The sequence below is a fragment of the Pseudomonas sp. MF6394 genome (genome assembly GCF_002018845.1).
In the GTDB taxonomy this organism is placed as follows: Bacteria; Pseudomonadota; Gammaproteobacteria; order Pseudomonadales; family Pseudomonadaceae; genus Aquipseudomonas; species Aquipseudomonas lactis.
The window spans coordinates 1-57195 of record NZ_MVOJ01000024.1; the positions used below are offsets into that span (position 1 = coordinate 1).

At 61.0% G+C, this 57195-nt stretch carries 51 protein-coding genes (1 of these 51 only partly in view); 20 read left to right on the forward strand and 31 right to left on the reverse strand.

What is annotated here, in order from left to right; translation table 11 throughout:
* The coding region (locus tag MF6394_RS21950) for a LysR family transcriptional regulator (RefSeq protein WP_078467529.1) at positions 1–889 on the reverse strand (889 nt) is incomplete at its 3' end.
* Between the two features lie 94 nt (positions 890–983).
* On the opposite strand from MF6394_RS21950, the gene MF6394_RS21955 reads away from it, so the two are divergent.
* The 4 genes from MF6394_RS21955 to MF6394_RS21970 all read left to right on the forward strand — a co-directional run bounded on the left by MF6394_RS21955 (position 984) and on the right by MF6394_RS21970 (position 5974).
* Positions 984–2168, forward strand: a complete 1185-nt coding sequence (locus MF6394_RS21955) for an MFS transporter (protein ID WP_078467530.1) — start codon at positions 984–986, stop codon at positions 2166–2168.
* A gap of 59 nt (positions 2169–2227) precedes the next feature.
* Positions 2228–2710, forward strand: coding sequence for a VOC family protein (locus MF6394_RS21960; protein ID WP_078467531.1), 483 nt, complete (start codon positions 2228–2230; stop codon positions 2708–2710).
* Positions 2711–3434: 724 nt separating this feature from the next.
* A complete protein-coding gene (locus tag MF6394_RS21965) occupies positions 3435–4811 on the forward strand; it encodes a pyridoxal-phosphate dependent enzyme (RefSeq protein ID WP_078467532.1) in 1377 nt (458 codons plus the stop codon).
* The gene (locus MF6394_RS21970) at positions 4808–5974 is read left to right on the forward strand and encodes a cystathionine gamma-synthase (RefSeq protein ID WP_078467533.1); all 1167 of its coding nucleotides are present in this window, start codon (positions 4808–4810) and stop codon (positions 5972–5974) included. The genes MF6394_RS21965 and MF6394_RS21970 overlap by 4 nt, the downstream gene beginning before the upstream one ends.
* A gap of 116 nt (positions 5975–6090) precedes the next feature.
* Here the strand turns inward: MF6394_RS21970 and MF6394_RS21980 are convergent, their stop codons facing one another.
* The gene (locus MF6394_RS21980) at positions 6091–8289 is read right to left on the reverse strand and encodes an OsmC domain/YcaO domain-containing protein (RefSeq protein ID WP_078467535.1); all 2199 of its coding nucleotides are present in this window, start codon (positions 8287–8289) and stop codon (positions 6091–6093) included.
* A gap of 145 nt (positions 8290–8434) precedes the next feature.
* Here MF6394_RS21980 and MF6394_RS21985 point away from each other — a divergent pair, with 145 nt between their 5' ends.
* Positions 8435–8995, forward strand: a complete 561-nt coding sequence (locus MF6394_RS21985) for a cysteine hydrolase family protein (RefSeq protein WP_078467536.1) — start codon at positions 8435–8437, stop codon at positions 8993–8995.
* Positions 8996–9053: 58 nt separating this feature from the next.
* Here MF6394_RS21985 and MF6394_RS21990 read toward each other — a convergent pair whose 3' ends face one another.
* Positions 9054–9503, reverse strand: coding sequence for an NUDIX hydrolase (locus MF6394_RS21990; RefSeq protein WP_078467537.1), 450 nt, complete (start codon positions 9501–9503; stop codon positions 9054–9056).
* Positions 9496–10293, reverse strand: coding sequence for a nucleotidyltransferase domain-containing protein (locus tag MF6394_RS21995; protein ID WP_078467538.1), 798 nt, complete (start codon positions 10291–10293; stop codon positions 9496–9498). The genes MF6394_RS21990 and MF6394_RS21995 overlap by 8 nt, the downstream gene beginning before the upstream one ends.
* A gap of 767 nt (positions 10294–11060) precedes the next feature.
* Here MF6394_RS21995 and MF6394_RS22005 point away from each other — a divergent pair.
* Both MF6394_RS22005 and MF6394_RS22010 read left to right on the forward strand, forming a co-directional pair.
* A complete protein-coding gene (locus MF6394_RS22005) occupies positions 11061–11486 on the forward strand; it encodes a DUF2231 domain-containing protein (protein ID WP_057711788.1) in 426 nt (141 codons plus the stop codon).
* Positions 11483–12775 (forward strand): PQQ-dependent sugar dehydrogenase, encoded by a 1293-nt coding sequence (locus tag MF6394_RS22010; RefSeq protein WP_078467540.1) that lies wholly within the window; start codon positions 11483–11485, stop codon positions 12773–12775. The genes MF6394_RS22005 and MF6394_RS22010 overlap by 4 nt, the downstream gene beginning before the upstream one ends.
* Before the next feature lie 525 nt (positions 12776–13300).
* Here the strand turns inward: MF6394_RS22010 and MF6394_RS22015 are convergent.
* From MF6394_RS22015 to MF6394_RS22030, 4 genes are all read right to left on the reverse strand, one after another.
* Positions 13301–14755, reverse strand: coding sequence for an efflux transporter outer membrane subunit (locus MF6394_RS22015; protein ID WP_078467541.1), 1455 nt, complete (start codon positions 14753–14755; stop codon positions 13301–13303).
* Positions 14752–17928 carry an efflux RND transporter permease subunit gene (locus MF6394_RS22020; protein ID WP_078467542.1) on the reverse strand — a complete coding sequence of 1059 codons (3177 nt, stop codon included), beginning with the start codon at positions 17926–17928 and terminating at the stop codon, positions 14752–14754. Before MF6394_RS22020 ends, MF6394_RS22015 begins: the two co-directional genes overlap by 4 nt.
* Positions 17925–19091 (reverse strand): efflux RND transporter periplasmic adaptor subunit, encoded by a 1167-nt coding sequence (locus tag MF6394_RS22025; protein WP_078467543.1) that lies wholly within the window; start codon positions 19089–19091, stop codon positions 17925–17927. Before MF6394_RS22025 ends, MF6394_RS22020 begins: the two co-directional genes overlap by 4 nt.
* Positions 19092–19334: 243 nt before the next feature.
* Complete coding sequence (locus MF6394_RS22030; RefSeq protein ID WP_014718756.1) at positions 19335–19772, reverse strand: DUF3995 domain-containing protein; 438 nt, start codon at positions 19770–19772, stop codon at positions 19335–19337.
* A 93-nt stretch (positions 19773–19865) separates the two neighbouring features.
* On the opposite strand from MF6394_RS22030, the gene MF6394_RS22035 reads away from it, so the two are divergent.
* Positions 19866–20255, forward strand: a complete 390-nt coding sequence (locus tag MF6394_RS22035; RefSeq protein ID WP_032897017.1) for a DUF2946 domain-containing protein — start codon at positions 19866–19868, stop codon at positions 20253–20255.
* A 91-nt stretch (positions 20256–20346) separates the two neighbouring features.
* Positions 20347–22473 (forward strand): TonB-dependent receptor, encoded by a 2127-nt coding sequence (locus MF6394_RS22040; RefSeq protein ID WP_078467544.1) that lies wholly within the window; start codon positions 20347–20349, stop codon positions 22471–22473.
* Positions 22474–22614: 141 nt separating this feature from the next.
* On the opposite strand, the gene MF6394_RS22045 is transcribed toward MF6394_RS22040, so the two are convergent.
* Together MF6394_RS22045 and MF6394_RS22050 are read right to left on the reverse strand one after the other, a co-directional pair.
* A complete protein-coding gene (locus tag MF6394_RS22045) occupies positions 22615–23622 on the reverse strand; it encodes an ABC transporter substrate-binding protein (RefSeq protein ID WP_044274079.1) in 1008 nt (335 codons plus the stop codon).
* Positions 23623–23753: 131 nt separating this feature from the next.
* Entirely contained in the window at positions 23754–24203 is a 450-nt protein-coding gene (locus MF6394_RS22050) for a hypothetical protein (protein WP_044274081.1), read from the reverse strand.
* Positions 24204–24601: 398 nt separating this feature from the next.
* Here MF6394_RS22050 and MF6394_RS34240 point away from each other — a divergent pair, with 398 nt between their 5' ends.
* The 3 genes from MF6394_RS34240 to MF6394_RS22065 all read left to right on the forward strand — a co-directional run bounded on the left by MF6394_RS34240 (position 24602) and on the right by MF6394_RS22065 (position 25529).
* The gene (locus MF6394_RS34240; RefSeq protein ID WP_078467545.1) at positions 24602–24877 is read left to right on the forward strand and encodes a hypothetical protein; all 276 of its coding nucleotides are present in this window, start codon (positions 24602–24604) and stop codon (positions 24875–24877) included.
* 110 nt (positions 24878–24987) lie between these two features.
* Positions 24988–25218 carry a hypothetical protein gene (locus tag MF6394_RS22060; protein ID WP_003191661.1) on the forward strand — a complete coding sequence of 77 codons (231 nt, stop codon included), beginning with the start codon at positions 24988–24990 and terminating at the stop codon, positions 25216–25218.
* A gap of 68 nt (positions 25219–25286) precedes the next feature.
* Entirely contained in the window at positions 25287–25529 is a 243-nt protein-coding gene (locus tag MF6394_RS22065) for a DUF2789 domain-containing protein (protein WP_044274083.1), read from the forward strand.
* On the opposite strand, the gene MF6394_RS22070 is transcribed toward MF6394_RS22065, so the two are convergent.
* The 13 genes from MF6394_RS22070 to MF6394_RS22125 form a co-directional block, all read right to left on the reverse strand.
* Positions 25530–25733: a hypothetical protein gene (locus MF6394_RS22070; RefSeq protein ID WP_032897012.1), complete on the reverse strand. Its 204-nt coding sequence runs from the start codon at positions 25731–25733 to the stop codon at positions 25530–25532.
* A gap of 158 nt (positions 25734–25891) precedes the next feature.
* Entirely contained in the window at positions 25892–26296 is a 405-nt protein-coding gene (locus MF6394_RS22075; protein ID WP_003191666.1) for a TraR/DksA family transcriptional regulator, read from the reverse strand.
* 408 nt (positions 26297–26704) lie between these two features.
* Positions 26705–27727 (reverse strand): ABC transporter permease, encoded by a 1023-nt coding sequence (locus tag MF6394_RS22080; protein WP_003191668.1) that lies wholly within the window; start codon positions 27725–27727, stop codon positions 26705–26707.
* Positions 27728–27753: 26 nt separating this feature from the next.
* Entirely contained in the window at positions 27754–29307 is a 1554-nt protein-coding gene (locus MF6394_RS22085) for a sugar ABC transporter ATP-binding protein (protein WP_032897009.1), read from the reverse strand.
* 64 nt (positions 29308–29371) lie between these two features.
* On the reverse strand, positions 29372–30307 hold the full coding sequence (locus MF6394_RS22090) for a sugar ABC transporter substrate-binding protein (protein WP_003191671.1): 936 nt from the start codon (positions 30305–30307) through the stop codon (positions 29372–29374).
* A 49-nt stretch (positions 30308–30356) separates the two neighbouring features.
* Positions 30357–30533 carry a hypothetical protein gene (locus tag MF6394_RS34330; RefSeq protein WP_003191673.1) on the reverse strand — a complete coding sequence of 59 codons (177 nt, stop codon included), beginning with the start codon at positions 30531–30533 and terminating at the stop codon, positions 30357–30359.
* A gap of 126 nt (positions 30534–30659) precedes the next feature.
* Complete coding sequence (locus tag MF6394_RS22095; protein ID WP_078467546.1) at positions 30660–31688, reverse strand: Gfo/Idh/MocA family protein; 1029 nt, start codon at positions 31686–31688, stop codon at positions 30660–30662.
* 153 nt (positions 31689–31841) lie between these two features.
* Positions 31842–32852, reverse strand: coding sequence for a Gfo/Idh/MocA family protein (locus MF6394_RS22100; RefSeq protein ID WP_069558264.1), 1011 nt, complete (start codon positions 32850–32852; stop codon positions 31842–31844).
* Positions 32853–32871: 19 nt separating this feature from the next.
* The gene (iolD, locus tag MF6394_RS22105; protein ID WP_069558265.1) at positions 32872–34803 is read right to left on the reverse strand and encodes a 3D-(3,5/4)-trihydroxycyclohexane-1,2-dione acylhydrolase (decyclizing); all 1932 of its coding nucleotides are present in this window, start codon (positions 34801–34803) and stop codon (positions 32872–32874) included.
* 148 nt (positions 34804–34951) lie between these two features.
* A complete protein-coding gene (locus MF6394_RS22110) occupies positions 34952–35773 on the reverse strand; it encodes a TIM barrel protein (RefSeq protein ID WP_047711016.1) in 822 nt (273 codons plus the stop codon).
* Between the two features lie 26 nt (positions 35774–35799).
* On the reverse strand, positions 35800–36588 hold the full coding sequence (gene iolB, locus MF6394_RS22115) for a 5-deoxy-glucuronate isomerase (protein ID WP_078467547.1): 789 nt from the start codon (positions 36586–36588) through the stop codon (positions 35800–35802).
* A gap of 3 nt (positions 36589–36591) precedes the next feature.
* On the reverse strand, positions 36592–37479 hold the full coding sequence (iolE, locus tag MF6394_RS22120; protein ID WP_078467548.1) for a myo-inosose-2 dehydratase: 888 nt from the start codon (positions 37477–37479) through the stop codon (positions 36592–36594).
* 149 nt (positions 37480–37628) lie between these two features.
* A complete protein-coding gene (locus MF6394_RS22125) occupies positions 37629–39566 on the reverse strand; it encodes a bifunctional 5-dehydro-2-deoxygluconokinase/5-dehydro-2-deoxyphosphogluconate aldolase (RefSeq protein WP_078467549.1) in 1938 nt (645 codons plus the stop codon).
* A 284-nt stretch (positions 39567–39850) separates the two neighbouring features.
* Between MF6394_RS22125 and MF6394_RS22130 the strand changes: the two genes are divergently transcribed.
* A complete protein-coding gene (locus MF6394_RS22130) occupies positions 39851–40759 on the forward strand; it encodes a MurR/RpiR family transcriptional regulator (RefSeq protein WP_078467550.1) in 909 nt (302 codons plus the stop codon).
* A gap of 137 nt (positions 40760–40896) precedes the next feature.
* Here MF6394_RS22130 and MF6394_RS22135 read toward each other — a convergent pair whose 3' ends face one another.
* Entirely contained in the window at positions 40897–41802 is a 906-nt protein-coding gene (locus MF6394_RS22135; RefSeq protein WP_078467551.1) for a hypothetical protein, read from the reverse strand.
* An 808-nt stretch (positions 41803–42610) separates the two neighbouring features.
* Between MF6394_RS22135 and MF6394_RS22145 the strand changes: the two genes are divergently transcribed.
* Together MF6394_RS22145 and MF6394_RS22150 are read left to right on the forward strand one after the other, a co-directional pair.
* Positions 42611–43294: a response regulator transcription factor gene (locus MF6394_RS22145; RefSeq protein ID WP_003191687.1), complete on the forward strand. Its 684-nt coding sequence runs from the start codon at positions 42611–42613 to the stop codon at positions 43292–43294.
* Positions 43272–44663: a sensor histidine kinase gene (locus tag MF6394_RS22150; protein WP_032896996.1), complete on the forward strand. Its 1392-nt coding sequence runs from the start codon at positions 43272–43274 to the stop codon at positions 44661–44663. The genes MF6394_RS22145 and MF6394_RS22150 overlap by 23 nt, the downstream gene beginning before the upstream one ends.
* A 134-nt stretch (positions 44664–44797) precedes the next feature.
* On the opposite strand, the gene MF6394_RS22155 is transcribed toward MF6394_RS22150, so the two are convergent.
* On the reverse strand, positions 44798–46399 hold the full coding sequence (locus MF6394_RS22155; RefSeq protein ID WP_047711020.1) for a L,D-transpeptidase family protein: 1602 nt from the start codon (positions 46397–46399) through the stop codon (positions 44798–44800).
* A 39-nt stretch (positions 46400–46438) separates the two neighbouring features.
* On the opposite strand from MF6394_RS22155, the gene MF6394_RS22160 reads away from it, so the two are divergent.
* Together MF6394_RS22160 and MF6394_RS22165 are read left to right on the forward strand one after the other, a co-directional pair.
* Complete coding sequence (locus MF6394_RS22160; protein WP_032896994.1) at positions 46439–47167, forward strand: murein L,D-transpeptidase catalytic domain family protein; 729 nt, start codon at positions 46439–46441, stop codon at positions 47165–47167.
* A 30-nt stretch (positions 47168–47197) separates the two neighbouring features.
* On the forward strand, positions 47198–47944 hold the full coding sequence (locus tag MF6394_RS22165) for a creatininase family protein (protein ID WP_044274105.1): 747 nt from the start codon (positions 47198–47200) through the stop codon (positions 47942–47944).
* 145 nt (positions 47945–48089) lie between these two features.
* Here MF6394_RS22165 and MF6394_RS22170 read toward each other — a convergent pair whose 3' ends face one another.
* On the reverse strand, positions 48090–48431 hold the full coding sequence (locus MF6394_RS22170) for a hypothetical protein (RefSeq protein WP_032896991.1): 342 nt from the start codon (positions 48429–48431) through the stop codon (positions 48090–48092).
* A gap of 45 nt (positions 48432–48476) precedes the next feature.
* Positions 48477–49121 carry an ATPase gene (locus MF6394_RS22175; RefSeq protein WP_069558370.1) on the reverse strand — a complete coding sequence of 215 codons (645 nt, stop codon included), beginning with the start codon at positions 49119–49121 and terminating at the stop codon, positions 48477–48479.
* A 138-nt stretch (positions 49122–49259) separates the two neighbouring features.
* Between MF6394_RS22175 and MF6394_RS22180 the strand changes: the two genes are divergently transcribed.
* A complete protein-coding gene (locus tag MF6394_RS22180) occupies positions 49260–49526 on the forward strand; it encodes a hypothetical protein (protein ID WP_044274108.1) in 267 nt (88 codons plus the stop codon).
* Here the strand turns inward: MF6394_RS22180 and yfcF are convergent.
* Positions 49506–50138, reverse strand: a complete 633-nt coding sequence (gene yfcF, locus MF6394_RS22185; RefSeq protein ID WP_044274110.1) for a glutathione transferase — start codon at positions 50136–50138, stop codon at positions 49506–49508. The two genes, MF6394_RS22180 and yfcF, sit on opposite strands and share 21 nt — an antisense overlap.
* 146 nt (positions 50139–50284) lie before the next feature.
* Between yfcF and MF6394_RS22190 the strand changes: the two genes are divergently transcribed.
* Complete coding sequence (locus MF6394_RS22190) at positions 50285–51724, forward strand: hypothetical protein (protein ID WP_078467552.1); 1440 nt, start codon at positions 50285–50287, stop codon at positions 51722–51724.
* An 11-nt stretch (positions 51725–51735) separates the two neighbouring features.
* Here the strand turns inward: MF6394_RS22190 and MF6394_RS22195 are convergent, their stop codons facing one another.
* Together MF6394_RS22195 and MF6394_RS22200 are read right to left on the reverse strand one after the other, a co-directional pair.
* Positions 51736–52851 (reverse strand): MFS transporter, encoded by a 1116-nt coding sequence (locus MF6394_RS22195; protein WP_032900697.1) that lies wholly within the window; start codon positions 52849–52851, stop codon positions 51736–51738.
* Positions 52852–53099: 248 nt separating this feature from the next.
* Positions 53100–53642 (reverse strand): DUF924 family protein, encoded by a 543-nt coding sequence (locus MF6394_RS22200; RefSeq protein ID WP_078467553.1) that lies wholly within the window; start codon positions 53640–53642, stop codon positions 53100–53102.
* A 62-nt stretch (positions 53643–53704) separates the two neighbouring features.
* On the opposite strand from MF6394_RS22200, the gene MF6394_RS22205 reads away from it, so the two are divergent.
* Positions 53705–54859 carry a DUF1624 domain-containing protein gene (locus tag MF6394_RS22205; protein WP_078467554.1) on the forward strand — a complete coding sequence of 385 codons (1155 nt, stop codon included), beginning with the start codon at positions 53705–53707 and terminating at the stop codon, positions 54857–54859.
* 129 nt (positions 54860–54988) lie between these two features.
* Here MF6394_RS22205 and metE read toward each other — a convergent pair whose 3' ends face one another.
* Positions 54989–57195, reverse strand: partial view of a 5-methyltetrahydropteroyltriglutamate--homocysteine S-methyltransferase gene (gene metE / locus MF6394_RS22210; RefSeq protein ID WP_078467555.1) — the 3' portion only. The gene runs 82 nt beyond the window's last position; the window shows 2207 of its 2289 coding nt (coding positions 83–2289); its start codon lies off the right edge, out of view; the stop codon is at positions 54989–54991.

The following is a 57195-nucleotide window of genomic DNA, read 5'->3' on the forward strand; positions in this document are numbered from 1 at the left end:
CCCCACACCTCTCCACCAAAAAATCCACAAACGCCCTAACCCGCGCCGGCATCGCCCCTCCCCCTACAAACACCGCATGAATCGGCTCCACATCCCCAGGATTAAACTCCTCCAGCAGCACCACCAACTCCCCCTGCCTCACCTCCTCCACCACACTAAACGCCCCAATCCTCGCCACCCCCGCCCCCAGCTTCGCTAACTGCGCCAATGCCTCACCACTATTGCCCTCAATCGTCCCCGCCACCTTCAACGAAAACTCCCGCCCCTCCACCCGAAACGGCCAATCCGGCGCTGCCCTGCGGAAGTTGAAGCGCAGGCAGTTGTGCTGCAATAAATCCTGCGGCGTCACGGGAGTGCCATGCCGTGCCAGGTACTCCGGCGAGGCGACGATAACCTGCCTGGTAGAGCCGATAAGGCGAGCAGTCAGGGGGCTGTCGGCGAGGGGGCCGAAGCGGATGGCGACGTCGGCCTGGCCGCCGAGGATGTCTACGACTTCGTCGCCGAGCATCAGGTCGACGACGATAGCGGGATAGCGGGCACTGAAGGCGGCGATCAGGGGGACGATGGTCATGCGGCCGTGGGCCAGTGCGGCGCTGACACGCAGGCGTCCGCGGGGCGCGCCCTGGTCGGTGATGGCGTCTTCGACTTCGGCCATGTCGGCGAGGATGCGCCGGGCGCCGCGCAGGTAGGCTTCGCCTTCAGCGGTGAAGGTGATGGCGCGGGTGGTGCGCAGTAGCAGGCGGGTGCCGATGCGCTGTTCGGTGCGGGTGATGATGCGGCTGATGGCCGATGGGGTCAGCCCCAAGGCCCTTGCCGCACCCGACAGGCTGCCGTGCTCGGCGACCATGGTGAACACTTCCATCTCTCCCGACCGCCCGCCGATGTCCATTTGTGCCTCCTGCGCAAAGCTGTAGTTCCCAACCAAGGGCTACTGCTGCAAAAGGCAGGATTGTAGCATTTGAGTCACAGATAAGGAGTCACCCATGCGTATCAATCCACCCCTTGTAGCATTGTCCGTCGGTGCCTTTGGCATCGGGGTCACAGAGTTTGCCCCTATGGGCATGTTGCCCGGTATCGCCGCTGATCTTGATGTCTCCATTCCCGCTGCGGGGCTGTTGGTGAGCGCCTACGCCATGGGCGTGTTGATTGGCGCGCCGATCATGACCCTGGCGACGGCCAGGGTGCCCCGCCGCTATTTGCTGATTGGGCTGATGGCGATTTTTACCCTGGGTAATTTGCTGTCGGCGTTGGCCAGCAACTACCAGACGCTGATGATCGCCAGGCTGGTGACGTCGCTCAATCACGGGGCGTTCTTTGGGATTGGCTCGATCGTGGCCGCAAGCCTGGTGGCGCCCGAGAAGCGCGCGGGGGCTGTGGCGGCGATGTTTATGGGGCTGACCCTGGCAACCATTGGCGGCGTGCCCCTGGCGACCTGGTTTGGCGAGAACTTTGGTTGGCGTACCGCGTTCTGGGGCATCAGTGGGCTCGGCGCGGTGGTCATGGCGGCGCTGTGGTGGGCATTGCCCAATACTCCCGCGCCCAAGGGTGGCGGGCTGATGGCGGAAATCCGTGTGCTGGGCCGCGGGCCGGTGCTGGCCGCGTTGGCGCTGACCGTGGTGGGCTCGAGTGCGATGTTTACGGTATTCACCTACATCGCGCCGATTCTGCGCGACGTCACCCACGCTTCGACCAACTTCGTCACCGGGATGCTGGTGCTGTTCGGAGTCGGGCTCACCCTGGGCAATGTGTGGGGTGGCAAATCTGCGGACCGCTCGGTGGACCGCACCTTGATCATCTCGCTGGTGGTGTTGATTGCCGTGCTGTTGGCCTTCTCGGTGCTCATGCAATGGCCGCTGCCCGCTGCGCTGTCGATCCTGCTGTGGGGCGCTGCCAGCTTTGCCCTGGTGCCGCCGTTGCAGATGCGGGTGATGGAGGCAGCAAAGGATGCGCCTAACCTGGCTTCGGCGATGAACATCGGTGCGTTCAATTTTGGTAATGCGATTGGTGCGGCGTTGGGAGGGGCAGTGATCAACGCGGGGCTGGGCTATCCGGCCATTTCACTGGCAGGCGCGATCATGGCTGGGCTGGGTTTGTTGATGGTGCTGGGGTTGGGCTGGCGTGCGCGGCGGGCCGACTCACGCTCTGGCAGAGAGGCGGTGCAAGCCTGAGCAGCATCGCAGGTTGTTAGTCTAGACTTCATGCACCTTCCAACCCGAGGAGCCTTGCGATGAACAACAAGAATACGATCTGCCTCTGGTACAACGGCGATGCCCTGGAGGCAGCGACCTTCTACGCCAACACCTTCCCCGACAGCGCAGTAAACGCCGTACACCGTGCGCCTGGCGACTACCCATCCGGCAAGCAGGGTGATGAGTTGACCGTGGAATTCACCGTACTGGGTATCCCCTGCGTGGGCCTCAATGGCGGCCCCATGTTCAAGCACAGTGAGGCGTTTTCCTTTCAGGTCTCCACGGATGACCAGGAGGAAACCGACCGCTTGTGGCATGCCATCATCGACAACGGTGGGCAGGCAAGCGCTTGCGGTTGGTGCAAGGACAAGTGGGGGCTGTCGTGGCAGATCTCACCGAGGGTGTTGGTCGATGCGGTGACCAGTAAAGATCCTGCCGTCGCCAAGCGAGCGTTTGAGGCGATGTTGACCATGACCAAAATCGACATCGCGACCATCGAAGCCGCCATTGCCGGGAACTGAACTGTGGGAGCGGGCTTGCTCGCGAAGGCGATGTATCCGCTAGCACATGTGAGAACTGACCCACCGCTTTCGCGAGCAAGCCCGCTCCCACATGAAGGCATAGGTATCTACATAACTCTGCAGCTCTCAACGGTAACCACGATGCGAAGCGAGTCGCTCTTGATCTGCTTTTGATCTTAGGCGCCCCGTCAAACCACGCTGGCCGGAATTCGACAGTGATTTGGGGGGTAAACCGGCAGGGATGCCGGTTTAGCCGCCCCGCGCCATGGATGGCGCGTGGCGGCGGCCCGTCAAATCACTGGCGGATTACGGGCACACCGAGCCCAAGCGAGGTGCCGAGTGGTGGGGCAAGAGCGTTTTGCTTACTTTTGCGCTTTTCAAAAGTGAGCCGCCGTCAGGGCGGAACCCTAAGTGGCCGTTACCTACATAACGGATATATACTCAGTCTGATCTCAGATCCCGGTCGGCTGTCAGGCCGCCTTCGCAGGCAAGCCAGCTCCCACATTTGGATCGCGGGGCGTCAGCTAGATAAGCGTTGGCTGTCAGGCCGCCTTCGCGAGCAAGCCCGCTCCCACCGTTTGATTGCGCGCCCTCCCCCCATGCGGCAAAAAAAGTCATCCAACGGACGCCCGGTTGCGACACCGGCGATACCGGCCTATGTTCCAAGCCATGCTGTTTTTTTGCTGTCCCTCGCCCTACGCCCATCCCGTAACCAGGAGACGACATGCCCACGCCTTCACGCCCTGCCGTACTTGAGCTAATCGGCAACACCCCGCTGGTCAAAGTCAGCCGCTTCGATACCGGCCCCTGCACGCTGTTTCTCAAACTGGAATCGCAAAACCCCGGCGGTTCCATCAAGGACCGCGTTGGCCTGGCGATGATCGACGCCGCTGAACGCGACGGTCGCTTGCGCCCGGGCGGTACCATCATTGAAGCCACCGCCGGCAATACCGGTCTGGGCCTGGCGCTGGTGGGCCGGGCCAAGGGTTACCGGGTGGTGTTGGTGGTGCCCGACAAGATGTCCACGGAAAAGGTGCTGCACCTCAAGGCCATGGGCGCCGAGGTGCATATCACCCGTTCCGATGTGGGCAAGGGCCATCCGGAGTATTACCAGGACGTGGCAGCGCGCCTGGCCAAGGATATTCCGGGCTCGTTCTTCGCCGACCAGTTCAACAACCCGGCCAACCCGTTGGCCCACGAGACCAGTACCGCGCCGGAGATCTGGGCGCAGACCCAGCACGATGTGGACGCGATTGTGGTGGGCGTTGGCTCGGCCGGTACCCTCACCGGTTTGACGCGTTTCTTCAAGCGCGTGCAACCCGAACTGGCCATGGTGCTGGCCGACCCGGTCGGTTCGGTGATGGCCGAATACAGCCGCAGCCGTACGCTGGAAACCCCCGGTTCCTGGGCGGTGGAAGGCATCGGCGAGGACTTCATTCCCTCGATCGCCGACCTGTCCAGCGTGCGCCACGCCTACTCCATCAGCGATGCAGACAGCTTCGACCACGCCCGCCAACTGCTCAAGGCCGAAGGCATCCTCGGCGGCTCATCCACCGGCACCCTGCTCGCCGCTGCCCTGCGCTACTGCCGCGAGCAAACCGAGCCCAAGCGCGTGGTGACCTTTGTCTGCGACACCGGTACGCGTTATCTGTCCAAGGTTTACAACGACCAGTGGATGAACGACGCCGGCCTGTTGCAGTACAAGCACTACGGCGACCTGCGTGACCTGATCGCCCGCCGCTTCGAAGACGGCCGGGTGATCAGCGTGAGCCCCGACGACACCCTGCTCACCGCCTTCCAGCGCATGCGCCTGGCGGACGTGTCGCAACTGCCGGTGCTGGTCGATGGCCAGACCCTGGTGGGCGTGATCGACGAGTCCGACATCCTGCTGGGCCTGCACCACGACGCCGCCGACTTTTCCATGACCGTCGCCAGCGCCATGACCAACACCCTGCACACCCTGGCCCCCAGCGCCAGCCTGGCCGAACTGCAGGCCGAGCTGGATCGCGGCCTGGTCGCCATCATTGCCGACGCCGCAGGCTTTCATGGCCTGATCACCCGCGTCGACCTGCTTAACCACCTACGGAGATCCCTTGCATGAGCCAGCCCGATAAAAGCGCGTTTGCCACCCGTGTGATCCACGCCGGGCAGTCACCCGACCCGACCACGGGCGCGCTGATGCCGCCGATCTACGCCAACTCCACCTACCTGCAAGACAGCCCCGGCGTGCACAAGGGCTTTGACTATGGCCGCTCCCATAACCCCACGCGTTTTGCCCTGGAACGCTGCGTGGCCGACCTTGAAGGCGGCAGCCAGGCGTTTGCGTTTGCCTCAGGGCTGGCGGCGATCTCCACTGTGTTGGAACTGCTGGATGCTGGCGCGCATATTGTCTCGGGCAATGACCTGTACGGCGGCACCTTCCGGCTGTTCGACAAGGTGCGCCAGCGCAGTGCCGGGCACCGCTTCAGCTATGTCGACCTCAGCGACGTGCCAGCCTTTGAAGCGTCATTGCAGGACGACACGCGCATGGTCTGGGTCGAAACCCCAAGCAACCCGCTGCTGAGCCTGACCGACCTGCGCGCAGTCGCCCGCATCTGCCGTGCCCGCGGGATTACCTGCGTGGCCGACAACACCTTTGCCAGCCCCTGGATCCAGCGCCCGCTGGAGCTGGGCTTCGACATCGTGGTGCACTCCAGCACCAAATACCTCAATGGGCATTCCGATGTAATCGGTGGTATCGCCATCGTCGGCGACAACCCTGACTTGGCTGAACGACTGGGCTTCCTGCAAAACTCCATCGGCGCCATCGCCGGGCCGTTCGATGCCTTCCTGACCCTGCGCGGGGTAAAAACCCTGGCGCTGCGCATGGAGCGCCATTGCAGCAATGCCCTGGACCTGGCCACCTGGCTGGAACAACAGCCGCAAGTGTCGCGGGTTCACTACCCGGGCTTGGAATCCCACCCACAGCACGACCTGGCGAAACAGCAGATGCGCGGGTTTGGCGGGATGATTTCAGTGGACTTGAACAGCGACCTGGCCGGCGCGACACGCTTTCTGGAAAACGTGAAGATCTTCGCCCTGGCCGAGAGCCTGGGGGGCGTGGAAAGCCTGATCGAACACCCGGCAATCATGACCCATGCCAGCATCCCGGCGGCGACGCGCGCGCAATTGGGCATTGGCGATGGGCTGGTGCGGTTGTCGGTGGGGGTTGAAGATGTGGAGGATTTGCGCGCCGACCTGGCGCAGGCCTTGGCCCACATCTAACGCCGACATACCTGTAGGAGCGAGCTTGCTCGCGAAGAACGCAAAGACAACACGGGCATCCAGACATCCCGCGTTATCGTTGACGTTTTTCGCGAGCAAGCTCGCTCCTACAACGTTCAGCCTTGGGTGATATTGGCCCGCGCCGCATGCAGCTTCTTGTAGCTGTCAATCAGGCGCAAATGCCGGTCCAAGCCTTCCAGCTTCATGCTGGTGGGCGTCAGCCCGTAAAACCGCACGCTGCCGTTGACCGAACCGATCACCGCGTCCATGCGCTCATTACCGAACATGCGCCGGAAGTTGGCCTCGTAGTCAGCCAGTTCCAAGTCGTCATCCAACTCCATCTCCAGCACCGCGTTCATCGCCTGGTAAAACAGGCCGCGCTCAACCGTGTTGTCGTTGTACTGCAGGAACATCTCCACGCACTCCTTGGCCTCTTCATACTGCTGCAAGGCCAGGAAGATCAGCAGCTTGAGCTCCAGGATGGTCAGTTGGCCCCACGCCGTGTTGTCATCGAACTCGATGCCGATCAGCGTGGTGATATCGGTGTAGTCGTCCAGCTCGCTTTCTATCAGGCGCTCGACCAACGCCTGCAACTCTTCCTCGTTGAGGCGGTGCAGGTTAAGGATGTCTTCGCGGAAAAACAGCGCCTTGTTGGTGTTGTCCCAGATCAGGTCGTCCACCGGGTAGATTTCCGAGTAATCCGGCACCAGGATCCGGCAGGCGGTAGCGCCCAGGTGCTCATACACCGCCATGTACGACTCTTTGCCCATGCCTTCGAGGATGCCGAACAGCGTGGCGGCCTCCTGGGCGTTGGAGTCTTCGCCCTGGCCAGAGAAGTCCCACTCGACGAATTCATAATCGGACTGGGCACTGAAGAAGCGCCACGACACCACGCCGCTGGAATCGATAAAGTGCTCGACGAAGTTGTTCGGCTCGGTGACCGCCTGGCCTTCGAAGGTCGGCTGCGGCAGGTCGTTCAAGCCTTCGAAGCTGCGGCCTTGCAGCAGCTCGGTGAGGCTGCGTTCCAGCGCGACTTCCAGGCTAGGGTGCGCGCCGAACGAAGCGAACACGCCACCGGTGCGCGGGTTCATCAAGGTCACGCACATCACCGGGAACTCACCGCCCAGGGACGCATCCTTGACCAGCACCGGAAAGCCCTGGGCCTCCAGGCCTTCGATGCCCGCCAGGATGCCCGGGTACTTGGCCAGCACGTCGGCCGGTACGTCCGGCAGCGCAAATTCGCCTTCGATGATTTCGCGCTTCACCGCCCGCTCGAAAATCTCCGACAGGCACTGCACCTGGGCTTCGGCCAAGGTATTGCCGGCGCTCATGCCGTTGCTCAGGTAGAGGTTTTCGATCAGGTTGGACGGGAAATACACCACCTCGCCATCGGACTGGCGCACGAACGGCAGCGAGACAATCCCACGGGCCTCGTTGCCGGAGTTGGTGTCGAACAGGTGCGAACCGCGCAGCTCGCCGTCGCGGTTGTAGACTTTCAGGCAGTAGGCATCGAGGATTTCACTCGGCAGCTCATCGTTGGGGCCCGGCTGGAACCAACGCTCGTCCGGGTAATGCACGAACGGCGCGTTGGCCAGGTCCTCGCCCCAGAACTGGTCGTTGTAGAAAAAGTTGCAGTTCAGGCGCTCGATGAACTCGCCCAGCGCCGACGCCAGCGCGCCTTCTTTTGTCGCACCCTTGCCGTTGGTAAAGCACATCGGCGAATGGGCGTCGCGGATATGCAGCGACCACACGTTGGGCACGATATTGCGCCACGAAGCGATCTCGATCTTCATGCCCAGGCCGGCGAGAATCGCCGACATGTTGGCGATGGTCTGCTCCAGCGGCAGGTCCTTGCCGACAATGTAGGTGCCCGCCTCGGACGTGGAATTGGGCATCAACAGCGCCTGGGCATCGGCGTCGAGGTTCTCGACTTCCTCAATCACGAATTCCGGCCCGGCCTGCACCACTTTTTTCACGGTACAGCGGTCGATGGAACGCAGGATGCCTTGGCGGTCCTTGTCGGAGATGTCCGCGGGCAACTCGACCTGGATCTTGAAAATCTGGTTGTAGCGGTTTTCCGGGTCGACGATGTTGTTCTGCGACAGGCGAATATTCTCGGTGGGAATATTGCGCGTCTGGCAGTACAACTTCACAAAGTACGCCGCACACAACGCCGACGAAGCCAGGAAGTAGTCGAATGGCCCCGGTGCCGACCCATCGCCCTTGTAGCGAATGGGCTGGTCGGCAATGACCGTGAAGTCATCGAACTTGGCTTCAAGCCGAAGGTTGTCGAGAAAGTTGACCTTAATTTCCATGCGGGCACACCAGAATAACGAGCTAAACAAATTGGCCGCCATTATGAAGCGTTTCGCCGGGAAGTCTCAGGGTTTTGCGTATGGGCTGCCGATCGGTGCTAACTTCCAACTAGTTAGATAATGTTCACCTCTGCCAGGACAGGTCATGGAACCGATAGCGACGAACGCCGCACTGTTGATCATCGATATGCAAAAAGGCATGGCCGATCCCACCCTTGGGCGCCGCAACAACTCAGACGCTGAGCTGCACATACAGCACTTGCTCAATGCCTGGCGCCAGGCGCAACGCCCGATCATTCATGTGCGGCATATCTCCCGCTCTGACGCTTCGGTGTTCCGGCCAGGCCAACCTGGCTGCGAGTTCCAGGAGGCGTTGCAACCCCTGGCCCACGAACATGTGGTGGAAAAAAATGTACCGGATGCATTCAGCGCCACGGGCCTGGAGCGCTGGCTGCACCTGCGCTCGATCCGGCAGTTGGTGATCGTTGGCGTCATCACCAACAACTCAGTGGAATCCACCGCACGCTCGGGAGGCAACCTGGGGTTCGACGTGATCGTGGCGGCGGATGCGTGTTTTACCTTCGATCAAACCGATCTATCGGGGCGGCTGTGGGCCGCTGAAGATGTGCATGCGTTGTCGCTGAGTAACTTGGCGATGGACTATGCCAGGGTGTTCCAGACGAGTGAAATCCTGGCCAGTCATTAACAAAGCAGACATGCATCAGGGCAAACGCACGGTGGCGGCCGCTTGCAGGCCTGAGCGGTTAAAACACCCCGACATCCTCAAGCATTTGCGATAACGCCTGCGGCCATACCGTATCGCTCGTTGCGCGCAGCGCCTCTGCCGACCACCAGCGATGGTCCGCCATCACCTGGGCCTCCTGCTGCGTCCACTCGGCCCTGGATAACGCGTCGCTGGATGCATGCACAACGAAGTACCGCTCAACCGCCAGCACCGTTTCGCCGCAGGGTAGCATCAAGGTCACGTTGCGCTCTGCTACACATTCCCCGACGCTGCTCACCGTGATCCCAGTCTCTTCGCGCAACTCACGAATCGCGGCGCTGTGAAAGGTCTCCCCGGCCTCAACGCCACCGCCCGGCGTGGCCCAGTAATCCTGGCCAGCCAAGGCACCTTCTTTGTGCACGAAGCGAAACAGCAACACTTGCTGTGCAGGGTTTATGACCAGTAATCGTGCGGCTTTGCGTTCACGCATCAGCTTGATTCCTTTCTATGACTGCCGAATTCATCCAGCTCAAAAAAGCCCGCAGGCGTGTCGTGAATGCCTCGCCCTCTGCGCTCGGGTTGCGTGCCTCAAACAGGAAGTAGGCGATTTGCACGCGCATGGTCGGGTAATGCTGAACAAACAGCCCGACGTAGTCTTCCAGGGTTTGCGGCCAGGTTTGCGCATCTTGCGCTCGCAGGGTGTGGGTGGCGCGGATCAAAGCCCGCGATGCTTCCCGCTGCAAGCGATGGCGTACGTGCTCAGTGCTGGCCTGTTGGATACCTACCAGATACCCCGTGAGCGCCTGTTCAAAATCGCCGTTGACCGCCAGGGCGATGGCGCGAGACGGGCGAAACGGTTCGAAGTGCAGCGACAGGTCTTCGCCCCAGAGACAGCGGCAATGATGTTTGAGCCAGAAGCCCCAACGGTTTCGGTTCTCGGGCGCCAACACCTGGGCGCGGTGGCCGATATCAAAGTCGATCTTGGTGACTTGGGGATGCCGTAGCTCCAACGCGAGTCGGGCCAACTCCAATTGTTCAAGCACGGGCGCATCCGGTGGCTCGACCAGTATCAGGGAAAGGTCAAGATCAGAAAGGCCGATCTCACCTTCGCCCCGTGCGATGCTGCCATACAGGTAAATCCCGTGCAGCCCCAGTTCTGGCCGGGACAAGGTAGCGCAGATGTCCGTCAGCAGGGGCTGGAACTCGGGTTGTATAGGCCCATCGGCAACGGTGAGGATATAGCCGTCGACATCAATGCCTGCAGGTTTTTGGGTGTTCACGATGCGATCTTGCCGCAGAGCAGATGCAGAGTGGGCATAACGCGATTCCTCATATCGGGCCAGGAAGGATGAGTCATATAGCCGCTGTGGTAAACGTATCTACATAACTTTGTGGGCTGTAGGCACGAACGGTAACCACGATGCGAAGCGAGCCGCTCTTGATCTGCTCTTGATCTGCTCTTGATCTGCTTTTGATCTCAGGCGCCCCATCAAACCACGCTGGCCGTAATTCGCCAGGGATTTGGGGGGTAAACCGGCAAGGATGCCGGTTTAGCCGCCCCGCGCCATGGATGGCGCGTGGCGGCGGCCCCCCAAATCACTGGCGGATTACTGGCACACCGAGCCAAGGCGAGGTGCCGAGTGGTGGGGCAAGAGCGTTTTGCTTACTTTTGCGCTTTTCAAAAGTGAGCCGCCGTCAGGGCGGAACCCTAGGTGGCCGTTACCTAAATAACGGATATGTACCCGGTCCAACTGTGTTGACTGCCAGGCCGCCTTCGCAGGCAAGCCAGCTCCCACAGTTGGATGGTGGGGTGTCAGGTAGATAGATGTCGGCTGGCTGGCCGTCACGGGAGCAAGCTCCCTCGCCACAGGTTCAGCGTCGCACCAAAATTGTGTAGATACGTATGCATATGCAGGGGAACGCCGGATCGAAACACACCTCGACACGCCCTCCCAGTGAACTTTCTTACAAGCGCCATGCTCCTTTCCTATGCGAAGTCAGAGCGCCCTGAGTCCAGGGTGCAGAACGATAAGGAGCCGCCACCGACATGACTACCCTCCCCACTTACCCCGTCGTCAGGCCCGGGCCGTTGCACGGGACTTTGCTCGCCGGCACCGTCCCGTTGTTTCTCGGAGCCTTGCTCAGTGATATCGCCTACGGCCAGACCTACCAGATTCAATGGGCCAATTTCGCCTCCTGGCTGATCGCAGGAGCCTTGGTGTTCTGTGGTTTTGCCCTGCTGTTTGCACTGGTCAACCTGGTGCGTGCCGAACACAAGGGCGGGCGCCCGGTGGCGTACTTCCTGCTGTTGCTGGGCACTTGGGTGCTAGGGCTGGTGAACGCCTTTCAGCATGCCAAGGATGCCTACGCCATGATGCCTGCTGGCTTGGTGCTGTCGGCGATTGTCACCGTGCTGGCGATTGTCGCCACCTGGATCGGCTTGACCAACCTGCGCTCAGGAGCTGCCCGATGAAACCACTCAACACACTGACCCTGCTCAGCGCCGCCCTGTTGCTGAGTGCCTGTGGCGGCGAAGGAGACAAGACCCAGGCGCGCGGCCCGGACCCCAAACTGCCCGAGCAACAAAGCAGCCTGTTGCCGAGCATGAAGATTGCCGAGCCCACGCCGTGGGGCGAGCAAAAGCCCAAGGTGCCCGAAGGCTACAGCGTGACCGCCATCGCCACTGACCTGGCGATCCCGCGCCAGACACTGGTGCTGCCCAACGGCGATATCCTGGTGGCCGAAGGCCGTGGCGGCAGCGCGGCCAAGCTCAAGCCCAAGGACGTGATCGCCAGTGTGATCAAGGCCCAGGGCAACACCAAGGTCAAGGGCGGCAACCGCCTTACGCTGCTGCGTGACGCCGACGGTGACGGCACCTATGAACTCAAGACGGTATTTGCCGACAACCTCAACGCTCCCTACGGACTGGCATTCGCCGACGGCAAACTGTACGTGGCCAACCAGGACGCACTGGTGCGCTTTGACTACGCCGACGGCCAGACCAAGGCGAGCGCGCCACCGGTCAAAGTTACCGACCTGCCGGCGCAGATCAACCATCACTGGACCAAGTCGTTGGCTGTGAGTGAGGACGGGCGTCAGCTGTATGTGGGCATCGGTTCCAACAGCAACATCACCGAACGCGGCATGGAAGTGGAAATCGACCGCGCAATGGTCTGGCAGATCGACGCGGCCACCGGCGCGCACAAACCCTACGCCACGGGCCTGCGCAACCCAACGGCGCTGACCATCCAACCGGGCTCCGGGCAACTGTGGACGGTGGTCAACGAGCGCGATGAACTGGGCCCCGACCTGGTGCCGGACTACCTGACGTCGGTGCGTGAAGGTGCCTTCTACGGCTGGCCCTACAGCTACTGGGGCCAGAACGTCGACCCCCGCGCACAACCGCAAAACCCGGCCAAGGTGGCCGCGGCGATCAAGCCCGATTACAGCCTGGGTTCCCACGTGGCCGCGTTGGGCGTGGATTTCTCCATCCCCGCCCTGGGTGAAAAATTCGCTGACGGCGTGTTTGTCGGCGAGCACGGCAGTTGGAACCGTGACAACCCAGTGGGCTACAAAGTGATCTTCGTACCGTTCAGCAACGGCAAACCGGCGGGCGAGCCCATCGACTTTGCCACCGGCTTTCGCGGCGACGACGGCAAAACCCGTGGCCGCCCGGTTGGAGTGACCGTGGACCCCAAAGGCGCGCTGATCATTGCTGACGACTTGGCCAATACTGTTTGGCGAGTCACACGTAACCAGTAAATCGAGGAACTACGCAACGGAGTAGTGAGACTGATGTATAGGCTGTCTGATCCAACATGCTGTTCGGCTGTCAGGCTGCCATCGGGCGCACACAAGGTCTGTGCCAGGCGCTGATTTTGTGGGCAATACATAACCAATGTGGGAGCTGGCTTGCCTGCGAAAGCGGTGGTTCAGTTAAAGAATTATTGACTGACACACCGCCTTCGCGAGCAAGCCCGCTCCCACAGGGGATCTGTGCCAAGCGCTGATTCTGTGGGAAATGCATGACCCATGTGGGAGCTGGCTTGCCTGCGAAAGCGGTGATTCAGTTAAAGATTCAGTCACTGACACACCGCCTTCGCGAGCAAGCCCGCTCCCACACGGGATCTGTGCCAAGCGCTGATTCTGTGGGAAATGCATGACCCATGTGGGAGCTGGCTTGCCTGCGATAGCGGTGATTCAGTTAAAGAATTATTGACTGACACACCGCCTTCGCGGGCAAGCCCAGTCCCACAAGCCCGCCGTCGTATATTTGATACCTAACCGTTACCGCAACACAGCAGCAGCCCCGCTACACGCCTGCCCCGCCCGCTCGCAGATCTCCCAACCACCCCCCAGCGCCTTATAGATCCCAACCACCGCCAAACGCTGTTCCGTGCGCGCTGCGGTCAATGCGCGGCGGCTGGTGAAGTCGGCACGTTCGGCCTCAAGCACATCCAGGTACACGCCCTCGCCTTGCGCAAACCGCTCGCGCGCAAAGTTGGCGGCCTCACGATTGGCGGCCGCCTCCAGCAGCCGCAAGCCCAGGGTGTTGCCGGCCGTGCGGTTGGCCTGGAACGCATCATCGGTTTCCTGCAGGGCTCGCAACACGGTCTGGTCATAAGCGATCAAGGCCGCCTGGGTGCGCGCCTCGCTGGCGGCAATCCGTGCACGTACGCGCCCAGTGTCCAGCAGCGACCAACGAATCACCGGGGCGATAAAGTTCGACTGCATGCCCGCATCGCCCAGGGCGCTGAGGCTTCCGGCCAGTAGACCGATGGAACCTTGCACCTGAATGTCCGGATACAAGCCAGCGGTTTCCACGCCAATCTGCGCGGTCGCAGCCGCCAGCGTGCGTTCGGCCGCGGCGATGTCGGCGCGGCGCGCCAGCAAGCCAGCTGGGTCTCCCACCTGCAGCGTGCGCAGGTTCAAGGTTTCACGCCCAGGCCGGGCCTGCGGTGGCTTGAACCCTTGAGGCGCTTGCCCCAGCAGCACCGCCAACGCGTTGGTTGCCTTGGCGCGACGTCGTTCCAGGTCAGGCGCTACCGCCTCCACATTGCGCAACAAGGCCTCGGCGCGCAGCCGGTCGAATTCGGTGGCGGCGCCGACGCTGACCATCTGCCCCACCAGGCCCAGGCTGTCGCGTTGGCTCTGGCTGATATCCGCAACCACGGCCTGCTCAGCTTCGATGCCTTGCAGGTCAAACCAGGTGGCCGCGACAGTCGCTGCGACGCTCGCTTGCACGTTGCGCAATAACGCCTGACGCGACCCCGCCTGGGCCTGGGCCGCCTCCACCGAGCGACGCACGCGGCCAAACAAGTCGATTTCCCAGGCCGCATCCACCGCCGCGCGGGTGGTTTCAATGGAGCGCTGCTCGCCGAACGGGGTCTGGACCTCGCTGCGCTTGCGGTGCTCGTAGCCCAGGGCGGCGCCGCCGCTGGGCAGGAAGCCTTGGCGGCTTTCACGCAGCAGCGCCTTGGCTTCGTCCAGGCGTGCGGCGGCGATGCCGATGTCGTGGTTGGCCGCCAGTGCCTGTTGGATCAACTGGCTCAGTGCCGGCTCATCAAACACCTGCCACCACTGCACCTCCACCTCGCCCGGACCCAGCCCGGCGATGGGCGCGCCAAAGCTCGTCGCCCGTTGCGCAGCGGGCAGCACCGGCGCGGAATAGTCCGGCCCCACCGAACCGCAACCGGCCAGCAGGGTCAACGACAACACAAACGCTGGATACGCCTGTTTCATGATGCGCTCTCCTTTAGCTGCACCTTCGGGCTCGCCCCCTGGCGCTGCACGCGCAGCGCCAGGCTGCGCATCACCACATAAAACACCGGCGTGAGGAACAGGCCGAACAGCGTCACGCCCAACATCCCGGCAAACACCGCAACCCCCATGGCATGGCGCATCTCGGCACCGGCGCCACTGGCAAACACCAGCGGGACTACGCCGGCGATAAACGCCAGGGACGTCATCAAAATAGGCCGCAGGCGCAATTGACACGCGTGGATCACCGCCTCCAAGGGGCTCGCGCCTTCGGCTTCGAGGCTGCGGGCAAACTCGACGATCAGGATGGCGTTCTTCGCCGCCAGGCCCACCAGCACCACCAACCCGATTTGCACGAACACGTTGTTGTCGCCGTCCACCAGCCACACGCCAAGGATTGCGCTGAGCAGGCACATGGGCACGATCAGCAACACCGCCAACGGCAGCAGCCAACTGTTGTACTGCGCGGCGAGGATCAAATAAGCCAGCAACACACACAGCGGGAAAATAAACAGGGCCGATGACCCGGCGAGCTTTTGCTGGTAGGTCAGGTCTGTCCATTCATAGGTCACGCCCTCGGGCAGTACCTCCTGGGCCAGGCGCTCCATGAGCGCAACCGCCTGCCCCGAGCTGACCCCTGGCATCGCGCCGCCAGAGATATCCGCCGACGGATAGCCGTTGTAGTGAATCACCCGGTCAGGCCCCGAGCTCGGCGTGACCGTGACAAACGCCGACAACGGCAGCATGTCTCCAGCGGCGTTGCGCACCTGCAGACGGCCAATGGCTTCGGCCTGCATGCGGTGGTCTGCATCGGCCTGGGCCGTGACTTTGTAGGTGCGGCCAAACCGGTTGAAGTCGTTGACATACAGCGACCCCAGATAGACCTGCAGCGACTCGAATACATCCGCCAGGCGCACACCCTGGCTCTTGACCTGGGTGCGGTCGATGTCGACATTCAGTTGCGGCGCATTGACGTCCAGGCTGGTCATCAACCCGGCCACCTGGCCTGACTCGGTGGCTTTGGTCATCAGTACCTGGGTCTGCTGCACCAGTGCCTCAAGCCCGACGCCGCCACGGTCTTCGACCTGCAACTTGAATCCCCCGGTCACCCCGAGCCCCGGTACCGGCGGCGGTGGGAATACCCCGAGGAAGCCGTCGGGGATGCTCGCAAACTTGGCTTGCAGGCGCCCGGCGATAGCGACCGCTGCCATGTCTGGCGAGGTGCGCTCTTTGAACGGATCAAGCATCACGAACATCACCGCCGCATTCGGGACGTTGACGAAACCGTTGACCGACAGCCCCGGGAACGCCACCACACTCTCGACCCCCGGCTCGTCCAAGGCGATTTTCGACATTTGCCGCACCACCGCATCGGTACGCTCCAACGAGGCCGCGTTCGGCAGTTGGGCGATGCCGACCAGGTAGTACTTGTCTTGCATCGGCACGAAGCCGGCCGGTACCGCGTTGAAGCCGAACCAGGTCAACGCGAGCAAACCGCCGTAGGCCAACAGCGCCACGCCGCGACGGCCGACGACCTTGCGCACGGTATTGCCATAGGCTGGCGGCGCACGCTGGAACGGCCGGCCCAGCACCTCAAGCAGCCGCGTGGCGCGACCGCGCAGGCTGCGTGGGTCAGGCGCCACGGCGGTGTGCCGGGGCCGCAGCAACAGGCCGGCCAGCGCCGGGCTGAGGGTCAAGGAGTTGACCGCCGAGAGGATGGTGGAAATCGCGATGGTCAGCGCAAACTGCCGATAGAACTCACCTTGCAGGCCACTGAGAAACGCAGTGGGAATGAACACGGCCGCCAGTACCGAGGTGATCGCAATGATAGGGCCGGTGACCTCGCCCATGGCCCGTCGCGCAGCCTGCATCGGCTCCTCGCCGTTCTCGATATGCCGCTCGACGTTCTCCACCACCACGATGGCATCGTCGACCACGATGCCAATCGACAGCACTAGGCCGAACAGCGACAAGGTGTTGAGGGAGAAGCCCATCAGGTGCATGACCGCAAAGGTGCCGATGATCGACACCGGCACGGCCATCAAGGGGATCAGCGACGCGCGCCAGTTGCGCAGGAACACCACCACCACGATCACCACCAGCAGGATCGCTTCCATCAGCGTGATGGCCACCGACTCCAGGGAAGCGCGTACAAACACGGTGGGGTCATAGGCAATCCGCGACACCAGCCCTTCGGGGAAGTTGGTTTGCAGGCGCTGCATGGTGTCGCGCACCGACTGCGCCACATCGAGGGCGTTGGCCCCCGGGCTCTGGATGATCTGCAAGGCCACCGCCGGCTCGCCGTCCAACAGGCTGCGCAGCGCGTAGGCATCGGCGCCCATCTCGATACGGGCCACATCGCGCAAACGCGTGACCTGGCCGTTATCGCCGGTGCGAATGATGATGTCGCCAAACTGCTCTTCGTCCGTCAAGCGCCCCAGGGTATTGACCGTGACTTGGAAGGCCGCAGTGGAATCCGGCGACTGGCCGACCGAGCCCGCCGCCACTTGCACGTTCTGCTCGCGCACGGCAGCAATCACATCGCCGGCGGTCAAGCCACGGGCAGCGATCAGGTCCGGGTCGAGCCACAGCCGCATGCTGTATTCACCGGCGCCCCACACCAGCACATCGTTGATCCCCGGCAGCCGCGACAACTCATCGCGCACCTGCAGGTAGGCATAGTTGGAGATGTAGAGCGGGTCATAACGTTGGTCCGGGGACAGCAGGTGGACCACCATGAGGATGTCCGGGGAGGTTTTCTGCGTGACCACGCCCAGGCGCTGCACCTCTTCGGGCAAGCGCGGCAAAGCTCGCGACACACGGTTTTGCACCTGGATCTGGGCCATGTCCGCGTTGGTGCCCTGGGCGAAGGTCGCGGTCAGGATCATGCGGCCATCGGTGGCCGACTGCGAGGTCATGTAAAGCATGCCCTCAACCCCGGTGATCACCTGTTCCAGCGGCGCTGCCACTGTCTCGGCAATCACCTGCGGGTTGGCCCCCGGATACGACGCCGTCACTTGCACCGTGGGCGGCGTGACGGCCGGGTATTCGCTCAACGGCAAATGGAAGAAGGCCACGATGCCGCCGATCATCATCAACACCGACAGGACGATGGCGAAGATCGGTCGGTCAATGAAAAAGCGTGGGAAGCTCATTGCACGCCCCCCACCGCCAGCGGCGTCTCAAGCGGCTTGCCCTCGATGCTGGCAGCCAGTGGCGTTACCTGCATGCCGGGGCGCACCAGGCCTTTGACGACAATGCGCTCGCCCGGTTGCAGGCCCTGTTCGATGACCCGCAGGCCGTCAACCACCGGGCCCAGTTCGACCGGGCGGTACTCGGTCTTTTCACCCTCACCCACTACCAGCACATAACGGCGGCCCTGGTCGGTGCCGATGGAATGGTCGGCAATCAACACCCGGGGTTGCGCCGCGCCAGTGTCCAGCTTGACTTTGGCAAACAGCCCCGGCGTCAAGCGCCCATCCGGGTTCGCCACCACCGCACGCACGCGCACCGTGCCGGTCTTGCGGTCGGCCGAGTTGGCCAGAAAGTCCACGCGCCCGGCCCGTGCATAGGTCGTATCGTTGAGCATTGCCACCATGACCTTGGCGGCGTTTTCGCCCTTGGACCCGGCGTGCTGCCGCGTCGCTGCCAACGAATGCAGGTAGGTGCGTTCGTCCACGTCGAAGTACACATGCAAGGGGTCGATGGAGACAATTGTGGTCAGGGGTGTTTCCCCACGGGTGACATAGTTGCCTTCCGTCACCAATGCGCGGTCGATGCGCCCGCTGATAGGCGCGGTGACGCGGGTGTAACTCAGGTCCAGCTGGGCCGTATCCAGCGCAGCCCTGGCCGCCTCGACCTGGGCCCTGCCGGCATTCAACGAGGCAATGGCGGTGTCGAGGCGATCACGTGCCACCACCTTCTTGGCGTACAACTGCTCGGCGCGGCCATGCTCGGCCTGGGCCAGTGATGCATTGGCCTCGGCCTCACGCAAACGCGCCTTGGCGGCGTTCACTGCCGCCTGAAACATGCGCGGATCGATCACAAACAACGGGCTGCCCTTGGCCACGAACTGGCCTTCGGGCACGCTGACACTTTGCAGATAGCCACTGACTCGCGGGCGCAATTGAACCTGGTCGATGGCGGTCAACGAACCGGTGTACTCCACAAACGGCGTTACCGCACGCGCCACCACTTGGGCCACCGGCACGCCGGGTGGTTGGGCGGCTGCGGCTGGCGGCGCTTTGTCCGAGCATCCGCCCAGCGTTAACGCTACGGCCAACGCCCCGGCAATCAGGCTGACTGGTTTGGTGTACATCGTTCACCCTCCTTGGAATTTTCAAGACAAATCGACACGTGGGGTTTTTATCCGGCTTGCCATACTGGGAAGGTCAAGCGCTATAAAACCGGGGGTGTGTTTTGTCTGGGAAATATCTGGAGGGTTAAACAGGTAGGAGCGAGCTTGCTCGCGAAAAACTCGCAAACGCCACGCTTATTTCAGGAAGAACGCGTCATCGTTGACGTTTTTCGCGAGCGAGCTCGCTCCTACAGAGGACTTCCATCAGGTCCAGGCGACTACCAGCAAGCCTGCGCCCAACACCAGGCACAACGGCGAATAGAAATAGGTATCCAGGCGAGCAAACCTCGACCCGCCGACCTTTTTGAAAAAACCCACCAGCTCCGAATCCCCGATCGCCCGAGCAAACATCAGCACGGCAATCGCACTGATGCCCCACTGCAACGCCCCATGGGACACCGGCGAGAAATACAGCCCGGCGCGAAGGCACACGAGCAAGGCAATCGCCACCAGCCCCATCGCGACCAGGAAGGTGCCCAGCGCCGACGGTTTGAACGCCGGCCTGGGCCCGCTGGCAAACTCTCCGGGCAGTTGCGGGATAGCGGCCAGGCTGCCGAGCTTGCCACCCGCAGCCCAATACAAATGCACCATGCTGATGAAGGTAAATACCCCGACGATCCACCGCGCAATCACAAAGCTCATGGTCGGCGCTCCACAAAAATGTGCGAATGAGGATAGTCGCCCTGAGATTTTTTGCAGGCATTTCGTCGGTCGCTGATGATAAAGTGCCGCCCCATGAAACTCGCCCGTGCCGACCGCTCGCTCATTGCCTGGATGCTCTACTGCTGCGTCCTGTTCAATGTGTTCGCCTGCAGCATTGGTCATGGGCAGATGGTGGGGATGCAGCTCAACGGCATCAGCGGCCAATTCTGTACGGTCGACCCACGTACCCAGGCACCGCTGCCCAGCAATTCTACGGATGAGAGCCTGCCCACGCTGTCGAAGGCATTTGGTTGCCCGCTGTGTTCTACCGGCGGCATGGGCCCGGCGCTCAACTCCCACCTGAATGTGGCGGTACTGCCACAACCCCATGCGCCGCCTGCTGCGGTGGTGCTTGCCGCTGACATTCCTGCCCGCTTCACCTGGCCTGCGGCTAATCCGCGCGCGCCACCCGCCTTCGCCTGATCCCTGCGCTTTCTGATCTGCATTGCCCCGTTGCCGTAAGGAGTACGGGTAGCTGTGCGTTGTTTTCGAGCCAAGTTTTCAGGATTCAACCATGAAACATTTACCCCTGTTGGCGGGCCTGTTCGGCTGCCTGCCTGTTTGCGCCTCGGCCCTTGAACTGGCGCCGACCACCATTGATGGCGGACAAAGTGCCGAGCCAGGCCTGGCCCTGGACCAATCCAGCGGCATGGCCTCGCGCCTGGGCCTGAGCGTGCGAGAAACCCCGGCGTCGGTGGCCATCGCCAACCGCAACGATATCGAGCGCCACGGCGCCAAGACCTTCCGCGATGCGGCCAATACCCTGCCTGGCGTCAACGCCAGCGCACCGCCTGGGTTTGGCGGGTTTGTCTCGTACCGAGGGTTTACCAGCAGCCAGATCACCCAGATGTTCAACGGCATCAACGTCGCCACCGGCCTGGCGCGGCCGGTGGATGCGTGGATCTACGACCGCGTCGAACTGGTGGGCGGCCCCTCCTCCTTGATCAACGGCGCAGGCTCCGTGGGTGGCTCGCTGAACTACGTGACCAAGCTGGCAACCCGCGAGGAACAAGCCGTCGAAGGCCAACTGAGCTATGGCAGCTACGACACCGCCGGTATGGCGTTCGGCCTCAACCATGCGCTGACCGAACCCGGCGCCGAGGTGCAGCACTACGCCCGCCTGGATGTGAGCCGCAACACCAACCACAGCTACATCGACCGCGACCAGCGCGATGCCTGGAGCGTGGCGTTTTCCCTGCTCAGCGACCTCACCCCGAACCTGTCCCACACCCTGGCCTTGGAATATCAGGACGAACATGAAGACAGCCCGTACTGGGGCACGCCGGTGCTCAACCCCAAGGCCGGTGAACTGAAGATCGACAAGCACAACCGCTTCAATAACTACAACGTCGCCGACGGCCGTTATGAGCAACGCACCATCTGGGCACGTTCGATCATCGACTACCGGATCAACGACAGCACCACCCTGAAAAACACCCTCTACCACCTCGACAGCCAGCGCGACTACCGCAACCTGGAAACCTACCAGTACAACGCCGACAACAGCGCGGTGAACCGCTCAACGGCCTATCAGGTGCGGCATCAGGGCGAGCAGAACGGCAACCAGTTCGAACTGCGCCATGACACGAGCGTGTTCGGCCTTGCCACCACCTGGTCTGGCGGTTTTGAGTACAAGGTCAACAGCACCACCAACAGCCCCTTGAACGTGCCGGGCAAAAGTAGCGTGGACCCGAACCACTACGACCCAGGGCACTTCTATGATATTCCCGGTACCCAGCCAGGTTTCGTCAAGGACAAAACCAACCAGGTAACCACCAAGGCACTGTTCGTGGAAAACCGTCTGGGACTGACGGATAAGCTCTCGCTGCTGACCGGTCTACGTTATGACGCTATCGACCTGGACGTGACCAACCATCGCACCCTCACCGCCACCACCCCGCGGCACTTCAAGCGCAGTTGGGAACCGGTAACGGGCCGGGTGGGCCTGACCTATCAGTTCATCCCGTCCGCCAACGTCTATGTGCAATACAGCACCGCCGCCGAACAGCCCAATACCACTACCCAAGTGTTCGACGTGTCCACCGGCAAGCAATGGGAAATCGGCAGCAAGTTCGATTACCTGGAAGGTCGGGGCTCGGCCACGGTCGCGGCCTACAAGATCGAACGCAAGGACTTTGCCGTCACCGACCCGCTGGACCCGACCAACAGCATCCCGGTGGGCGCGCAGTCGTCCAAGGGCATCGAACTGGCCAGCTCGTTGCGCATCACGCCGAGGCTATTGGCCGAAGGCAACTTCGCCTGGGTAGACGCGCAGTATGATGAGTTCAACGAAAAAACCGCCAGCGGCGCCGTGGTGTCGCGCAAGGGCAATACGCCAACCAACGTGCCCAAGCGCGTGGGCAACCTGTGGCTGACCTACGATTTTGCCGAGGCCTGGCAAGGTGGCGTGGAAGCGCGCTATGTCGCTCAGGTGTACGCGGACAATGCCAACACCCAGACCGTGCCAGCGTATACGCTGTTCGGCACGTTCCTGCGCTATAAGCTGGATGCGAACACCTCGGTCACCGGGCGCGTGCGTAACCTGACTAACGAGGTGTATGCCGAGTTTGCCCATGTGTCGCCGGCGTATTATCTGGGGTCACCGAGGACCTTTGAGCTGGCTGTACAAACTCGATTCTAAACCCGCAATACAATCAAAAATGTGGGAGCGGGCTTGCTCGCGAAAGCGGTGTGTCAGGCAATTGATCTGTCACTGACACACTGCATTCGCGAGCAAGCCCGCTCCCACATTTTAATCTCCAATCAGCAGCACCTCTGGCGCTTACTTGAGGCTTGCCTCGACCTTCTGCGCCACATCGTCCGTCAACCAGGCCTTCCACACCTGTGGATGTTCCTTGAGAAACGCCTGGGCCACTTCCCTAGGGGGCGTGTGACGCTCACTCATCGTCGCCAAGGCTTTGTTAAGCGGCTCGATGGGAAACTCGACCTTCTCGAAGAACTCGGCAATGTGTGGATGTTCCTGCTGGAACGGCGTCGATACGCCAATGCTCAACTTGGACGCCAACGAGCGTGTCGGCTTCGGGTTCGGATTGTCGGCATCGGTCAGGGTCTTCCACGCGTCTGCATCAAACGGCGGCTCTTGCAGCTGGATCAATTTGTAGCGCCCCATCAACGGGGTCGGCGACCAGTAGTAGAACAGTACGGGCTTGCCCCGGCGAATCGACGAGGCAATCTCCGCATCCAGCGCTGCGCCCGACCCGCTGCGGAAGTTCACGTAGCTATCGTCCAGGCCATAAGCCTTGAGCTTCTGTTTGTTGACCACTTCGGACGTCCAGCCGATGGGACTGTTGAGAAAGCGCCCCTTGCCCGGGGATTCAGGGTCTTTGAACACGTCCTTGTAACGCGCCAGATCCTGTACGCTTTTGAGGTCCGGCGCCAGGGGTTTGAGCCCTTTTGACGGGTCACCCTTGACCACGTATTCCGGCACCCACCACCCTTCGGTGGCGCCTTTGACGATATCGCCCAGGCCCGCCACCTTGCCTTCGGCTTCAGCCTTGACCCACACCGGGCTGCGGCCTGCCCACTCCTCGCCGATCACCTGGATATCATTCTTGGCCAGGGCGGTTTCCAGGGTGATGGTGGTGCCCGGCAAGGTGTCGGTGGGCAGGTCATAACCCTTCTCGACGATAAAACGCAGGACTTCTGTGATCAGGCTGCCGCTTTCCCAGTTCAGGTCGGCAAAATGCACCGGTGCCTGGGCAGCCGATACCGGCAATGACAGACTCAGGGTTGTCAGGCCCGCCGCCAACAGTGACTTCAATCCTTTCATGCTTTTGCACCTCGCGTTTTCGCAGTCATGGCGAACGGCTTTGCTGCGAATGCGCGAAGCCTCTGAATAGTTAAGTCAACTCAACTGTAGTAGAGGTTCCAAAAGACAAAGAGGCACAACGTGTTCAGTACCTACTCGCTGGCCTTGAAGGTCACCAGCTCGCCCTTACGCCATTTGGCGGCTTTGCCCGTCACGGCCTTCAGGGTTTTGGTCAACCCTTCTTGCAATTGCTCATGGGCGGCGAATACCAGCATCACGCTGTGGCCTTCCTTGAACACGATACCCTGGCCTTCGTTCGATGACACAAAGGCATAGTCGCCGAGGCCGTACACGGTCAACTTGATATCGCGAAACCTCAATTCGAACTTGCCACCCTCGCGGCTGGGCAACACCGAGGCGCGAAAATGGTCGCCCACTTTGAGTTCCAGACGTGGCTTGTCATCCACGACCAGCGCCGTTTCGGTATCGATCTCGGCGATATAAATACCTTCCGGCGTCTGTTCAGTGATGTAGACAAACCGAGATTGAAACTGCTTGACCAACTTAGCGCGCAAATCACCCAGCACGAATAACGCGTGCATATCCAGATTACTGACTGCCAAGGAAACGCCCCCACATCAAAAAAGCGCTGGTCGCCGAAGCGAGCAGCACAAAAAAATCGCCGTTACGACACGATCACCGAGTCATTAAAAAACTGAAGAGAACGCGTAAGGCTAGTACAGACATCTGCGGCGGACCTCATGCAAGGTCATCCGGTGGTACAGCAAATCACAGGTTCAACGACCCGAGAATACAGGTCGAGCAACTTCAGAGAATAACCCGATTAAAAACGCAGTTTTCCGACACTCAACACAAAAAAAATACGCAAGGCATGGAACCAGTCGCGAACTGCCGACGACAATACTAAAACAGCAACAGGGGTCAAAACCACCGCAAATGCTAACCACAGGCCAATAAGATCGAACGACAGGAGCTGAGCATGCAACGACGTCAACACGACGCTACGTCTTTCCACACTCGTTCATCATGTCCAGACGAACGCCAATACTACTGCTTGTTTAACCTTGACGGGTACTCCAATTCAGTGCTGTACCAAGTTGTACCGGCAGGAAAGAATTTTTTTCATATTCTTGAAGTGCCCAGCGGCAGAATCAAGGGTTTTCGCAGCGATCACAACAAGGCCTGCGAACTGGCCAAGACTCTGGAAGCAAAGCTGCACGCTCGTTGCGGTCGGGTCGTTTCGTCACCTGGCTGACTTTACTGCGCCACCGTCCCTCAACAACTGCCATACTGGCCCGTCCATTGAAGTTTGCCCCCTGCGGGTCAGGTTTCATCAACGCAGTTACCTTGAAGGGAAAGCTATACGTGACGGAATTTGATATTGGCGAATTTATTATCCACGGTGATGCGAGGGAAGTAGACGGCGAGTTTCAAGCGGTCATCATCATGCGAGCCAAACCGCCGCTGAACAAGGTCACTGCGCATCAGGTGGAAAAAGACCGCTGGTTCAAAACCGCCGACGCAGCTGCCGTGGCAGGCAAAGAAGCGGCCCAGGCGCTGAAAGCCGCCGTGGATTGCGGCGCGCTCAATTCCTGACAATCGGATAGAACTCTGGCGTCCCCTACCCCTCACATGCATGACGACAATCCCGCATGGAGAACGTTATGGACACCACCACCCCAACCCTTGAAACCCTGTTCGAACAACTGGGCCTGGATTCCAGCCAGGAAGCTATCGAGCGTTTCACCGCTGAACATCGCCTGCCCGATGAGGTAAAACTCATCGACGCGCCATTCTGGAGCGAACAGCAGGCGAACTTCCTCAGGGAGCAATTGCACGTCGACGCAGAATGGGCGCCCGCCGTGGATGACCTCAATGCACTGCTGCATGAGCCTCCCCGCGTGTGATCAATGCAGGCTGTCTGACGCTTCACTGCGCAACAGCGCTTGCCAGGCAGCCTGGCATTCCTGCGCCTCATCCCGGCTGGCGAATGCCGTACCGCGCTGCTCGCCGTTGAGCAACACCACCCAGCAAGCTCGCTGGCCCATGGCACGCAGCGTTTCGGGTACACCACTGCCGATCATCACGGCCACATCGACTTTGTTTTGCATGGAGCTTCTCCGCAGCATTAGTTAGCTGGCTAACAATGTTGGCCATGCTACGGTTTTATTCCAGTTGGAAAAAGCTATCTTCGGAATAGCTTCATTGCATAAACAGCAACAATCTAGAGACCGGGGCGGCCAGCTCGAGAGCCGCCCCATTCACCGCATCAGGCTTGACGCTGGTGCTTGTCGATCTGCTCGTGGCGCTCTTGCGCTTCGATGCAGTACTTGGTGGTAGGGCTGATCAGCAGGCGCTTGAGGCCGATAGGCTCGCCGCTGTCGTCACACCAGCCAAAGGAATCTTCCTTGATGCGTTCCAGGGCGCGCTCAAGTTGCGGCAGCATGCGCTGGTCGCGGTCAATGGCGTTCACCAACCAGGTGCGCTCTTCTTCCACGGAAGCCGCGTCAGCCGGGTCGGCCGGGGTGTCCAGGCTTTCAATGGCGATACGGTTCTGCTCAATGCGCTCGTGGTGTTCCACTTTCATGTCTTGCAGCAACTTCTCGAAAAAAGCGTGCTGTTCGGCATTCATGTAGTCATCCGCCGGCATGGCCAGCAACTTTTCCTTTGTCATTGATTTCTCTATAAAAAATACGTGCATTAAGGCGAATAAGGGAGCGTTCCGCAAGGCCTGTGCAGGTCTCGGAAGGGCGCCGTCCATTTCAAGCGCCACCCGGCACTCAATTTACGAGGGGCGGCAGTCTAAGGCCGACTTGAGGGCGCAGCAACTGAAAAGACAGGCATTTTTTCCCGATCAACCCCCAAAAGCACCAGGACGGGCTTGGCGAATGGTCATCGGAGTGCGTTTATAGCAAGAAATTCAGTGTAGTGGAGCTATATAGAAGACAAACGGTTGAAAGGGCCTGGCCCCTGTAGGAGCGAGCTTGCTCGCGAAGCATTCAAGGACACCGCGTTCAATCAGATAGCCCGCGTTATCTTTGCAGCTTTCGCGAGCAAGCTCGCTCCTACAGGGGGCAGGTACTCAGCGCTTGAGCTTGCGCTTGTTGCGGTATTGGTCGATCACCACCGCCACCACAATGATCAGGCCCTTGATGATGTCCTGGATATACGCGTCCACCCCGACAAAGGTAAACCCGCTGGCCATCACCCCGAGGATCAGCGCGCCGATCACCGTGCCGGTGATGCGCCCTACTCCGCCGGCCAGGCTGGTACCGCCGATCACTGCGGCCGCAATCGCGTCCAACTCGTAGGACATGCCCATGCCGGCCTGCCCCGTCGCTGCACGTGCCGAGGCCACCACGCCGGCCAGGCCCGCCAGAAGACCGGCGATGCTATAGACGATGATCAGGTGACGCTTGACGTTAATCCCCGAAGTACGCGCCGCCTGCATATTGCCGCCGATGGCATAGGTGTACTTGCCATACTTGGTGTAACGCAGGGCAATGTGGAAGATTACCGCCACCACCAGGAAGATAATCACCGGCATCGCGCCATGGCCGATCGCTGTGTAGGAGTCCGAGAGCATGCTCACCGGCTGGCCTTCGGTGTAATAGCGTGCCAGGCCACGGGCCGAGACCATCATGCCCAGGGTTGCGATAAACGGCGGGATGCCGGTGACCGCGATAATGCTGCCGTTGATTGCCCCCGCTAAAAGCCCTACGCCCAAACCCATCGCCACCGGGATCCACACCGGCAAGTCGGTGAGGGACGGAAACACCGCCCGGGAAAAGTCGGAGGTTTGCGCCAGGCTGGCGGCGATCATCGCTGACAAGGCCAGCACCGAGCCGGACGACAAATCGATGCCCGTGGTGATGATTACCTGGGTCACACCGATGGCCAGAAGGCCGATGATCGACACCTGAAGGATCATCAGCACCAGGCGCTGGGAGTTCATCAGAAAGCTCTGGTCGCGCACGATCCAGCCGAACAATTCAAACACCAGGCCGATACCGATCAGCACCAGAAAGATACTCAGCTCGGTGGGCATGCGTCGACGGTTCTTGACCGGCGCGGTTGCCGGCTTGTTGTCTGTTATTGCGTTCATAACCCATCACCTTCTTATTCTGTAGATCAGTGGACTGCGGTCATCCCGGAAGCCAACTGCATGACTTTTTCCTGGGTCGCCTCGGCGCGGTCCAGGGTGCCCATCAGCTCACCTTCGTGCATCACCATCACCCGATCGCTCATGCCGAGCACTTCGGGCAGTTCGGAGGAAATCATGATCACCGCCATGCCTTCGCTGGCGAGGAAGGCGATCAAGCGATAGATCTCGGCCTTGGCGCCCACGTCGATGCCGCGTGTCGGTTCATCCAGGATCAGCAAGCGTGGGTTGGTCATCAACCAACGCGCCAGCAAGGCCTTTTGCTGGTTGCCGCCGGACAAGGTGTCGATGCATTGCTCCAGCGAAGGGGTTTTCACCCGCAGCTTCTTGCACATGTCTTCACACAGGGCACGCAAGGCTTTCTGCTGGATAAAACCGTTGCCCGAATAGTGCGGCAACACCGCCATCTCCATGTTCTCCAGCACCGACAGGCAGGGGAACAGGCCGCTGAGCTTGCGGTCCTCGGTCAACAGCGCAAAGCCTTTCTCGATGGCCATATGCGGGTCGGTAATGCGCACCGCCTTGCCGTCCAGGGTAATTTGCCCGCTGGAGCTTGGGGTGATGCCAAAAATGGTTTCCGCCACGTTGGTGCGCCCGGAGCCCATCAGCCCGGCGATACCGAGGATTTCCCCGGCGTGCAGGTCGAACGATACGTCTTTGAATACGCCGTCCAGGCTCAGGTCGCGCACCGACAGCAGCAGGTCACCAATCGGCGTCTCGCGCACCGGGAACAACTGGCTCAGCTCACGCCCGACCATCATCGAGATCAGGCTGTCGCTGTTCATGCTGTCGGCCCGTTGCAAACCGATGTATTGGCCGTCACGGAACACCGCCACTTCATCGGCGATGGCGAACACTTCGTTCATCTTGTGGGTGATATAGACGATGCCTTTGCCCTGGGACTTGAGGTCGGCAATGATCGAAAACAGGTGGGCCACTTCCTTGTCGGTAATGGCCGAGGTGGGTTCATCCATGATCAGGATGTCGGAGTCATAGGACACCGCCTTGGCAATCTCGACCATCTGCCGTTCGGCAATGCTCAGGTTGCCGACCTGTTCTTCCGGGTCGAGGTTGATGCGCAGGCGCGCCAGCAACTCGGCAGTGCAGCGGTGCATTTCGCGGTGGTTGACCATGTGCAGGCTGTTGAGCTGTTCGCGGCCGATCCAGATGTTCTCGGCGATGCTCATATGGGGCATCAGGTTGAGTTCCTGGTGGATCATCGCGATCCCGGCCTTTTGCGCAGCCAGCGGCGTTTCAAAGGTGATCGGCTTGCCACGCAGGCGAATCTCGCCGGCGTCGGGCTGGTAGATGCCGGCGATGATCTTCATCAACGTCGACTTGCCCGCACCGTTCTCGCCCATCAACGCCAGCACGGTGCCGGGGCGCACCCGCAGTTGCACATCGTCCAGGGCCACGACACCGGGAAAGCCTTTGCTGATGTTGAGGATTTCCAGCAGGTAGGGTTCGTCCAGCGCCAGCGCCGGGTGGGCGGCGGGCTGAGAAGTGGCGGCTTGAGCAAGCATAGGGAGGTACTCCATCTGCAGGGCGGCCGTGACCGCCCTGCCAGCTTTTGTTGTTATGTCGGGGCTACTTGAAGTCTTTGACGTTGTCCGGGGTGATCAACTGGAACGGGATCACCACGTTCTGCTCGACCGGCTCGTTCTTGGCCATCTTGCGCGCCGCTTCCACCGAACCTACCGCCTGGCCCTTGGCGTCCTGGAAGGCTGACACGGTCATGTCGCCCTTGGTGATCGCGTTCAAGCCATCGGGCGTGCCGTCGACACCGGCAATCAACACGCTGCCTTTTTCCTTGCCGGCCGATCTCAGGGCCATGGACGCGCCGATCGCCATCTCATCGTTGTTGGCCAGCACCGCATTGAACTCCCGGCCCTGGGTCAGCCAGTCGTTGACCAGGGTCATGCCCCTGTCACGCAACCAAATGCCGGTTTGCTCCTGCTCGATCTTGATGTCCGGGTACTTGGCCAGCACTTCCTTCACGCCCTTGGTGCGGTTGGTGGTGGAGTTGTTCGCCAGGTCGCCCAACAGGATCACGACCTTGCCCTTGCCGCCGAGCTTTTCGGCGATGTACTGCATCTGCAGGCGGCCGGCCTCGACGTCATCGGAGGTCACGGCCACCACGTCCTTGGGCAGGTCTTTCTGGTCGGGGCGGCGGTTGACGAACACCAGCGGAATACCTGCCTTGGTGGCGGCACTGATGATGTTCTTGGTCGACGCGGTATCAACCGGGTTGACGATAATCGCGTCAACCTTCTGGCTGATGAAGTTCTCGACCTGGCTCAACTGCTTGACCACATCGGCGCGGGCATCTTCGAACTGCAGTTGCACGCCATCGCCTTTTGGATAGGACTTGGCTTGTTTGTCCATGTCCTCGCGCAGGTAGGTGAGGAAGGTGTCATCGAACGCGGACATCGTCACGCCCACCTTGAGATCGGCGGCGCCGGCAACGCCACTGGCCAGCAGCATGGACAGGGCCAGGGCGGTAAAACGGATCGGGGTCTTCATGAACGGTCTGTCTCCACTTTCTTGTTGGTTTTGTTCGACGTTGCGTTGATCAGGACTCGGCTGTCAGTCGCACCACCGGCGCGCCTGGAATGCAGCACACCAGCGCACCCTGGTTTTCGACGCACAGCACATTCAGGAAGGAGAAGTAGAACGGCCGGGCGCGGGGCAGTCCGCGTGGCGCTTGGAGGGGGCGTAAAACTCGCAGTACAGCGTTGAAGATTTTCATCTGACGGTACCTGGTTGTTTTTGATCTTGTTTTTGTTGAGTCGCCCGTAGGTTCCGGGACGTACTTTATGCAACCTGGAAAAGACTTTATTAGAAAATAATTTCCATATCAACCTGTTTTAGAATTTTATTCTATTTTTGTCGAAACCACCTGCTGGCGCTCGGCGCTCAGGCGTGCGGCGTCTAATATACGGGTGGTTTCCAGGGCGTCATAGGCGTTGACGGGCAGCGGCCCCTGCCCCATCACGGCGGCTTGCAACTGGCGGTAGAACTGGTTCCAGCAGCCCTTCTCCGACGGCACCCGCTCACGCTCCGGCCCTTGTTCAAACCAGCCCCAGCGTCGGTGTTCCTCAGCGCCCCAGTGTTCGCCTTCGGTTTTCGGCGACTTGCCGGCCAGCAGCGCTTCTTCCTGGCCGTCCAGGCCCTCGACGGTGTAGCAACCCAGGCTGCCACTGACGCGAAAGCGCGGCGCCTGGCTGTTCTGCAACGCGTTGCCCCACAGGTGCGAAATCACGCCGTTGGCGTGGGTGAGGGAGACAAAGAAGCCGTGGTCCACGGTGGGATGTTCAGGCGTGTAGTGCAATTGGGCGAATACCCGCTCCACCGGGCCGAACAGTTGCAGCGCCTGGTCGACCAGGTGGCTGCCCAGGTCGCGCAGCCATCCGCCACCGCTGGCATTGCCCACGGCCTGCGGGCTGTAGCGCTCCACGCGGGATTCAAAGCGGGTGATGGTGCCTAGGGCGCCGGCGTCGATCAGTTTGCGCAGGGTCAGGTAATCCGAATCCCAGCGCCGATTATGGTAGACGCTGAGCAGCGAGCCTTGGCGCTCGGCGGCGGTGATCAGGGCCTGGGCTTGTTCGGCGTTGGCGGCAAAGGGTTTATCACTGACCACCGCCACACCATGCTCGATGGCTTCCAGCACCAGGGCCGGGCGTCCTTTCAAGGTAGTGGAAATCACTAGGGCATCGACGCCGGCTTCGACGATCTGGCCGATGGAGTCGAAGGCTTTGACACCGGGAAGATCAGTACTCAATTGCTGGCGACGTTCGGGTGAACGCGTCACCACACCGACAAAGGTGGCGCCAGGCAGGGTGGCGATCAGCGGCGCATGAAAAAAGCGCCCACCGTGGCCGTAGCCCACTAGTCCGATTCGCATGCTCAACTCCTTATATGAAGTGCAATCCATTCCAAATGTGGGAGCGGGCTTGCTCGCGAATGCGGTGTATCAGCTAAGGCATTTGTATCTGATAGACCGCATTCGCGAGCAAGCCCGCTCCCACACAGACTGCATTCCAATGTTGGATAGTGGTTAGCCGTAGAAGCGCGGGCGATCCGGCAGGCTGACTTTCACAATCTGCCCACTGCCCTGGGCTTCAATACACGCATCCGCCGCCACCGCCGCCGCAAACCCATCCCAGGCCGACGGCCCGCCGACTTGCCCGGCCAGCACGCTGTCGATAAACGCCTGCAACTCCACGTCATAGGCACCGATAAACCGATCCTTCCAATCCATCAGGATCGCATTGGACAGCTTCGCCTCGCTGCGCAGTTGCACCTGGGACGGCTCGGGCAACTTGGCGATGCCGCTCTCCCCTACCACTTCGCACTGGATGTCGTAGCCGTATTGGCAGTTCACAAACACTTCCACGTCGATACGCGTGCCTTTGGCGGTTTCCAGCAGCACGATCTGCGGGTCACGCAGGTGCGCCAGCGCCTTGCTGGTCTTGCGCGGGAACACCACCTGCACGGACACGTAGTCGTCATTAAGCAGCCAACGCAGCACGTCCAGCTCATGGATCAAGGTGTCGGTGATCGCCATGCCGGTGTTGTAGTTCTCGCCCACCGTGGGGTTGCGGTGCGCGCAGTGCAGCATCAACGGCTCGCCAATCTGGCCGCTGTCGATCACCGCCTTGAGGGCGCGGTAGCCTTGGTCGTACGGGCGCATGAAACCCACCTGGACCAGGCGTTTGCCGTGGGCCACTTCGGCCTCGACAATGTTGCGGCAACCCTCGGCCGTCACCGCCAGGGGTTTCTCACAGAACACCGGTTTGCCGGCGGCAATCGCGGCCAGCACAAATTCTTCATGGCTCGGCCCCCAGGACGTCACCAGTACCGCTTCGACCTCTGGCGCGTTGATCAGCGCATGGCCGTCCGGGTACACCTCGGCGTCCAGCTTCAAGTCGGCAACGACTTGGGCGGCTTGCTCAAGGTTGATATCGGTGACGGCCACCACCTGGCTGTTGAGCAGGGCCTGGCTGCAACGACGAATATGGTCCCGGCCGATGGCGCCCGTACCGATCACTCCAAGCTTCAAAGACATACAAACACTCCTCTTGTTGTTAGTACTGCCGGGCCTTGGCCAGGTGTTCATTGAGTTTTTTTGCCGCTGCATTCGTGCGTTCACTGGTGGACACTTGCGCCACCCCCACCCGCCACCACGACAGGTAGCCGTGGACCATGGTCTTGGGCAGCACCTTGATATCGATCAGCGTGGAGACGGTTTGCGTGCGGGCATCGGCCAACGCCGCTTCCAGCTGTTCCAACGTGCTGACCTTATAGGTCTTGCAGCCATAGGCCGCCGCACTCATGGCGAAATTCACCGGCACCAGGCCACCGTCGAGCTTGCCGCTCTCGGGGTTGCGGTAGCGGAACTCGGTGCCGAAGCTGTCCATGCCATTGCCGATCTGCAGGTTGTTGATGCAACCGAACGCCATGTTGTCCAACAGCACCACGTTGATCTTGCGCCGCTCCTGAATCGAGGTGGCCAGCTCCGAGTGCAGCATCATGTAGGAGCCATCGCCAACCAGGGCGTACACCTCCTTGCCTGGCTCGGCCAGCTTCACGCCCAGGGCGGCGTTGATCTCGTAGCCCATGCATGAGTAGCCATACTCGACGTGGTAGGTGTTGACGCCCTTGCTGCGCCAGGCGCGCTGCAAATCGCCGGGCAGGCTGCCGGCGGCGGCCACGATGATTGCGTCATCGGCCAGGCGCGCATTGAGCACGCCGAGCACCGCGCTTTGGGTCAGGCACGAACCGGTCAGTTCGATGAATTCGCGCAGGACGGCACGGTCCAGGTGGTCGTCGACTTCGGGGACGAACTCATCACCCAGGTATTGCACCTGATGCACGCGGTCCACTTCGGCGTCGAGTTGCGCCTTGGCGTCGGCGATCTGCTCGCCCCAGCCCGAGCGGTAATCGCCCAGGGCAGTGGCCAGTGCTTCAAGGGCCACTTTTGCATCGGCCAGCATTTGCACACCGTCCAGTTTCAAGGCGTCGGCTGGGCTGATATTGAGGTTGAGAAACTTCACCTCGGGGTGCTTGAACAGCGATTTTGACGAGGTGGTGAAGTCGGTATAACGGGTGCCGATGCCAATGATCAAATCGGCCTCGGGCGCCAGCAGGTTGGCCGCCAGGCAGCCGGTTTCGCCGATGCCGCCGACGTTCAGCGCATGGCTGGACACCACGGCGCTCTTGCCCGCCTGGGTTTCCGCGAAGGGAATATCGAACCGCTCGGCAAAGGCTTGCAGTGCCTGGTTGGCGCCGGAGTACTTGACCCCGCCGCCGCAAATGATCAGCGGCTTGCGCTTGCCGCGAAACGCCGCCAGCGCGTCATCGAGCATGGCGCGGGTGGCCGGGCGTCGGTCGATGCGGTGCACGCGTTTTTGCAGGAAGTAGTCGGGGTAGTCCCAGGCTTCGGCTTGTACATCCTGGGGCAAGGCCAGTGTTACCGCACCGGTTTCGGCCGGGTCGGTCAGCACGCGCATCGCGTGTATCGCCGCGGTCATCAGTTGCTCGGGGCGGTTGATGCGGTCCCAGTACTTGCTCACGGAACGGAAGGCGTCGTTGGTGCTGATGCTCAGGTCGTGGAACTGCTCGATCTGCTGCAACACCGGGTCGGGCTGGCGGCTGGCATACACATCGCCGGGCAGCAACAGCAACGGGATGCGGTTGGCGGTGGCAGTGGCTGCGGCGGTGAGCATATTGGCCGCACCCGGCCCGACCGAGGCCGTGCATGCATAGATCTTGCGGCGAAGGTGTTGCTTGGCAAACCCGATGGCGGCATGAGCCATGCCTTGCTCATTGCGGCCCTGATGCACCACCAGGTCGCCGCTGTCCTGCTCGAGGGCCTGGCCAAGGCCCAACACATTGCCATGCCCGAAAATAGTGAATACCCCGGCGACAAACTTGCTCTGTACGCCGTCGACTTCGATGTATTGGTTATCCAGGAACTTCACCAGGGCCTGGGCCATGGTCAATCTTGTTGTGGTCATCACTTGCACCTTGTGTGAATGCAATTGGAATGTTCTACACCGATCCACTGTGGGAGCTGGCTTGCCTGCGATAGCGGTCTATCAGTTGCACAGGTATTGCCTGACACACCGCTATCGCAGGCAAGCCAGCTCCCACATTTTGATCGCGTTATGGCAGGGGCTTTTGCAAATACGCCATGCTGCTGCCCAACGCCTGCCGGATATCCGCCAACCCATGCACGCTTTCGGCAAACGGCTCGAACGACAAATAGCCGCTGTAGCCGGTGCTCAGCAAGGTCTCGATCTGCGCCGCATTGCCGAGGATATCGTCCTCGCCCACCAACACGCGGTGGCCGTCGCGGATCGAGTCGAGCGGCGCCTCGCGGTCTTCCACTCCGGAGATATGCACCAGGCCGGTCAGTTCCGGGAAAAACTCATGCTCGCCGGCCAGGTGATGGTGAAAGGTGTCGTGCACCACCCGGAATACATCCAGGCCACCGATGGCCTTGATGGCATCCACTGCCACGCGCTTGCGGCGCAGAGCGGATACCGTGAAGCCCAGGGGCTCGATGAAACCGAGAATCCCGTACTCGCGCAGGATCAACGCCAGCTCGCTCAACGCCGTGCGCAAACCGGCGGCGCGCTGCGCATCGTTGCGCGTATCGCCAGGCTGATTGAACGGGCACATCACCAAGCCTTGGGCGCCGCACTCACGGGCGTAGGTGGCCAGTTCGATTGCCTGGGCACGGCGTTCGTCGTTCCACACATCAAAGGGGTACAGCGCGTTGATCGACAGCACCTTGATGCCCTGCGCCGCGCACAACTCGCGCACGCGGCTGGCGGGTGTGCCGTATTCGATTTCGCGGTTCTTGAGGTCGTTGCGGATCTCAATGGCCTCGCAGTTGAGGGCCGCCGCCAACTGGATGAAATCCGGCAACGACAGGTGGGGGGCGACCATGCGGTTAAGGGCAAAACGTAGCGGCGACTTCATTGTTTTTGTTCTCCGTCCAACACCGTTTAGAGGTCCAGCAGCCAGCTGTGCTGCGGGTCGTTATGGAAATGCCAGGCGCGCTTGGGGCCGGCCATCACGTTCAGGTAATAAGACTCGTAGCCGTACGGCACGCTGACCGGGTGATAGCCCTTGGGCACCACCACCAGGTCGCTGTTTTCCACGGCCATGGCCTGGTCGATGCTGCGATCGTCGGTGTACACGCGCTGGAATACAAAGCCCTGGGGCGGGTTGATCTGGTGGTAGTAGGTCTCTTCCAGGAAGCTCTGGTGCGGCAGGTCGTCGGTGTCGTGCTTGTGCGGTGGGTAGCTGGAGGAATGCCCCGACGGCGTGCGCACTTCCACCACCAGCAGCGAATGGGCCGGCTCGCTGTCGGGCAGGATGTCGCACACGTAACGGGTATTGGCGCCCTTGCCGCGCACACTGCGTTTGCACTGTTCCGGACGGATCAGGCGCGGAGCGAAACCCTCGGCGCCCGGGGCGGCGCAGACAGCGATCTGCACATCGCTCAAGGCGCTGATCTGCGCATCGGTGCCCGGCGGCAGGTAGGCGGCGAACGGCGATTTGTCATCGAACACCGACTGGCGATCACCGAGGTTCTGCCAACTGAAGCCCTGGCCTTCGATCGTCACCCGACCGCTGAGCAACACTAGGCACAGCTCCTGATCACCTGCGCTGACCGGCAGGGTTTCGCCCAGGCTCAAACGGTAGGCGGCAAAGCCCACATACTCCAGGCGCCCCGCTTCCAGCGCCACCATGGTTTGCCCGCGTTTGCTGCTTTTGACCAACAAGCTCATCACTCAAGTCCTCTGGTTGAGAAGCGCACGCAGGGTGTCGTAACCCTTCTTGGCGTAGATATAGCTGGGCGCCACGGCCGGGTCCTGCTCGGCCTCTACCACCAGCCAGCCCTCGTAGTTCGCTGCAAGCAACACATCCAGCAACGGTGCGAAGTCGATATCTCCATCGCCGGGCACGGTAAAGGTGCCGTTGACGATGCAGTCCGGGAAGCTCCACATCTGGTTACGCGCCAGTTGCACCACGGGTTTGCGTACGTCCTTGAAATGCACATGGCAGACGCGGTCGATATGCTTGCGCAGCACCTCGAGGGGTTCACCGCCGCCCATGTAGCAGTGGCCCGAATCGAACAGCAAGCCGACTTCCGGGCCCGTGCGTTTCATCAACTGGTCGATGTCGTCGGGGGATTCGACGTAGGCGCCCATATGGTGGTGGTAGGCCAGACGCACGCCCTGGGACAAGGTGAAGCGCGCCAGTTCAGTGAGCTTGTCGGCGTAAGCCTGCCAGGCCTGTTCACTGTGAAAACGCGGGCGCTCGATCAGGCGGATGCGCGAGCCCTGGATCGAGTCGGCCACTTCGCCGTATACCAGCACCGAGGCGCCGTTGTGTTTGAGCAGTTCGACATGGCCGGCAATGGCCTCGATTTCTTCAGCCACCGAACGGCGGGCCAGGCGGCTGGAGTACCAACCGGACACCAGCGCCAGGTCATAGGGGCGCAACACGTCAGCGACGCCCTGGGCATCCTTGGGGAACTTGCCGTTGAGTTCAAAACCTTCGTAGCCGATGTCCTTGCCTTCGCTCAGGGCCGTGCTCAGCGGGGTCTCACCGCCGAGGGCCGGGAGGTCGTCGTTGCTCCAGGAGATCGGGTTGATGCCAATTCGGATTGCGGGCATGGCTGCACCTTTATTATTCAAGTCGCGTCTCAACTGTAGGAGCGAGCTTGCTCGCGAAAAACGCAAGGGCAGCGCGTTTCGCCAGAATGCCCGTGTAATCGTTAACGATCTTCGCGAGCAAGCTCGCTCCTACAGATATCGGTCATGTATCAGGTTCGGGCGTTGAGCCAGGCGTTGATGAGTTGTTCGAAGGTCGCTTGCACCTGCTGGATCAGCGTTTCGTCATCAATCTCCCCGGCCATCCACGCCCGGCTCGGCTCGTGGAAGATCGTGCGGCCCACGGCAAACCCACGGCAGGTGCTGCTCTGGCTGGCCTGCTTGAAGCCATCGGCGAGAAATTCGGGGGACGCATTCAGGCCCAGCAACACCACACCACGGCAGTAGGGGTCGCGTTCCTGGATCAGTTCGTCGAGCTTTTTCCAGTCTGCGGCCGACTGGGTTTCGATCTTCCACCAGGCCGGGTAGATGCCCAGGTTGTAGAGGCGCTTGAGGCTGCGGTAGAGCACGTCCGGGTAGGTGGACGGGTGATCCTTGGGCGGGATGACTTCCAGCAGCAGTTCGTGGCCACTGACCAGCGAAGCCTCGTACACCGCCTTGAGTTGCGCTTCCTGCTCCAGGCGCAGCATCGGCTCGTCATCGGGGTGAAATTGCACCAGGCACTTGATGATGTGTTCCTGGGGCCAGGCAATCAGGTTGCTGCCAATCGAGCGCCCGTGCTCGAACGCGAGGGGCCGCGAGTTCTGCACCTCCACCGGGCGCGCGATCCACCAGCCGCGACCCGTGGCCGCGTTGAGTGCATCCTGGCCAAAGCGTTGGTCGGCGAGCAGGCCCACATCGGCCTCGACGCCCTGCTCGCTGAGTTTGCGCTCCACGCGTTCGATGGCCTGAATAAACAACTGCTTGATGTCGCTGATACGCTCAGGGGCCTGGCCGCCTTTTTGCGCCAGCTCCACCAATTGCCAACGGTGGTCGAAAGCAAACACGAACAGTTGCTTCCAGGCCTTGCGCGGCACCGTGACACGGTGCAGGCGTTGCAGGGTCACGTCCTGGTCCGGCCGGGTGATGGGCACGGGGCTGTTGAACAGGTAATCGAGTTCGGCAGGTGTCGGCATCGCTGGCGCGCAGGCGTGGCGAGACACCACCAGGCCGCCACAGGCATTGGCCAACTGGCTGCAACGCTCATCGCTGGCATCCTTGATCCAGCCGCTGAGAAAGCCCGACATAAAGGCATCACCGGCGCCCAGCACGTTGAGCACTTCAACCCGTACACCGGGGTAGATCGCCCCGTCTTCCAGGCGCGCGGGAATCGCGCCGTGGATCACCGTGCAGCCCTGGGGGCCGAGCTTGACCACCAGGGTCGCCGGGGTCAGTTCACGCACGGTGCGCAGGGCCGTGAGCAGGTCTTCGCTGCCTCCGGCGATGAGGAATTCTTCTTCGGTGCCGACGATCAGGTCAAAGCGCGGCAGGATCTTCTGCACATGCTGGCTGACATTCTGGTCGGCGACGAAACGGGTTTCGCCATCGGCCTTGCCGGCCAGGCCCCACAACACGGGGCGATAGTCGATGTCCAGCACGCGCTTGACGTTGTGCTTGGCCGCATAATCCAAGGCCTGGAGGCTGGCTTTGTACACGCCGTCGGTGGAGAAATGCGTACCGGTGATCAACAGCGCCTTGCTGGAGGCAATAAAGGCTTCGCTGATGTCTTCGGCGCGCAGGGCCATGTCGGCGCAGTTTTCGCGGTAGAACACCAGGGGGAAGGTTTCGCGGTCCTTGAGGCCCAGCAGGACCAAGGCGGTGAGGCGCTCCGGGTCGACCTTGATGCCGCTGACATCACAGCCTTCGCGGGCCAGGGATTCCACCAGGAAACGGCCCATATGGTCATCGCCCACCCGGCTCAGCATTGCCGACTTGAGCCCAAGCCTGGCCGTGCCGAAAGCGATATTGGCGGAGGAACCGCCGAGGTACTTGGCGAAGCTGGACACATCTTCAAGCCGCGCACCGACTTGCTGCGCATAGAGATCGACGCCCAGGCGCCCGAGGCAAATCAGATCCAATTGACGCCCACTGGCAAAACGAGTCTGGCCCATGCTGGCTCCTGTTATTTTTATCAGCCTGCGTTGTGCCGCCGTGGCGACGGCAAACGCTCTTGGTGGGAGCAGACTAGAACGTACGCAGGCAGCAATCAATATTTATTCCATATTTATTTTTAGTGGAATATTTTTTCCAATACCCCAGGATAGTGGCACGCCAGCGCCCATGCATCGTTTCAGCAGGCCACGCGGCCCGTGATGCCGGGGTATTTTTTTGCGCCTACCCTGTAGACTTGCGCCACCTATCAGCGCATCAGACGAACACGCCAGAAGGATTGCCCATGTCCCGCACCGATCCCGAGACCACCCTGGAAGAAACTGTCGCCAGCCCTCCGGTCAATGCCGAACGCCTGTTGCAGCTGATCACCGACGAATACGAGAGCCTGCCGCGTCAGCTCAAACGCATCGCCAGTTACATGAGCCAGCAGAGCGACCGGATCATGGTCGACCGCATCAGCGACATCGCCCGGGAATGCGAAGTGCACCCCTCGGCCATCGTGCGGTTTTCCCAGCGTTTCGGCTTCAGTGGGTTCAGTGAGATGCAGGCGCTGTTTCGCGAGGCGTATACCCACCAGACCACGCCGGTGCAGAACTACCAGCAGCGCATCCGCAGCATGATCGCCAACAAGTCGCAGAAGGCCAGCGGCGGCGACCTGGCGCGTGAGTGCGTCAACGCCACCTTGTCGGGCATCGAACGCCTGGGGTTGGAGTTGGACGACGCTGCCTTCGAGAAAGCCGTGGACCTGGTGGTCAATGCCGACAACATTTACGTGGTTGGCGTGCGCCGCTCTTTTGCAGTGGCCGACTACCTGGTCTACAACCTGCAGCACACCAACAAGCGCATCCACTTGATCTCGGGCCTAGGCGGCAGTTATCGCGAGCAGATGCGCAGCGTGCGCGCCAATGACCTGGTGATCGCGATCAGTTTCACGCCCTACGGCAAAGAGACCCAGCACTGCCTGCGCATCGCGCAGCATCACCAGGCCAAGACCCTGATCATCACCGACAGCAACCTGTCGCCCCTGGCCAAGCGGGCGAACGCGGTGCTGTTGGTCAATGAAGGCTCTTCGTTTGCTTTCCGCTCGTTGAGCGCCACCCTGTGCCTGTGCCAGGCGTTGTTTATTGCGGTGGCGTATCGGTTGGAATTGAAGGTGGATGAAATCCATGAGCAGGTAGGATTCGACGACTGACAAGGCTTGCTCTATTTGCCCTCTGTAGGAGCGAGCCAGGAGTGGGTTTAGTGCATGAAGATCGCGATCAGGATGATCACTGGAATCGGCACGCCGAGGAACCACAGCAGTAATGAGCGCATCATGTTCTCCTTGAATTAACGAACGTAGTTTTCGGTTTCGACGTACACCACGGCATCCCGGCGGCGACCGCCGAAGGTGGCGGCGAAGCTGGCGAAGAACGCCCCGATGAGCAGCGCTACAAAGGTCCACAGCGAGGTGTAAGCCGCCACTTTCGCTGCGGTCTCAGCGGCCTGTTTGGCTTTGAGCTTGGCGTCTTCAACGGCTTTGCGCGCATCGCCGTACACCTTGTCGATACGGGCTTCGGCATCGGCCTGGCTCAGGTTGGTACGTTGGCTGATCAGTTGGGCCAGGTAGGCACGATCTTCCGCTGCCAGTTGGCCGTCGTTGCTCAACGTACGCGTCAGGATGCGACCGACTACGGCGTGGGCTGCATCATCGCTGACCGCCGCGGGGCGATCATCGCGGAACAGGCTGTCGACGTAATAACCGAAGTCACCACTGTCGGCAGCCTTGGCCGCACTGCCCGCCGCCTGGGTGAGGCCGCTGGCGGCGCCCGATGCCACACTTGCACCCGCTTTCACGCCGCCGCTGACCACACTGCTGACCGAACCGACCACCAGCATCGCCGTGATCAAGGTGGCCACTGCCCACGCCAGGAAGCCATGGGCGGTATCGCGAAAGTACACCTCGTCGCCGTGCATATTGGCCCACTTCACCCGCAACCGACCGGCGATGTAACCGCCCAGGCCAGAAGCGACAATCTGGGTGAACGCCAGCCAGACAATCGTGGAAATGCCAAGGCCCTTGGCGCTGATACCGCTGTCCGCCCACGGCGACACCGCCGAGAAGCCCAGGCCGAAACCCAGCAACACCAGGATCAATGACAAGGCAGCCGCCGCAGCGGCCCCGGCAAAAATCGCCCCCCAGGAAACCCCGGAGAGCGTGCTTGACTCTTGCAGCGTGGATGAGGATGTGATCATTGTTGTTTTGCTCCAGGCACGAAAAATGATGTTACAAGTCTCAAAACGGACAGTGCAGGCAGCGTGCCAGCTGCAACTGAAATTAAATTCCTTTAATTTCAATGGTTTATTTAAATTGAACTTAGCCAAATCATGCAGGTTGCAATAACCGGCGATATCAGGCGGGCGTAATGCACTCCCCTGTGGGCTGGCTTGCCTACGATAGCCATAGGTCTCTACACAACTTTGTAGCCTGTAGCAGCCAACGGTAACCACGATGCGAAGCGAGCCGCTCTTGATCTTGATCTGCTTTTGATCTTGATTTCAGGCGCCCCGTTAAACCACGCTGGCCGGAATTCGACAGGGATTTGGGGGGTAAACCGGCAGGGATGCCGGTTTAGCCGCCCCGCGCCATGGATGGCGCGTGGCGGCGGCCCCCCAAATCACTGGCGGATTACGGGCACACCGAGCCTGGGCGAGGTGCCGAGTGGTGGGGCAAGAGCCCTTTGGTTACTTTGGGGCTCTTTTCCAAAGTGACCCGCCGTCAGGGCGGAACCCTAAGTAGCCGTTACCGCAGCAATGGATATGCACACAATCCAACTGTGTTGACTGCCAGGCCGCCTTCGCGAGCAAGCCCGCTCCCACAGTTTGATTGTGGGGTGTCAGGTAGAGAAGTGTCGGCTGGTAGGCCGCCATCGCAGGCAAGCCAGCTGCCACAGCGTTCGATGTAGTGTCAGTTTCAGGAAGATGAAGTTTTATTTAGGAAACATTCAGCAACTTCTTGGCAAAATGTCGCCACTTCTAGTGTGAACGCTCACCAGGTAATCCTATGACCCGCATTTTGACCATCGAGGATGACGCCGTAACGGCCCGCGAGATTGTCGCCGAGCTGAGTAGCCATGGACTGGACGTAGATTGGGTGGACAACGGCCGCGAGGGCCTGGTCCGCGCTGTGAGTGGTGATTACGACCTGATCACCCTCGACCGCATGCTGCCCGAACTCGATGGCCTGGCCATCGTCACCACGTTGCGCACCATTGGGGTGTCTACGCCGATCCTGATGATCAGCGCCCTCTCCGATGTCGACGAGCGCGTGCGCGGCCTGCGTGCTGGCGGCGATGACTACCTGACCAAACCGTTCGCCTCGGATGAAATGGCCGCCCGTGTCGAAGTGCTGCTGCGGCGCAAAAGCACGGTCCAGGAGTTCGAAACCGCCCTGCGCGTGGCCGACCTGGAACTGAACCTGATCAGCCGCGAAGCCAGCCGTGCCGACCAGCCGCTGACCCTGCTGCCCACCGAATACAAACTGCTTGAATTCCTGATGCGCAACACTGGGCAGATCCTGTCGCGGATGATGATTTTCGAGGAAGTCTGGGGCTATCACTTCGACCCCGGCACCAACCTGATCGACGTGCACATTGGCCGTCTGCGCAAAAAAATCGACCCACCGGGCCTCACGCCGCTGATCCGCACGGTACGAGGCTCGGGTTATGTCATTGCTGAACCCCTCTAAAGGCTGGCGCTCTTCCAGCAGCCGCTTGCTGGCGCTGTACAGTTCGTTGTTCGTGGCCTGGAGCTGCATCCTCATGGGGGTGCTGTACTACGAGGTGTCGGGCTACCTCAGCGACTTGTCGCGCCACTCCCTGCTGCAACGCCAGCACCTGTTCCAGCGTTTTGACGGAGAAGAGCTGGTGGAAGCGCTCACCACCAGCATGACCTTCGACATGAAGGGCGTGGACGCCTATGGCCTGTTCGATGAGCAATTTCGCCCACTGAGCGGGCCGATCCGCGCCGTACCACCCGACCTGCCGCTGGACGGCAAGATCCACGCCCTGACCAATTGCGTGCAATCCGATGACCCCAAACTGCCCAAGGACAGTTGCGACGCGGTGGCCACCCACACCGAAGACGGCCGCTGGCTGGTGTTGGTGCGCGCCAACGGCTCGTTGTTCGGGGTCACACGGATTATCTGGCACGCCCTGCTGTGGGCGCTGTCCTTGACCATCATCCCCGGCGCTGCCGGCTGGCACCTGCTGCGCCGTCGCCCGTTGCGGCGCATTCGCGGGATCCAGGCCAGCGCCGAGGCCATCGTCGCCGGCGACCTCACGCACCGCCTGCCGCTGTCCGACCGGCGCGACGAGCTAGACATGCTCGCCGCCATCGTCAACGCGATGCTCGACCGCATCGAAAAACTGATGAACGAGGTCAAGGGCGTGTGCGACAACATCGCCCACGACCTGCGCACCCCCCTCACCCGCTTGCGCGCCCAGCTTTACCGCATCAAGCAACAAGCCGAGGAAGACTCGGCCCACGCGGTAAAACTCGATGACGCCATCGCCGAAACCGACACCCTGATGGCGCGCTTTCGCGGGCTGCTGCGCATTTCCGAACTGGAAGACCACCAGCGCCGCTCGGGCTTCCTGGTGCTGGACCCGCTGCCGTTGCTGCGCGAGCTGCATGACTTCTATCTGCCCCTGGCCGAAGAAGGCGAACTGGAGTTGGTGTTGCAGGCGCCTGACTCACTGCCGTGGATTACCGGTGACCGTGCGCTGCTATTCGAAGCCCTGGCCAACCTGCTGAGTAACTCGATCAAGTTCACCCCGCCCAAGGGCAAGGTGATCCTGCGGGCGGTCAATGACCTGGGCAGTACGCGCATCGAAGTGCTCGACTCCGGGCCAGGCATTCCAGCCGCCGAGCGCGCGTCGGTGTTCCAGCGTTTCTATCGGGTCGATGAGAGTGATCAGCAAGGCGGGTTTGGTTTGGGCCTGTCGATTGTGGCGGCGATCATCAACTTGCATGGCTTCAAGCTGGAGGTCGGCACCAGTGAGTTGGGCGGCGCCCGCTTGGTACTCGAATGCCGCCAGCAACTGATGCCGGAATAGAACCCTAACGCAATGTAGGAGCGAGCTTGCTCGCGAAAAACTCACGGGCGCCGCGTTTATTCAGGAAGCGCGCGTTATCGTTGGCGTTTTTCGCGAGCAAGCTCGCTCCTACATGCGTATCAAGACCATGGGCGCTATAACACGCTGCCCATGGCCTTGATCAACGCCGGGTCACGCGCATAAATATCCGGCGCGTACACCAACTCGCCCTGGCGATCCACTTCCACGGTCCAATACCCCAACAGCACCGGTACCGGCGTGGCCAGCCTGAACTCATGGGTTTCGCCGGTCGCCAGCAGCTCGTCGGTGCGGGTGCGTTCGGCCGGCGTTACCAGCAGGTCGCGCAATAACAACGGTTGCTCGACCCGCACGCATCCGGAACTGAACGCCCGCGGGCCCTTGGTGAACAAGGGTTGGCTGGGGGTGTCGTGCAGGTACACCGAATACGGGTTGGGAAAGCGCATCACAATCTTGCCCAATGGGTTACGCGGGCCGGCCTGCTGGCGCAGCAGGATATTGCCCGGGCGTGCCCAGTCGACCTGGTCGGGGGTCAACGGGTGACCTTCGGCGTCGAGCACTTGCAGGTTTTGCTGGCGCAGGTATTCAGGGTTGAGACGGATGGCCGGCAACTTGTCCTCGCGCATGATGGTCGGCGGGATGGTCCAGGTGGGGTTGAGGGTCAGCCGGGTGATGCGCGACTTGAGCAACGGCGTCTGGCGTTCGGCACGGCCTACTTGCAGGCGGGTTTGCCACACCGGGATGCCGCTCTGGTACACGCTCAGCTGCGCGGCGGCCACATTGACCACGACGCCTTCAGGCTCCAGGTCCTGGGCCAGCCAACGGAAACGCTCCAGGTTGATGCGCAGCTGTTCACGACGCATCGTCGGGCTGATATTGAGTTCGGCCACGGTGCCGGCGCCGATCACGCCGTCGGCCTGCAACGAGTGACTGAGCTGGAAGGCCTTCACCGCTTTAACCAGTTCGCCCTGATATTGCTTGCCGTTGCCGCTGGGCAACTGGGCCAGGTAGCCACCGTTGTGCAAGCGCCGCGCCAACTCCGGCACGCGGGGGTCGTTCATCCCCGGGCGCAACAGCGCGCCCTCAGCGACCGGGTCCCACTGGGGCAGCGGTTGCTGGCGCACGCCGGCATAGGCATTGCGCAGGCTGCGGTACAAATCGGCGCTGGGCCGCGCCTGGTCGAAAGCTTGGGCCATGTCGTGCAGGCCGGTGGCGGCGAACGCCAGTACCTCGGCATTCGGGTCGCCACTGGGTGGCTGGGAATGCCAGAGGGGCTCAAAACGCGATTGCTGCAGGCGCCCGTAGTGCAAATCCTGCAGAGCTTGCAGGTACTGCTGGCTGTTGGCGATATCGCTGCACAGTACGTTGGCCGTTGCATCCGCCGCAGGCAAGCTATAGTGGGTGGGGTCCAGGCCATCGTCGGCAAGCATCAGCAACTGGGCATGCAAGGCTTGCCGGCGTTCGTCAGCCGCCCATAGCGGGGCATCGCCCTGCTGCTGGTAAAAGGCTTGCAGGCGCGCCAACGCGGCGGCATCGATACGCGGCGCAAGCTGCGGGCAGACACTGGTCAACTGCGCCAAGGCCTGTTGCAGCGGCGCCAACGCGACCGGCGCGGGGGTGGTGACGGGCAAGGGTTCAACCGGCAGCGTTTGGGCTGTAGCGACCAATGGTGCAACGAGCAGGCAAATGCTCAAGTAACATGCGTGTTTTTTGAACAATTGACTTAGCTCCACTCCACAGCGGGGACTCGACTGTAGATGCTGACTTTTATACGCAGGCGCAGGCTAACCAGCCTGGGCTTGATCACCGGGTGCCTGGCTTTATTGAGCAATGTTGCGCTCGCCGCCAATGGCCCCTCTCCTTCCCTGTATAGCAGCCTGGCGCGCTCTGCTCCAGAACTCAATCCCACCGTCCTCAAAAGCGCCCTGAGCGCCGTGCAGTGCGCGGTCAATAACGGCGAGGAACGTTCCGATCGCCTAGCGGTTATTGACTACTCCCAGCCCTCGACCGCCCGTCGCCTGTGGATCTTCGACCTGCGCAAAAAGACCCTGGTTTTGCGCGACCTGGTAGCCCACGGCGCCAAGTCCGGGGAAAACTTCGCCACCCAGTTCTCCAATCTCGAGGGCAGCCACCAGTCGAGCCTGGGGTTGTTCCGCACCCAGGAAAGCTACCTGGGTGCCCATGGTTACTCGTTGCGCATGGACGGTCTGGAACCCGGCTTCAATGACCAGGCCCGCGACCGCGCCATCGTGATTCATGCCGCCGACTACGTCAGCCCCTTATGGAGCAAGCGCGAAGGCCGCATCGGCCGCAGCCAGGGTTGCCCAGCCGTGCGCCCGCAAGTTGCCCGTCAAGTGGTGGACAAGCTCAAGGACGGGCAGTTCATGTTTTCGTGGTACCCCGACCAGCGCTGGCTGAAGTCATCGACCTACCTCAATTGCAAACCCCAACAGGTGGCGAGTAGTCGTACAATCCGTGGCGGATAGCCTGTCCCCATAGATAAAAGAGAGCGTCGCATGCTTCTACACACCTCCACCTGGATCGAAATCGGGCAGTTCCTGGAACGCAGCCGCACGGTGGTGATTCCCATCGGCTCCAACGAGCAACATGGCCCCACCGGCCTGCTGGGCACTGACTGGATGTGCCCGGAGATCATCGCCCACCACGCCCAGAAGCACGCCGACATCCTCGTCGGCCCGACCTTCAATATCGGCATGGCCCAACACCACCTGGGCTTTCCCGGCACCATCTCCCTGCGCCCTTCCACCTTTATCGCCGCGATTGGCGACTGGGTGCGCTCGCTGGCCGGGCATGGTTTCGAAAAGATCCTGTTCCTCAACGGCCACGGCGGCAATATCGCCACGATTGAAGCGGCGTTCTCAGAGCTGTACGCCGAAGCCAGCTTCGCCCGCCGCCCGGCCGGTTTCGCGCTGAAGCTGGTGAACTGGTGGGACCTGGAAGGCGTCACGGACCTGGCCCAGCGTCAATTCCCGGTCGGGCATGGCAGCCACGCCACACCGTCGGAAATTGCCGTGACGCAGTGGGCGTATCCCGACTCGATCAAGTCTGCCGAGTACTCACCGCAAATCGCCAATACCGGCCCGATTCGCGAAGCCCTGGACTTCCGTGCGCGCTTCCCTGACGGCCGCATGGGCTCGGACCCGGCGTTGGCTACCGTGGAGAAAGGCGGTGAGTTGGTGGCGTTGGCGGCGCAAGGGCTGGTCAAGACCGTCGACAGCTTCAGCAACGAAGCCAAACCCTGATCCAAATAGGGCCAATACCCTGTAGGAGCGAGCTTGCTCGCGAAAGACGTCAACCATAACGCGCGCTCCCTGAATAAACGCGGCGCCTATGAGTTTTTCGCGAGCAAGCTCGCTCCTACAGGGTGGGTTTGCGTTGTGCCTGGGTTTATTTGCAATCCTGGGCGGCCTGCTCAAGCCGTGACGGCTTGATCGCCGAAGCCAACGGCTTGCGCTCGTACAGGAACACCTTGGTGCCGTCCTGGGACTTGTAGGCCTCCAGCACATCATCGGCGGCAATCTTGCTGGTCAACAGCACCTTGGCGTGGCGCGAGTTCTGGGTGACGGTCGAAGTGATGCCGTGCTTTTCCAGCTTGGGCAATACGCATTGCACATAGCCGTCGGGGGTTTTATCGGTTTGCAGGGTCAGCGATGGGGCATTGGGCGCCGTGATACAGCCGGTCAGCAACAACGAAGCACAAGCCAGGGCCGGGGCGAAAAAAGAGCGCATATACATTCCTGAAAATAACCAATAGGGTTCACAACCATTCGCGGGTCAACCTGCGCGAACCAGGGCCTTGAGCGACGCATCGAACTGCTTCAGGGCATCTTGCTGTACATCGCGTTGTTGCTCGATCAGTGCAGCAATCTCCGGGGCCGCCTTGTCGTGCACCCACACGGACGGCACGTGCTTGTCCACCGAGCCTTCGGCCTTGGCGATAAACTGCAGGTTCGCATCAAAGAAGCGTGCAACAAAGCGTGCTTCGACCCGGTCATTACGCTGGGTCAGCAATTGGTTATGGGTATCGAGCACCACCACCACATCCGGGTGCGCCTGCACCAGGGCATCCAGGCTGCTATAAACCGTGACCGAGAAAAAAGTGCCCTGCAACGAGTGCATCAACCAGTCAATCGCCAGTTCCGGATCGGAGCTGTTGACGAACGCCTCGCGAATCCGCCCATCCAGGGCATCCTTGGCGCCGTTCAGCGCCATGGCGTGGTAGCGTTCAAGGTAGCTGAGGTTGTCGCGGGTGTTTTCACTGAACAACACCCCCACCGACTGGCCACGCTGCAGGGAGTCTACGCTACCCACCAGTGGCAGCAAATGGCCTGTACGCACTTCATCGGCCATCGCCGGGGTGGTCATGACCGCGGTGCCCAGCATCAGGGCCATCAAAGCCAACTGGATAATCGTCCTCATCGCGCATTTTCCTTGGGCTGCGTCTCGATGTGCAGATTCTGCGCGTTTGGCGAAAAAACAGAACTTGTGATCCTTGATGGTGACTATCATTTGAACCGATAGTGTCAGGCCGCCCATAAAATCTATAAGGACCCCGCCATGAAGCCCTACCAGAAAATCTTCGATCGTATCCGCGAGGCAGTACTGCCAGAGTTTCGCGAGCGAGTCGCCGACTACCTGGTCGAGTACGAAACCGTGTTGCTGGACTCACACGCCGACGCCGCGCAAAGCAGCGCCAGCGCCCATCAACTGCGCGGCTACTTGCGCGGCTTGAACACCATGCGCGTGCTGGGCATGGCCGATTGGGAAGACCTCGACCGGCGGGTTGCCCAGCATCAGCCCCAGCTAGAGCGCGGGCCGTCGTAGCTCAACCCACTCGCGCACTGACGGCCGCTGCCACTGGCGCTGCGCGTAGGCCACCAACTGCGCGGGTACGGCGTCACCGTTGAGGATCAGGCGATTGAGCATCACCGCCAGGTCCACATCGGCAATCGACCACTGGCCGCACAGGTACTCGCGGTTATCCGCCAGCAAGGCTTGCGCGGCGCTGATCAATTTGGTCGCGGCGGCTTGAGCCTCTGCTGACAATGGCGGCCTCTTTTGCCCACAGAACACCACCAGCGTCGAGCGCTCCTGGCGAATCGGCAGCAGGTCGCTGCGCAGCCACGCCTGGACCTGTCGCGCCCTCGCCCGCTGCTGTACATCCGCCGGGTACACGCTGGTCTCGGGGTAGGCCTGGTCCAGGTACTCGGTGATGGCCGAAGATTCCGACAGTGCAAAATCACCGTCTACCAGGGTCGGCACTCGCTGGGTCAGGGAGCGTTGGGCGAAATCTGCCGCTTGGTTCTGCCCGGCATCGAGGTCCAGGGTGAGGGTCTCGAACGCCAGGCCTTTTTCGCGCAAGGCGACAAACACCGACATGGCATAAGGGCTGGTAAACAGCGAATCAACGTAGAGGTGCAGCGGGCCTTGGCTCATGGGCAATCTCCTGGGGTGAGCAATAACGCTACGAGATCCGGGCCGATAAAGACAATGCAGGGTTTTTATGGGGGCATTCCTGGCGGGAATAGCGCGGGTAGTGGCAATATTATGGCTACCGCTGATTTTCAAGGAAGGAACAGCACATGAAACAAGCAGTTGTGGTTATCCACGGCATCGGCGAGCAGCGCCCAATGGACACCTTGCGCGGCTTTGTCGAAGCGATCATCCCCACAGCCCCCCCCGATGGCAAACCTCTGTACTGGAGCAAGCCGGATCGGCTGTCGCGCAACTTCGACCTGCGCGTACTGAAGTCCTCGGGCCGCACCTCTACAGATTTCTATGAGTACTACTGGGCCCACAAGATGCAGGGCACCAAGCTCGGCCATCTGCTGGGCTGGCTGTGGGACATCTTCAAGCGCCCGCGGCGCGACATTCCCGACGCCATCGTGCCGATCTGGCGCAGCACGCGCTGGACGGTGCTGATATTACTGCTATTGATTGCCAGCGGCGCACTGGCCGCAGCCTGGGGTCAGTTGCCCGCCAACGACAACCCCTTCGCGCTGATCCCCCTGCTGCTCGCGGCCATGGGACTGGGGCTGCGCTATTCGGCGCTGGCGTACCTGGGAGACGCCGCGCGCTACTTAAGCCCCAACCCGCAGAACGTAATGGTGCGCGAGCAGATCCGTGCTGATGGTGTAGACCTGCTGCGCGCCCTGCACAACCAGGGTGACTACGAGCGCATCATCGTCGTGGGCCACAGCTTGGGCAGCGTGATTGCCTACGACATCGTCGGCTACCTCTGGCATGAATACCACGACCAATTGACCCAACTGAACCCCAGCAACCGTGAGCTGGCGGCCCGTTATGCCAACCGCGAACCGCTGCAACCGGTGGTCAAGGAAGCCCTGCCCGCAGCCGGCGCCTTGCTGGACGGCAGCCTGGGCAGCCTGTTGAATTTTCGTCAGCAACAGGCCGAGGCGTTCGTTGAACAGCGCGGCCTGGGCAACCCCTGGCGCATCACCGACCTGGTCACCGTCGGCAGCCCGATGGCCCACGCCAGCCTGTTGCTGGGCCGCAGCGTCAGTGACTTCCAGCAGCGCATGGAGCGCCGCGAAGCCCCAGCCTGCCCGCCTACCCCAGACGCCCAAGGCTACGGCTACAACGCCCGCCAACCGCTGATGCTCGGCCAAAAGCCCTTCACCCCGCACTACCTGCACCACGCCGCAGCCTTTGCCGTCACGCGCTGGACCAACCTGTACTTCCCTGCCCCCTTCGGCGTATTCGGCGACATCGTCGGCGGCCCGGTCAAGCCGGTGATGGGCGGCGGCGTGCTGGACTTGCCGGTGACCGTGGGCAATGGCAAAGGCTGGCTGGCCAGATCCTGGCTCAGCCACACCCATTACTGGAGCGAACGAGGCGGTACACAGGGTTACCTCAGTGCACTGGGCAAGGATGAACAGGCGATCACCCAAGGCCCGCGCCCTTCGGCCACTGAAGCGTTGCGGTGGGCGATTGACCTTAAGGGGGTACGGCGGTTTCGCCGTACGAAGGTAGAGCAGCGGGCGGCGGCGGCAGAAGCCTGAGAGTCCTCCTATCAGTCCTCTTGCACTGACAGGAGAACCGTCAACAACGCCCCCACCCCTAAACTTAAAGCGAGTAAAGCTACGCCCTGCGTGCCAAGAGGAATGAGCAATGACGCCAACGTTCCGAACAGCAGGGCTACCAGCTGTTGTAAAAAACTGAACAGCATCATTGACTCCATTCCAGGGTATTTTTTTACTGCAAGAGACGCGACACAGGGATACATCATTGCCTGGGCATACCAGGCTGCAAAATATGCCAGCACCGTAAATTGGCGATCCAAATATCCAAAAGTTGTAAATAGAAATACTGACGTCGCTACAACCAACACACTACTACCTGTGATTGAAAGTGCATAAACACTCGTAAAATTCAATGCATACCTTACAGTCAGCGCCCCCGAAAAATAGGCGAGCCCTAGCCATACTCCGAGCATTCCGTATTGCACACTTCCCCACCCCAAAAGCACGTCAAAGACAAAGACGCCCACACCTTGATACACGACAAACACCCCATAGCTACATCCACCGACTATGACCGGCAAATAAAAGCTGGGCCGACTGATGATGCCTGCATACCCTGAACAGCTGACGCGACGCGTTCTATCCATGTCCAGAACCGACAAAACCCCTGCTGCCAGCAGCACTAGGACAAGGGTTATAACTGAGCCAAAAGCCATGATTACTGCCACTACTTCCCAGCGAAAAAAAGAAATTAAAAAGCCGCCTGCGAGTTGTCCTACCACCAAGGCAAAAACAAATGAATAGGATAAAAAAGACAACTGCTTCGCCAGGCGTGCTCCCGAGTAGATCTCGGTTAACAATGCGCGCCCAATTAAGGCTGCTCCACCACCGCCAATGCCTTGGAGCAGCCTGGAAAGATAAAAACCATCATTATCATGGACCCATATAGATAAAATACTTCCGCTAAAGAAGACGCCACAAAACCCCAGCAGAACGACTGACCGGCCAAAAAATCGAATAAGTTGTACGGCAAAAACCAACGGAACTGCGGTACCGCCTAAATAGATTAGTAAGGCAGTGTAGCCTTCGGCATCACTCATACCGAAAGCATCAACAATATCAGGCGTGACGGGCAAATAAAGCGTCACGCCCAACTGAGCCATCATGGTAGTACTACAGGCTAAAGTCAGCACCCTTACCTTCGACTGCACGTGCCCCCCACCAAACTTAGTTAATTTGGCAGCGATGTTTTAACACGCGAGAGCATTTTACAAGCAGACAAAGTATGGGATTAGCCCCAAAACTTTGTAGGCTATTTCCTCAGGTAACAATGACTACGGTTTAGCTCCATACTAGCCAACGCAACACATCGGGGACCCGTTAAAGGCGCTTGAGCAAGCGCCCCCTCCTGTACCTATCCCGCAAACCCACCCTCATCCAAAAAAACCTGTTCCGCAGCGGTGGTCTTCCTCCCCAACACCCCATTGCGATGCGGAAACCGCCCGAACCGCTCAATGATATCGGCATGCTCCTTGGCCCAGTGATAGGTGCTGTTATCCAACTGCCGGTTCAGGGCCAGAGACCGTTGCTGGTCCTGCGGATCTTCCGAATGTTCAAAAGGCAAATAGCAGAACGCACGCAACTGAGGTTCAACCTGTTGATCCAACCCCGCGTCCACCATCTTTCGCGCATACAACCGGGCCAGCGGGTCGGTGGCGAACATGTGCGCCGTGCCGCGAAAGGCGTTGCGCGGGTACTGGTCCAGCAGGATCAGTAGCGCCAGCGCGCCATCCGCCGTGGTCAACCAGTCTTCGAGTTCACGCCTCGCCGCCTGCATATGGGTGGCGTGGAAGCTGTCACGAAAGGCTGTATCGAACGCCTCGTCCTTGGCGAACCAGCGCTTGGGCCCCGCCTGTTTCCAGAACGCGATTACGGCTTCGGCCGATTGTGAAGTCATGCTTACCTCGCTTAATGTTATAGAATAACGTCAATATTGTGCCTGCGTGTGATCCTCAACTTATGACTGACGCTATGACTTTACGCAAACGCCTGTTGTCCATCGATGCCCTGCGCGGCCTGGTGATCCTGTTCATGTTGCTGGACCACGTGCGGGAAACCTTCTTGCTGCACCGCCAGGTCAGCGACCCCATGAGCATTGACAGCACCGAGCCAGCGTTGTTTTTCAGCCGCACCCTCGCTCACCTGTGTGCGCCGGTGTTTGTGCTGCTTACCGGATTGTCGGCGTGGCTGTATGGCCAGAAATATCAGGGCCGTCGCGACGTGTCGGCATTTTTGTTCAAGCGCGGGCTGTTCCTGGTGGTGCTGGAATTCACCCTGGTCAACTTCGCGTGGACCTTCCAACTGCCGCCCAGCGTGATCTATATGCAAGTGATCTGGGCCATCGGCATCAGCATGATCGCCCTTGCCGCGCTGGTCTGGCTGCCGCGCGCCGGGCTGATCGGCGTGGCGCTGGTGATTATCGCCGGGCACAACCTGTTGGATGGGCTGCATTTTGCAGCCGGTTCGATGTGGCACGTGCCGTGGACGATCTTGCATGAACGCAACTGGATTGAAGTGTCTGACAACCTGCGCCTGCGCACCACCTACCCGGTACTGCCATGGATCGGTGTGATTGCCCTGGGCTACGGCCTCGGGCCATGGTTTGCCAATGCCACGCTGCCGGCTGTGCGGCAGCGTTATTTGCTGATCGCGGGGGTGGGCGCGTTGGTGGGTTTTGGGCTGTTGCGCGCGCTTAATGGCTACGGCGAGCAGCCTTGGCAGGTGTATGACAGCGGCGTGCTGACGCTGATGAGCTTTTTCAACATCACCAAGTACCCGCCTTCGCTGTTGTTCCTGGCGTTGACCCTGGGGATTGGCGTGCTGTTGCTGCTGGCGTTTGAACGCGCCGGGCATAAGCGCTGGATCGGGGTGCTGGCGGTGTTCGGCGCGGCGCCAATGTTCTTTTATCTGTTGCACCTCTATGTATTGAAAATCCTCTATGTCGCCTGCGTTGCGCTGTTTGGCCTCAACCATGGCAATTATTTTGGCTTCGACGGTATCGGTGCGGTGTGGTTGGCAGCGCTGCTGTTGCCGATTGCCCTGTACTTGCCCGTGCGTTGGTTCGCCGGCCTGAAAGCACGGCGGCGCGACCTGGCGTGGCTCAAATACCTCTGACCTGATGCTGGCAACTGTGGGAGCGGGCTTGCTCGCGAAGGCGGTGCGTCAGCCACTGCTGCTGTGACTGAAAGACCGCCTTCGCGAGCAAGCCCGCTCCCACAGTTTTAACCGCGCCGGGCTCAGGAATCAGGCCAGTTCGGCACGCAGTTGGCGAGCGGCGGTGACCATATGAATGAGCGCCGCCTCGGTCTCCGGCCAGCCGCGCGTCTTCAAGCCGCAATCAGGGTTCACCCATAGACGCTCTGCCGGAATCCGCTTGGCGGCCTTGCGCAGCAAATTGGCCATTTCCGAGGCATCCGGCACCCGTGGCGAGTGGATGTCGTAGACCCCCGGGCCGATCTCATTCGGGTAGGCGAAGGCTTCGAACGCGTCGAGCAGCTCCATGTCCGAGCGTGAGGTTTCGATGGTGATCACGTCGGCATCCATGGCGGCGATGGACTCGATCACGTCGTTGAATTCGCTGTAGCACATGTGGGTGTGGATCTGGGTTTCATCGCCCACGCCACTGGCGCACAGGCGGAACACTTCGGTGGCCCAGTCCAGGTAGTGCTGCCACTGCGCCTGGCGCAACGGCAAGCCTTCACGAAAGGCCGCTTCGTCGATCTGCACGATCTTGATGCCGGCCGCTTCCAGGTCCACCACTTCGTCACGAATCGCCAGGGCCAGTTGCCGGGCCTGCATTTCGCGGCTCAGGTCTTCCCGTGGAAACGACCACATCAGCATGGTCACCGGGCCTGTGAGCATGCCCTTCATCACTTTGTCGGTGAGCCCTTGGGCATAGCGAATCCACTCCACGGTCATGGCTTTCGGGCGGCTCAAGTCGCCGGCAATCACCGCGGGTTTCACACAGCGCGAACCATAGCTCTGCACCCAGCCAAACCGGGTGAACGCGTAGCCATCCAGTTGCTCGGCAAAGTACTCGACCATGTCGTTACGCTCGGCTTCACCATGCACCAGCACATCCAGCCCAAGATTTTCCTGCACCTCAACCGCATGCTTGATCTCACTGTGCATGGCTTCGATGTATTCGGCTTCGCTCAACTTGCCAGCCTTATACGACTGGCGCGCCAGGCGGATCGAAGCGGTCTGTGGGAACGAGCCGATGGTGGTGGTCGGGAACAGTGGCAGGTTAAGCCCGGCCCGCTGTTTTTCGATGCGCTGGGCAAATGGCGACTGACGCTGGCTATCCTGGGCAGTGATGGCGGCGACACGGGCCTGAACAGCGGGTTTATGGATACGTGACGATGCAGCACGAGCCCCCTGCACGGCGCGGCTTTCGGCCAGGGCGGCGAGTACGTCAGGTGCTGACGGCTGGTCAACCGCCTTGGCCAGTAGCGCCACTTCCGCGCACTTTTGTACGGCAAAGGCCAGCCAGCTTTTCAGTTCGGCATCCAACTGATCTTCCCGCTCAAGATCCACCGGGCTGTGCAGCAGCGAGCAGGACGGCGCGACCCACAGGCGATCGCCCAATTTCTCATGGGCATGCTGCAAGGTAGCCAGGGCTTTTTCCAGGTCGCAGCGCCACACGTTTCGGCCGTTGACCACACCCAGGGACAGCACCTTGTACGCTGGCAGGCGGTCGAGGATCGTCGGGTACTGGTCCGGTGCACGCACCAGGTCGATATGCAAGCCATCCACCGGCAGGTTGGCGGCCAGGCCGAGGTTTTCTTCCAGGCCGCCGAAGTAAGTGGCCACCAATTTTTTCAGCGGGTCGCGCTGGATCAGGTTATAGGCGCGCTCAAAAGCGTTCTTCCACTCCTGGGGCAGATCAAGCGCCAGGATCGGCTCGTCGATCTGCACCCACTCCACGCCCAATTCGGCCAGGCGCTGGAAGATCTGGCCATACAGCGGCAGCAGTCGTTCGAGCAGGTCGAGCTTGTCGAAGTCAGCGCCCTTGGCCTTGCCCAGCCACAAGTAGGTCAGCGGGCCGATCACCACCGGCTTGACGCGGTGCCCCAGGTCGAGCGCTTCCTGGACCTCTTCGAACAGTTGATCCCACGCCAGGTGGAACTGCTGATCGACGTTGAACTCCGGCACCAGATAGTGATAGTTGGTATCGAACCACTTGGTCATCTCCTGGGCATGGGCACCGCCGCAGCAGCTGTCACTGACGCCACGGGCCATGGCGAACAAGGTATGCAGAGTGGCCTGGCCATCGGCCGGGCGGAACCGCTCAGGGACCACGCCGAACATCAGCGAGTGGGTCAGCACCTGGTCGTACCAGGCAAAATCACCCACCGGCAACAGTTCGATGCCGGCTTGCTCTTGCAGCGCCCAGTGGGTGCTGCGCAAATCACGGCCAACAGCGCGCAGGCCGGCTTCGTCGAGCTCAC

Bases quoted from the DNA above. Each gene is read 5' to 3' on its own strand.
- MF6394_RS21955 (WP_078467530.1), top strand. From the start codon at position 984: ATGCGTATCAATCCACCCCTTGTAGCATTGTCCGTCGGTGCCTTTGGC.
- MF6394_RS21960 (WP_078467531.1), top strand. From the start codon at position 2,228: ATGAACAACAAGAATACGATCTGCCTCTGGTACAACGGCGATGCCCTG.
- MF6394_RS21965 (WP_078467532.1), top strand. From the start codon at position 3,435: ATGCCCACGCCTTCACGCCCTGCCGTACTTGAGCTAATCGGCAACACC.
- MF6394_RS21970 (WP_078467533.1), top strand. From the start codon at position 4,808: ATGAGCCAGCCCGATAAAAGCGCGTTTGCCACCCGTGTGATCCACGCC.
- MF6394_RS21980 (WP_078467535.1), bottom strand. From the start codon at position 8,289: ATGGAAATTAAGGTCAACTTTCTCGACAACCTTCGGCTTGAAGCCAAG.
- MF6394_RS21985 (WP_078467536.1), top strand. From the start codon at position 8,435: ATGGAACCGATAGCGACGAACGCCGCACTGTTGATCATCGATATGCAA.
- MF6394_RS21990 (WP_078467537.1), bottom strand. From the start codon at position 9,503: ATGCGTGAACGCAAAGCCGCACGATTACTGGTCATAAACCCTGCACAG.
- MF6394_RS22005 (WP_057711788.1), top strand. From the start codon at position 11,061: ATGACTACCCTCCCCACTTACCCCGTCGTCAGGCCCGGGCCGTTGCAC.
- MF6394_RS22010 (WP_078467540.1), top strand. From the start codon at position 11,483: ATGAAACCACTCAACACACTGACCCTGCTCAGCGCCGCCCTGTTGCTG.
- MF6394_RS22015 (WP_078467541.1), bottom strand. From the start codon at position 14,755: ATGAAACAGGCGTATCCAGCGTTTGTGTTGTCGTTGACCCTGCTGGCC.
- MF6394_RS22020 (WP_078467542.1), bottom strand. From the start codon at position 17,928: ATGAGCTTCCCACGCTTTTTCATTGACCGACCGATCTTCGCCATCGTC.
- MF6394_RS22025 (WP_078467543.1), bottom strand. From the start codon at position 19,091: ATGTACACCAAACCAGTCAGCCTGATTGCCGGGGCGTTGGCCGTAGCG.
- MF6394_RS22030 (WP_014718756.1), bottom strand. From the start codon at position 19,772: ATGAGCTTTGTGATTGCGCGGTGGATCGTCGGGGTATTTACCTTCATC.
- MF6394_RS22035 (WP_032897017.1), top strand. From the start codon at position 19,866: ATGAAACTCGCCCGTGCCGACCGCTCGCTCATTGCCTGGATGCTCTAC.
- MF6394_RS22040 (WP_078467544.1), top strand. From the start codon at position 20,347: ATGAAACATTTACCCCTGTTGGCGGGCCTGTTCGGCTGCCTGCCTGTT.
- MF6394_RS22045 (WP_044274079.1), bottom strand. From the start codon at position 23,622: ATGAAAGGATTGAAGTCACTGTTGGCGGCGGGCCTGACAACCCTGAGT.
- MF6394_RS22050 (WP_044274081.1), bottom strand. From the start codon at position 24,203: ATGCACGCGTTATTCGTGCTGGGTGATTTGCGCGCTAAGTTGGTCAAG.
- MF6394_RS34240 (WP_078467545.1), top strand. From the start codon at position 24,602: ATGCAACGACGTCAACACGACGCTACGTCTTTCCACACTCGTTCATCA.
- MF6394_RS22065 (WP_044274083.1), top strand. From the start codon at position 25,287: ATGGACACCACCACCCCAACCCTTGAAACCCTGTTCGAACAACTGGGC.
- MF6394_RS22070 (WP_032897012.1), bottom strand. From the start codon at position 25,733: ATGCAAAACAAAGTCGATGTGGCCGTGATGATCGGCAGTGGTGTACCC.
- MF6394_RS22075 (WP_003191666.1), bottom strand. From the start codon at position 26,296: ATGACAAAGGAAAAGTTGCTGGCCATGCCGGCGGATGACTACATGAAT.
- MF6394_RS22080 (WP_003191668.1), bottom strand. From the start codon at position 27,727: ATGAACGCAATAACAGACAACAAGCCGGCAACCGCGCCGGTCAAGAAC.
- MF6394_RS22085 (WP_032897009.1), bottom strand. From the start codon at position 29,307: ATGCTTGCTCAAGCCGCCACTTCTCAGCCCGCCGCCCACCCGGCGCTG.
- MF6394_RS22090 (WP_003191671.1), bottom strand. From the start codon at position 30,307: ATGAAGACCCCGATCCGTTTTACCGCCCTGGCCCTGTCCATGCTGCTG.
- MF6394_RS34330 (WP_003191673.1), bottom strand. From the start codon at position 30,533: ATGAAAATCTTCAACGCTGTACTGCGAGTTTTACGCCCCCTCCAAGCG.
- MF6394_RS22095 (WP_078467546.1), bottom strand. From the start codon at position 31,688: ATGCGAATCGGACTAGTGGGCTACGGCCACGGTGGGCGCTTTTTTCAT.
- MF6394_RS22100 (WP_069558264.1), bottom strand. From the start codon at position 32,852: ATGTCTTTGAAGCTTGGAGTGATCGGTACGGGCGCCATCGGCCGGGAC.
- iolD (WP_069558265.1), bottom strand. From the start codon at position 34,803: ATGACCACAACAAGATTGACCATGGCCCAGGCCCTGGTGAAGTTCCTG.
- MF6394_RS22110 (WP_047711016.1), bottom strand. From the start codon at position 35,773: ATGAAGTCGCCGCTACGTTTTGCCCTTAACCGCATGGTCGCCCCCCAC.
- iolB (WP_078467547.1), bottom strand. From the start codon at position 36,588: ATGAGCTTGTTGGTCAAAAGCAGCAAACGCGGGCAAACCATGGTGGCG.
- iolE (WP_078467548.1), bottom strand. From the start codon at position 37,479: ATGCCCGCAATCCGAATTGGCATCAACCCGATCTCCTGGAGCAACGAC.
- MF6394_RS22125 (WP_078467549.1), bottom strand. From the start codon at position 39,566: ATGGGCCAGACTCGTTTTGCCAGTGGGCGTCAATTGGATCTGATTTGC.
- MF6394_RS22130 (WP_078467550.1), top strand. From the start codon at position 39,851: ATGTCCCGCACCGATCCCGAGACCACCCTGGAAGAAACTGTCGCCAGC.
- MF6394_RS22135 (WP_078467551.1), bottom strand. From the start codon at position 41,802: ATGATCACATCCTCATCCACGCTGCAAGAGTCAAGCACGCTCTCCGGG.
- MF6394_RS22145 (WP_003191687.1), top strand. From the start codon at position 42,611: ATGACCCGCATTTTGACCATCGAGGATGACGCCGTAACGGCCCGCGAG.
- MF6394_RS22150 (WP_032896996.1), top strand. From the start codon at position 43,272: ATGTCATTGCTGAACCCCTCTAAAGGCTGGCGCTCTTCCAGCAGCCGC.
- MF6394_RS22160 (WP_032896994.1), top strand. From the start codon at position 46,439: ATGCTGACTTTTATACGCAGGCGCAGGCTAACCAGCCTGGGCTTGATC.
- MF6394_RS22165 (WP_044274105.1), top strand. From the start codon at position 47,198: ATGCTTCTACACACCTCCACCTGGATCGAAATCGGGCAGTTCCTGGAA.
- MF6394_RS22170 (WP_032896991.1), bottom strand. From the start codon at position 48,431: ATGCGCTCTTTTTTCGCCCCGGCCCTGGCTTGTGCTTCGTTGTTGCTG.
- MF6394_RS22175 (WP_069558370.1), bottom strand. From the start codon at position 49,121: ATGAGGACGATTATCCAGTTGGCTTTGATGGCCCTGATGCTGGGCACC.
- MF6394_RS22180 (WP_044274108.1), top strand. From the start codon at position 49,260: ATGAAGCCCTACCAGAAAATCTTCGATCGTATCCGCGAGGCAGTACTG.
- yfcF (WP_044274110.1), bottom strand. From the start codon at position 50,138: ATGAGCCAAGGCCCGCTGCACCTCTACGTTGATTCGCTGTTTACCAGC.
- MF6394_RS22190 (WP_078467552.1), top strand. From the start codon at position 50,285: ATGAAACAAGCAGTTGTGGTTATCCACGGCATCGGCGAGCAGCGCCCA.
- MF6394_RS22195 (WP_032900697.1), bottom strand. From the start codon at position 52,851: ATGATGGCTCAGTTGGGCGTGACGCTTTATTTGCCCGTCACGCCTGAT.
- MF6394_RS22200 (WP_078467553.1), bottom strand. From the start codon at position 53,642: ATGACTTCACAATCGGCCGAAGCCGTAATCGCGTTCTGGAAACAGGCG.
- MF6394_RS22205 (WP_078467554.1), top strand. From the start codon at position 53,705: ATGACTGACGCTATGACTTTACGCAAACGCCTGTTGTCCATCGATGCC.